Source organism: Cutibacterium sp. 37298 (assembly GCF_023838685.1).
Lineage (GTDB): Bacteria > Actinomycetota > Actinomycetes > Propionibacteriales > Propionibacteriaceae > Cutibacterium > Cutibacterium acnes.
Genome location: NZ_JAJNRJ010000006.1, coordinates 1 through 57,671 on the forward strand (window position 1 = coordinate 1; position 57,671 = coordinate 57,671).

Consider the following 57,671-nt stretch of genomic DNA (forward strand, 5'->3'; position numbering starts at 1 on the left):
AGGCGACCCGACCAACCCTACCACACCAACCCCGAAACCACAAAACCACGATCCCAGAACCAGCCAGCAGAACCAGCCAACCACACCACCACCAAAGCAGCAGCCCGGAAAACCATACCAGCACAAACCAGATCACACAACCCAGCCCACACCAGCCGAAACCACCACAACCACCAACGATCACAGCAATTCCCAGCCCCACAACAGGACCCGCAGAAGCCTAAACACTCATCACACAAACGTCAAATCATGCCCCCAGCAACCCCACCAAAGGAACCACCAGAACTCCCACCAACCCCACACCCACAAGCGCGAAGCCAAAAACACACTACACACACCCCACCACCAACACAAATCCACAAAACATCCGCATCGTCACCCCGGGCCTACCTACCCCGCCGTTACCCCTCTCGAGGCCTATCCAGTCGCCGGGCTCCTCATAGACTCACCCCATGACGTATCGAATAAGGTTCCGTCAAACCGCAAGCGTGATCCTCAGTGCGGCCGCGCTATGTGTGTGTGCGTCATGTACTTCAACAACTCCCACGACGCCTTCAGACGAGCCGAGCCAAACTGCTTTGGTCCCGTCGTCCAAGGTCACGGCCTCGGTATCCCCGCTCGATGGCATCCATACCCGCGCGATCATCAATGAACTTGTTGCGGCGTCGGGCAATCGACCCATCACCAAGGTAGACATCACTAAGAGTGCGCTCAGCATCACCGTTCAGATCGGTAACTCCCCAACAATCTGGATCTGGCAGAACGGCAAGATCGACTCGTCAGCAACTCAGAGCACTCAAACAGCGTCACGCCCCTTCAATCCTGGCGACTTCGCCGTAGAGAAGTTGCCCGTAATATTAAGCAGGGCCGCCGATATCTCCGGATCCCATATGAACCAGAACTTGCAGATCGTCGAGTACAACCAAGGTACTGTCCTCATGACAGTCTCGACCAAGCCAGAAACCCAGACCGTCTTCTTCCGACCCGATGGATCTGCCATCAACCACATTGACTTCGCATCACCTTCTGGCATGGCTGAAGCATTAAGTGATGCTGTCGCGGGCGCTAAGCAAGTCGACCAGATCAGCTACCAGCCCGGTAAGGCCATCATCGTCGATACGCCGACAACGACACCTGGCATCGTCATGAGGCGGACCCGGTCTGCCGATATGCCCGCATGGGCGGTGCAACGCAGGGGCGACGCGTCCGCAACCTTCTCGCCTGGCCTCCTGAATCCACACGTCATCATCCGCATCATGAATCTCGCAGCTGCGCAAGCTCACCAGAAGCCGTCCGACATAGAATGGACCATTTCTCAGGACACGAAGCTTGACGCGCCCGTCCTTCGCGTTGACATTAATGGTGTGACTAGGGCTTTTAACACCGACGGCACCGACGTCACCGACAAGATCAAGTAGCTGCCAGGTCCTCGAATAATTCAGCCCATCAAGGAGCTAGACAGCTAGCCTCGGATTAAGGTGGTTGAATGAAAGTGTGCTCATCACCGCAGTCGGAACGCCAGGTAGTGGGCAGACCCATGCCTTCCGCGTCCGCCATGGGATGAATCCACACGTCGAATTGTGGCGTCACGGGCTCGTCGTCAGAGAGTACTTATCTGCCGATCGGGTCGACGACGAGATCGTCGTCACCGCCCACGTCGCGCCTCGAACGTCCAGCTCTCAGCCTCCCCGCACCCGAAAGAGCGTGCCGGATCTCTCCGAGGACAGACAAGCCGACGAACCAGTTCGTCCGTACCAACGCATTGCGGCCTACGCCGTTGTACGGTCACGGCGGGGATTACTGGGTACCGAGTGCTCGCCACGCACCGCAGTCCCTGGCCTGTGGGCGCTACCTGGAGGTGGTTTAGAACCCGGTGAGTCCCCTGCGCAGGCGGTCACCCGTGAGGTCATGGAAGAGTCCGGACAGCGTATCCGCCTTAACCGCATCATCGATCTGCAGTCCGATCATTGGATCGGCCGCTCCCCCACCGGGGTGCTAGAGGACTTCCATGCCCTGCGGATCATCTACTCGGCCACCAGCGAAAACCCCACCGACCCCTACGTCATCGACATCGGTGGCACCACCCAGTCAGCCCAGTGGATACCGCTGTGGCGTTGGCGTCGGCTGTCCTGGGGAGCCGCGACACGCATGTGTCTTGAGACCCATCTGCGCGACGTCCCCAGCACCTGATCAGCCACAATTACCACAGGCACGACGAGGGGGCTTGGTCACGATGACCAAGCCCCCTCCGACGTCAATATCAATCAGCCCGGAAATAACTGAGAATCCGCAAGATCTCTGTGTAGAGCCACACCATCGTCACAGCGATGCCGAAGGCCGCACGCCAAGACTCAGATGCTGGGGCTTGGTTGCGCACGCCCTGCTCGGCGTAGTCAAAATCTACGACAAGGTTCATGGCGGCCAGCACCACACCCAGCGCTGAGCACAAGATGCCGATAGGGCCAAAACTAGCAACACCAATGTTGATCCTGAATAGCATCAACACGAGGTTGACGAGCATCGCAAGGGCAAAGCCGAAGGTGGAAATGATGACGATCTGACGGAATCGCGGCGTCACCCGGATATTAAAGAACTTGTATGCCGCCAAGGTCACGCCGGCAGCGGCGAAAGTACCCAAGACGGCCTGCACCACGATACCGGGGTAAGCGGTCTCAAACATGGCTGACAGAGAGCCAAGGACCAGCCCCTCGCAGATGCAGTAGAAGATTACGCCACCGACCGGCACCGTACGGCGAGTGCTGACGACCATCGCAGTAATGAATGCTGCAATCGATCCGACCACCAAGGCAGGGCCACTTGCCACCACGTTCGGCCCAATCAGCGTGAAGCTCACAGCGCCGATGGCAGCAATGATGAGCAGGACCAGGCCAGTACGGCCGAGGACGTCATCAAAAGTCATCGCGCGCTCGGCACTCTGCCCTCGCGGGCCGTCTAATAGAGAGCCCCACTCGCCGCCAGGCTGCCCTGATACGCCGTACTGCGACCGATACCCCTGACCTGCGTACGCCGGCCGCCCGTACGGGTTGCCGCGCGGCTGGAAGGCCTCGGCTCGGCTAAAGACCGGGTTAGCCATGTGATCCTCCTGTGAAAACTGTGGTGACGTCTACTCTAAACAACGCAGTGACGACACGAAACCTTCCCCGTACCGCGGAACGAGCTTTTCGCACTAGCGACGACTGAGGTCATACACACTGCGTAGCTGCTCCTGGTGAAGTGTGTACCCCCGACGGGATTCGAACCCGCACTGGGACGGGTTTAAGCCGTCTGCCTCTGCCGGTTGGGCTACGGGGGCCAGGAGCACTTCAGCTCCCCTGCGCCAGCATTGCCAGCGCCATGCCGTCAAGGATATCGGTCTCCGAGACGACAAGTTTACCTGCCGTCGCACGACGGCATACCTCGTCAATAATAACGGCACCTCCACACAACACTTCTGCACGACGTCGCTTCAGCGGTCCCATCTGCTCGACTTCATCAACAGTAGACGAGAGCAACTTGCCCGCCAGGTCGGAAATCTGGCCGACCGTCAGTACCGAACGATGCACCTTGGCGCGGTCATACTCTGTAAGACTCTGGTCAATTGCGGACAAGCTCGTGACCGTACCCGCAACGCCGATGACGGTACGGGCGGTAGAAACGTCAACCGGGCAGGAATCCAGGGCTTCACGAACGTACTTGCGAGCGTCGTCGATCTGCTCGACGGTGGGCGGGTCGTCATGGAGGAAACGCTCACGCAGCCGTACCGAGCCGATATTGAGGCTCGCCCGAGAGTCGATGCTGGTTCCGCGGCCCAGCACCAGCTCCGTCGAGCCACCTCCACAATCAATAACAAGAACCGGCTCATCGATTACCTGGATCCCAGACATCGCTCCAGCAAAAGACAAGCTCGCCTCTTCCACACCGTCTATGACTTCCGCGTCCACCCCCAGAGCTTGACGAACCCCCGCGAAGAAGGCATCGCGGTTGGAGACGTCACGAGCAGCCGAGGTGGCAACAAAACGCACCCGGTCGCAGTGGTGGTCCGCGATAGCCTGGGCGAAGGTGCGACAGGCTGAGAAAGTGCGCTCAAGGGCGTCGGGACGGAAGGAACCGGTGGCGTCAACCCCCTGACCGAGCCTCACCATTTCCAGTTCTCGTGACTGCTCGACCAAACGCCCGTCCGAATCGGCTGATGCGATGAGGAGGCGAATCGAATTCGTCCCGCAGTCGATAGCTGCAACAGTGTGGCTGCCGCTCATACAGTCCTCCTGCCCGACTCAGGCTCGTGATGCTCAGGGGTACATGGGTCGCACCAGAACTCTCCCAGCTCTGCAACGACCTCATCCCCAAACGGGTTGACCCCGGGCCCGACAGCTAAGGCGTGCCCTGCCAGAGCATGCAGACATTTCACGCGCGTCGGCATACCGCCAGCGGAAATCCCATCGATCTCAGGAACCGGCTCAAGACCAGCGTCCTCGCCGATCTCAACGCGATCAGCAATATAGGACTCATGGGCGCGCCGGTACTGGTCGGCGAGCTCCTTATCCTCACCGAGTCGTTCGGTCATCCGAGCCATCAGACCCGAAGACTCCAGGGTCCCAATGAGGGATGCAGCACGCGGACAGGTGAGGTAATAAGTCGTCGGAAACGGGGTGCCGTTCGGCAGCCGAGGCTCGGTAGCAATGACACCTGGTTTACCGCAACCGCAGCGCCACGCCACACCAGCGACTCCTCGTGGTTCGCGGCCAAGCTGGTCCCGGACGTCCTGACGGTCGTTCTCAGTAAATTCTTCTAGCATGGTCACCTCATCGACAAGAAGGGCTGGGCGAAGACAACTTCGCTGAGGGTGTAGGCGTGATCATCGCCCCCGGGGTGGGGCGGGGCGGAGCGGGATGGTCAGCGTCCTGGACTGATCCCGCAGCCTCTCGCCACCAGCGAGCGTCAGCGCTGGCCTCACTCGCCGGATCTTTTTCGTCCAAAGAAGTCGTCGATCCAATGACCTTACCGTTTTCTCCAATGACCTGATACCCAGTCTCGCCCGGCATCACCCAGCCGAGCTGGGAGCGCGCCTGAGCACGGACGTAATCGGGATCGTGCCACCTCTTGACCTCGTCTTGAAGGGTCGAGATAGAAGCGCGTGTCCGAGCCTCGTCGTCTTGGGTCCGGGAGATCTGGGAACGCTGAGAGAAGTAGATACCCAAACTAGGCGTAATCATGACAAGTACCAGCAGAACAGCCGCACCCATAACGACTGCTCTGAGGGTGAGCCCGAACCGGCGAGGCTGACCACCCTCCTCCTGAGTAGCTCGATTACGAGGAGGCTCTGTGCGCGTAGTGCGCTGGTAATTTCCGCGGTTCCTCGGACCTGAGCGGTTCGGCGAGGACACGTGTGTCCGTCCCCCGGCAGGTCGCTGAGACCTTCCGGACGGACGGTGTCGATTGCTTGGTGTAGTGGCCATCGTGGTCCATCATGACACGACCGCCCCGGCAGCACCGGGACGGTCGTGTCATGTCAGGTGCTGCGGTTAGCACCTCATAGCGTCAGTCAGGCCTGGAAGCGCGGGAAAGCGGAAGCACCGGCGTACTCGGCCGAGTCGCCCAGTTCCTCCTCAATACGCAGCAACTGGTTGTACTTGGCGATGCGCTCGCCGCGGGCCGGGGCACCGGATTTAATCTGACCAGTCGATAGCGCGACGGCGAGATCGGCGATAGTGGTGTCCTCGGTCTCACCAGAACGGTGCGACATCATGCAGCGGTAGCCGTTACGATGGGCCAGCTCGACGGCGTCGATAGTCTCCGAGAGGGAGCCAATCTGGTTCACCTTGACGAGCAGGGCGTTGGCAGCCTTGGTCTCGATTCCCTTGGCAAGGCGCTTCGGGTTAGTGACGAACAGGTCGTCGCCAACGATCTGGATCTTCTCGCCGAGCTTCTTCGTGAACTCGGCCCAACCGTCCCAATCCTCCTCGTCCAACGGATCCTCGATAGAGACCAGCGGATACTTGGCGATGAGGCCTTCGTAGTATTCGATCATCTCAGCCGAGGTCTTAGCCTGGCCCTCGAACGTGTACTTGCCGTCCTCGAAGAACTCGGAGGCAGCGACATCAAGGGCGAGGGCGACGTCCTTACCAGGCTCGAAGCCGGCGGCCTTGATGGCGTCAAGAATGAGGTCCAAAGCGGCGGCGTTGCTGGGGAGGTTGGGGGCGAAACCGCCCTCGTCACCCAGGCCGGTAGCCAAGCCCTTGTCCTTGAGGACCTTCTTGAGGGAGTGGTAAACGGCAGCGCCCCACTCGTAGGCCTGCTTAAAGGATTCCGCACCGATCGGGGCAATCATGAACTCCTGGATGTCAACGTCGGAATCGGCGTGGGCACCACCGTTGAGGATGTTCATCATCGGAACGGGCAGCAGGTGGGAGTTCGGTCCGCCGAGGTACTGGTACAGCGGGAGCTCCGCACAGTCAGCAGCAGCATGAGCAGCAGCCAGGGAGACACCAAGGATGGCGTTAGCACCCAACTTACCCTTGTTGTCGGATCCGTCGAGCTCGATCATGATCTGGTCGATAATGCGCTGCTCACTCGCGTCGCAGCCGAGCACCTCCTCGGCGATCTTCTCGTTGACGTTCTCAACAGCCCTGAGAACCCCCTTACCGGAGTAACGCTTCTTATCGCCGTCACGCAGCTCAACGGCCTCGAACTGACCGGTCGAAGCGCCCGAAGGAACCGCAGCGCGGGCCTGGGTGCCGTCGTCGAGGATCATCTCGACCTCAACGGTCGGGTTGCCGCGGGAATCGAGGATCTCACGGGCTTCGATGAATTCGATGGTTGCCATGGACCAACCTTTCAAAGAGGATCTTTGCGTCCACCCCAAAGCGTATCGGAGCCAACCAACTAGAGGTATCTCAGGGCTGACCGTCACTCACTGCCGTTGATCCTCCGCTGGGTTTTCAGTGATGACGAATTCGTAGGTGACGTTCTCAGGTGCGTCGATATGTAGCTCGATCTGCCCACTCTGTGCCCGCTTACCAACGCTCAGATGGGCGAATCCCTCATGGCACGGGGCCGATGTCGTCGACTCGTCATTTTCGGTGACGCTCATCAGCGTATCGGTGGTATCACACAAAAAGTAGTAGTCGGTGACGGTGCCAGCCTTGACGACGACGGTCTGGGACGTGGAGCCGGTGACGACACGATCACTAATTATCCCCGTGACCCCGGGAAGAAAGTCCTTCAGCCCACCTCGCTGCGGGGTTGCCGTCACCTTAGTGTTCGGATTCACATCCTGCGGGGTCGGTTTAGGTCCGGAGGATTGACTCACCGACGGCACGGAAGCTGCGGGCGCATCCGAAACCTCAGTGATGCCAGCCGGGTCGTTCGCACTGCCCTTGCAGCCAGACAGCGTCCCCAAGGCGACGACGGCGACAAACAGCGCTGCCAAGGCTCGTCGCATCGCACACCTCCTCCGTGTCTCCGACTACCGTACTGGTCTTTGTCGCCTAGTCGGCCAGACCACCGCCTCAACAACAAGGGATGCCGCAGTAATAAGCGGTGTTAAACCGCATCGGTCAGTCAGTTCGGCACTCAGCCTTCCTGATCTCGTCTTCGAGATCGCGCAAACGGTCTCGTAGCGCCTGATCCGCGTCAACACCGCTTGCCTGGGCGCGAGCAATGAGAGTCAAAAGCTGGCCACCAGTCTCCGCCGCGGTGATCGGCTCGTCGGCCAGCTTGACGCCCACCCCACGAGTGCGTGCGCGTGAGATGACCTTAACGCTGCGGGCCACGCTGGAAAGGGAGTGGGCAATCCCGTCCAGGCTGGACGTACGTCCTTTGACCGCTGCCTTACGAGCCTCCCATGCGGCGTCGAGATCCTCAGGAACCTCCTCGTCGGAGAACACATAGGGGTGACGGGCCACAAGCTTGGCGACGATTCCACCGACGACCTCGTTGATGTCGAAACGTCCCCCCTGTTCACCGATCCGGGAATGGAAGACGACTTGGAGTAGCAGATCCCCCAGCTCCTCAACGAGATCGTCATCGGTACCGGCCTCAATCGCGTCAATGACCTCGCCAGTCTCCTCGACTAGATAGGTCACCAGGGATCGATGGGTCTGACTGCGATCCCACGGACACTCGTCGCGCAACCTTGCCATCACCTCGACGAGGTCGCTGAATTCGGCCCTGGGTCGTGCGTACTCAGCCGCCATCAACGGGATCAAGAAGTCTTAGTGAAGGGCTGGGACAGGGACGAGCTGCCCTGAACGACCAGGTTGTTAGCGTCCCAGGACCCTAAGCGTGGATTGGCCTTCACATCGACGGCGGACAGGTCAGCCTTCGCCTGCCTGTCACCCTCGAGGTCGAAAAGATGGAACACACCCGCGAAGCTACGAACCATCGTGTGACAGACCTGATCGGAATCTAAGGCAGCCATACCATTTCGAGCGACGATCTGGTCGCGTTCGGCGTCAGAGAGCTTCGCTCCGCGTTTGTCCAGGATCTCTTGCGCAACGGCTCCACGAATAACCGTCGAGGCGATGATCTGGCGCGGGGTGAGTTCCGAGGACGGGTTGATGAACTTCGAGCAATGCTCGACGGCATCGTCAACAGACTTCATGGTCACCGTCGTATTTCCCACCGTGGCCGCGTTGCTCGGGGAACTCGCACACCCGGAAGCCACGCTCACCAGAGCAACAGCCACCGCAGCGACACCGAGTCGTCGTCGCATTGTCATCACATCTCCTGCCACGAAAAAAGGGTACAGCTGGTCATCTTATGCCGCCAACGGCACGATTTTATGGCTCAGTGGGCCGGCCCGTGCTGATCGGGGTGTCAACAGCCAAGACGTTCGTCACGAGGTCGGCACTCCACTTCAACAAGTCGGCACCGCCCAATGGCTGTCCCCCAATCGTTGCAGTCATGGGTTTAGGCACCAACACCAAACCCGCTGTTTGCTTGACCACCGATCCGGGATACAACCTCTTGAGGCGCATCACCCGGGATTCCGGCAGGTTCACCGGCGAAAACCTGATGTTACGTCCAGCCGGAACGACCTCATGGATTCCCGCCTGTCGACATAGCAGGCGGAATCGCGCCACCCCAAGCAAAGCTTGAACGGGCTCGGGCATCGGTCCATAACGGTCGACCAACTCGGCCCCGATGGCGTCAACCTCCTCGTCACTGCGCACTTCAGCCAATCGCTTATACATCTCAAGGCGTAGACGTTCAGTTTCGACGTACTCAACTGGAAGGTTGGCGTCAACGGGCAGCTCGATACGCATCTCCGGTTCATCGGCAGTGGTGCTGTCCCCACGGAACTCAGCGACGGCGTCACCTACCAGACGAATATAGAGATCGAAGCCAACGTCAGCAATGTGCCCGGACTGCTCACCACCAAGCAGATTCCCGGCGCCGCGAATCTCCAGATCCTTCATGGCGATAGCCATGCCAGAACCCAAGTCGGTGTGGGCGGCCATCGTCGCCAAGCGGTCGTGAGCCGTTTGGGAGAGTGGCTTGTCCGCTGGGTACAAGAAGTAGGCATAGCCGCGCTCCCGAGAGCGCCCCACACGACCACGCAACTGGTGCAGTTGAGACAGCCCCATAAGGTCAGCTCGATCGATGAGCAGAGTATTGGCGGTGGAAATGTCGATACCCGACTCAACGATCGTCGTGCATACCAGGACGTCGGCACGACGCTCCCAGAAGTCCACCATGATCTGCTCCAGCTGTTTCTCGTTCATCTGGCCGTGGGCAGTGACAATCCGCGCCTCTGGAACGAGTTCACGCAGCTTGGCAGCTGTCTTTTCAATAGACTGCACGCGGTTGTGGATGTAAAAGACCTGACCTTCACGAGCAAGTTCACGCCGGATCGCCGCAACAACCTGCCCCTCGTCATAGGGTCCGGCGAAAGTGAGCACCGGGTGACGCTCCTCTGGTGGGGTGGCGATCGTACTCATCTCACGGATGCCTGTCACCGCCATCTCCAAGGTGCGCGGGATCGGCGTAGCGCTCATAGCAAGCACATCGACGTTGACCCTCATGCGTTTAAGCGCCTCTTTGTGCTCGACGCCAAAACGCTGCTCCTCGTCAACGATGACCAAGCCGAGATCCTTGAACTCAACCTCCTTGGCCAGCAAGCGATGGGTACCGACGACGACGTCGACGGTACCGCGTTTAAGTCCCTCGAGGGTTTCGCGGGCTTCGGTGTCAGTCTGGAAACGAGACAGGGCCGCCACCTTGACGGGGAAACCTGCGTAACGCTCAGTGAAGGTCTGGAAATGCTGCTGCACCAGCAAAGTAGTGGGCACCAGCACCGCCACCTGCTTGCCGTCCTGAACCGCCTTAAACGCAGCACGTACCGCGATCTCGGTTTTACCGTAGCCGACATCACCACAGACCAGCCGGTCCATCGGAACGACCTGCTCCATGTCACGCTTAACGTCCGCAATGGTGGTGAGCTGGTCAGGTGTCTCGACGTAAGCGAAGGCGTCCTCCAACTCCCGCTGCCACGCAGTGTCAGGGCCGAAAGCATGCCCCTTGGTGGCCTGACGAGCAGCATAGAGCTTGATCAGCTCGGTGGCGATCTCACGAACCGCCTTGCGGGCACGCGCCTTGCGCTTGCGCCAGTCTCCCCCACCCATACGGTCGAGGCTGGGGGCGTCCCCACCGACATATCGGGTCACCTGATCCAGCGAGTTCACCGGCACGAAGAGGCGGTCACCAGGCTGACCTTTTTTGGAGGGCGCGTACTCGATAACGAGGTACTCGCGGGTAGCGCCGCCGACAGTGCGCTGCACCATCTCCACGTACCGCCCCACACCGTGCTGCTCGTGGACGATGAGATCGCCCGGCTTGAGCTCCAGGGGTTGGATCTGATTCCGACGTCGTCGAGGCATACGACGTTCGCCAGTGCCACCGGGATCCTGGGACTCGGCGAGGTCACCGGTGGAGGCAACGAGCAGTTTGACAGAATCGGCCGCGAACCCATGACGCTGGTGAAGTCGGATGACCTGAACGCACGGCTCGGTGGCATCCGGGTCGACATCGTCAACCAGTCTGGCCGCGACGTTGTGCTCCCCCAACAGCTCGGACATGCGTTTGGCCATGCCCTCACCCTCGGCGCACAACAGGACCGTCCAGCCGTCGTCAAGGCGAGTCGTCAGATCTTTAACAGCTGCCTCGACGTCGCCATGCCACGGCTCAACGGCCACGAGCTGGGGATTAACCGTTTGCGGAGCACTGGTGATGTCGTCGTCGACGAGGACATCAGTTGCCGGAGAATCCAGAGAAAAGGAGGACATCGACCACCAGGCCATGCCGCGCTCTAGACAGTGCGATCTTACCTGGGCCAAGCTGCGATAACCCGAAGCAGCCAGGTCAATAGGAGCTTGTCCGCCGCCGGCGGCAGCTGCCCACCCAGCACCGAGGAACTCTTCGGAGGTGCGAACCAGATCCGCCGCACGAGAGCGCACCATCTCCGGATCTGACAGGACGACCATGGCATGCTCAGGCAAGACGTCGACGAGTAGTTCCATCTCATCGACGAGGGCCGGCATAAGAGCTTCCATCCCCTCGACAGCTTGACCGTTGCCGATCCGCTCCAACATGTCAGCTAATTCGGGATGGTCGGTCAGCAAGGCCTTGGCTCGGGAACGTACCTCGTCGGTAAGGATGAGCTCACGGCAAGGAGCGCAGATCAGTTCTTGATGAGTCTCGTCGGTGGATCGCTGGTCGGCTACCGCGAAGGAGGTCATTTCCTCGATCTCGTCACCAAAAAAATCGATACGGACCGGGTGTTCTAGCACCGGCGGGAAGACGTCGACGATACCGCCACGTACTGCGAATTCGCCACGGCGTTCCACCATGTCAACCCGGCTATATGCGGCGTTGACGAGTTCAGTCGTGAGCTCGGTAAGGTCATGCTGTTCTCCCACTGCCAGGCGCACCGGGGCGATGCGTCCCAGACCGGCAACCTGAGGCTGCAGCAAGGAGCGCACCGGGGCGACCACCACCTGTGGCACCTCACCCTCGGTACCACACAGCCGACGCAGCACCTCCATGCGTCGACCGACGGTGTCCGTACGCGGGCTCAGACGCTCATGAGGCAAGGTCTCCCACGATGGGTAGTAACAGACAGAGTCGGCGCCGAGCCACGTCTTCAAGGTAGCAACTGATTCCTCGGCCTCTCGGAACGTGCTCGTCACGAGTAATACTGGCAGACGTCCGGAACCGTCGAAAGACCGGCCCAGTACGGCTGCCACCGCCGGGCGGGCCGAAGCTGCCACCTGAAGGTCAAGGGTGGGAGTGCGCCGGGTAAGGGCGTCCTCCACAACATGGGAGAGCACCGGTTCGCGGGAAAGAAGGGAGGTCAATCCGCCAAAAGCCACGAGCATAGGGTACGTGGTGGTACCGACACTCACCATCACTCGTGGAGTTGTTCTCGAGGGCTCCCCTCCCCATAGCATGTCGAGGTGAGCACCACACCTATGCAGTACCCACTCACTCCCAAACCGGTTCGACGCAGCGGAACCCTCCCGATAGTCATCACCGTATTGGGAGCGATCGTCATCCTCCTCATCGTCGCGCTCATCAGCGCAGGCTCACCCGTTACCTTCATCGTCGGTGCAATCCCATCGACCGCGGCCCTTATCGTGTGTCTGCTGTGCTACCGCTGGCTCGACAGATGGGAGCCCGAACCTACCCGTCTCACAGTGATGGCGCTGATCTGGGGAGGGTCAGCAGGCGTCATCTTCTCGTTCCTTGTCGAGATGGCGGTTCCCGCCAGTGAGTTCGTGACGATGGCCATCGTCGCACCGCTTGCTGAGGAATTAGCCAAAGCCTCAGTATTTATTCTCGTTGCCACTGGAGCCCGCAAGCTTGAGCTCACCTCGCTAACCGATCACATCTTCTATGCCGGGATCTGCGCCCTAGGCTTCGCGTTCGTGGAGAACCTGGGTTATTTCGCTCTCTCGTCGAGTGCCGGGGAATTTGTCGTCATGACACTTGTGCGCACAGGTTTTGGGGTCTTCGGACACCCGCTTTACACCACGGCGACTGCGGTCGGCATGTGGGCGTGGCGCAACAAGGGCGGTTTCTGGAAAGTCATTCTTGGCTACGTCGTAGCGTGCCTACTCCATGGTCTATGGAACGGTGGCCCCGCATTATTGGCGGACAGCCTGACCCTTGATGAGACCGGTCAGCTAGTTACGATGGTGCTCGTCTACGTTGTGCTGTTTGTACCAGTGTTCATCGGCACCGTCATTATGGCAACTCGCAACCGGCGCAAAGAGTACGAAGCAGTGCGCTCCCAACTTCCCCTCATGGTGGAAGCCGGGCTGGTGACTCCGATTGAGGCTGACATGATCGCAGATCCGCGTAAGCGACGTACCGTCCTCGCTGATTCCGGTAAGCATGGTCGAGCCGCTAAGCGAAGTCAGGAACGCACTATTACTGCCGTAACAGAAGCAGCACTGGCCCAGCACCGTATTGCCGCTGGCGAAGGCGGCCCGGAGCTCGTCAGACGGCGCAACCAGCTTTCCGAATGGCTGCGATCGCGCCCCGATAAATTGGGACAACTGCCTTTTATGCCACAATTCCCGCCGATGCAGCCCCCGAAAAACTGGTGACCTTCAGGAATTGAAACGATTCTGGGCCACCGTCAGCCCTTGTTTAATGATCGTCTCGACGGCGTCGGCAGCCAAGGCCACCTGAACGTCCATGTCCGTACGCTGCCTAACAGGTACTCGGGCCAATACCCAGTCAGCCGGATCCTGGCGGCCCGGAGGACGCCCAACACCGACCCTCACCCGAATAAAATCGCCGGTACGCATGTGGGCTCGAACGGACTTCAACCCATTATGGCCGTTGTCGCCACCTCCCTTTTTGAGGCGTAGTCGACCCGGATCAAGATCAATTTCGTCATGAACGACGATGAGATGGTCAGGGGTCATTCCGGCAAAGCTCGCGACCTTGCTGACGGCGATCCCCGACTCGTTCATATACGTGCGGCTGCGCATCAGGATAACGGTCTGGGCATCCACAGCTGGTACGCCCAGACCGGCCGAGCTCAAGCGGGTGCGAACGAGTTCCGCCCGTTGTCCGCGGGCTGGCGAGAGCTTCTCACCAGCCCGACGGCATAACTCGGCTATGACGTCTGCCCCGACATTGTGTCGGGTGCCGTCATAACGTGGGCCCGGATTGCCGAGCCCAATCACGAGCCACGATGGGCTCACTCTTTCTCGGCCTCGCCCTCAGCGTCCTCCCCGGACTCCTCATCCTCAACGGACTCGGTCTCCGGGAAGGCGACAGTAGCGGCAACATCCTCCGCGTCACCTAGCAGGCTAGTGCCTTCGGGGAGCTTGAGGTCGCCAAGGTAAATGGTCGTACCGGCCTCAAGACCGGTGACGTCGATCTCAATAACCTCGGGGATATTGAGGAGGTCAGCCTGGACCTCGATCTCGTTGAACTCGGTCATGGCGATGGTGCCGGGGGCAGACTCACCGGTGATGCGCAGGGCGACGTTCACGTCAACCTTCTCGCCACGACGCACAGTCAGCAGGTCGACGTGGCGAACAAATCCCTTAAGGACGTCGCGCTGAACGTCCTTCGGCAGAGCAAGCATAGGCTTCTGGCCCTCGATCTCAATCGAGAGCAGCGGATTCTCGGTACGCAGAGCCAGCAACGTGGCGTGGCCGTCAAGGGTCACGTGGATCGGGTCGTGATCGTGGCCGTACATCACGGCGGGAACCTTGTCATCACGCCGGATACGACGCGCGGCGCCCTTACCGAACTCGGTACGCTGCTCTGCCTTGAGGTGAATGATGTCTGCCATGGTGGCATCTCCTTCTCGTTGACGTAGAACGGCTCGACGAGAGGAAGCCCAAGTAGGCAGCCAGTCGATCACGGACCTTGCGGTCCCTCGCCAAGCTCAAGACAGTCTACTCGTACGATGCGGGGGCCACAACCTGGCAAGCCCAGGTCTTGGCCCCCGCGGAACACATTCAGGCTACTCAGCCGATCGAACCCTCAGATCTCAACTCGGCGTACCGGGACTCCGGGTTAGTTCCCGAGAACGGCTTCCCGACCGCGTGCCAGGTGAGATCAGCTCCGCAGCTAACATTCTGGGCGTCAACATCCAGCATGATGAATCCCCAGACCAGACGACCCTGGGTGTGCGGAGCAAGGTCGTAAGGCCCCACCTTCTGCGACAACTCCCACGACACCGTGTGGATGTAGTCGAAGCCATAGGACTGATTGAGGTATGTGGTCAACGTGCCATCAGCCTTGATCTCACCCTTGACTTCGGTAGTCTCACTGCGTTTGACCGTGACGGCATGGGTCACGGGCATGGCGGTATCGGTAGTGTTCTCGACGCTGGCCCCGTCAGTCTGCTTGAACCACCGACGAGAGGCCGTGACGTACACACCCCGCGTCCCCTGCGGTGTACAACGAGTGCCGGGCTTGTAGTTGTCATTCCACCGCTGGGGCAGCTCGAAATTGATCCCGTTGTTCGGCGATTCCTGAACAGCACCAGCCGGAACTGCTGAGAACACGGTGGTCAACGCCACTGTCGCAGTTACCGCACCCACTACTGCGCACCGCAACACACTGATCCCCCTTGGCATCTCAGGCGTCGTACTGCACATTGTCGCGGGTGCTGATCCTCACGTGATGCTCCCGCGGGAGGGTAGCGGTGAAGTGATCACCACGGCCCTGCCATTTTTTGTCGGGACCGCAGACCGTATGCTGCCCCTCGAAGTCAGAGACAATCCAACCGGCCTGCAAAACTGCGGTCTTGCCCGGGGCAACGTCGTAGGGTCCAACAGTTTCTCCAACCTCATAGGTAGAAGAAGTGCTATAGCTGCTGGAAATGGAGATGTGGATCACATCGAGCAGTGGGAAGTCAATGCCTGCCGAAACCGACCAGTTCTTCGTCTTAGTTTCTGTGATGGATCGCGTGACCGGCAGCGGAGTGTCGTTGTAGTTGGAAATCGTCCACGTCCCAGCAGAGCCATCGAAGTAGCTGCGCACCACATGAACGGTCTGTCCGGTGTCACCCGGATTCGAGCAGGGAGCACCGATGGTGGTTGGGTTCGCGGGGTTTTGGTGCTGTACCGGCAGGGCCTGGGCAGGCGTCTGGGCACCAGCGGTGACGATTGCCCCGGTAGCGAAAGTAGCAACGAGTGAACGAATCATTGTGGTTCCTTCCAAGACGCGAATGGGAATGGGTATCAGCGGGTCGTCTGGGTGGGTACGGGAAGATGCTTCCACGCGTCAGGCGTTACGTCGACGGTGCGTTTGGTCCCGTCAGTGCCGGTAATAGTGGCTTCAGCCCAGAATCCGGCAGGCGCGGAAGCCAGTCCGTAATGCGACACGATAGATGCGACACCGTTCTTGCAACCGACCTCACGGTAGTTCACTCGGCGTAGCAGGGTGCCATATTCGACGTGAACCTTCTCCCCAGGAGCGAGATCGACGCCCTTAAGCTCGGTCTTGACGGGTAGGTAGGCGCGGTAAATCGCCCCAACGGACTCCAGCCATCCGCGTGGTGGCCCGTCGGCAGCGGGATCCCAGTTCACGTATCCAGCGAATTGAGCTCCCACGACGGTGTCAGTGACAGGAGTGAAGTGGTACTGGCCCTTGGACCAATTGAGGAAGTCCTGGGAATACCCGGGTTGACGGATGAGCGGATCAATACCGGAGATGTCCAACGGGTACCAACCCCTCGCCAGGCATCGCTCCCCCTGCTTAGGCCAGGAGGGATCGCGCTGCAATGGGCTAGTCGGTTCGACCGGGACATCCTTACTGGGATCGGCAAGTTTCTCCAGATTCGGTCCGGCCATGACAATGTCGTGGTCATCAACGATTCGGCTGTTCTTGCCTGACCCTCGCGAGGGGATGGCCAGGGCTCGATCCGAGATGGAACCATCTTTGTGGATGACGAGGGCGTAGGCGTATCGCTCGGCTGGCGCGGTGCCCCGGATGACGTGAGCGCCACCGCTGGGCTCTAAATATCCGTCCCGGCACCCCAAGAACATGCCCACGAAGTTCTTGACGGTGACACCATACTCAACCCGGAAAGACTCTCCAGGGCCAAGTTTGACGGGACCGAAAGTCTCCTTATCCTGCCACCCATTGGAGGCAACGATCCCTAATTCCGTCTTGAGGGTGGTGTTCCAGTTCGGGGGAAGCTTGGATGCCGAGTTGGAATCGATCTTGTGGTTTGTCGATGTCTTTACACTGGCGGTGTAGTCGACGGCATGGTCGGTTTGGTTCGTGAACTGCAGAGTTCCGTCGGACTGGTAGTGGCGGCTTGTCTCGCCGTAGTGCCAGTCAGGAGTCACGGAACCACTGCACGGATGGAAAAGACCAGGAACTGGATATGCCTGCGGCTTGTTCGTTTCCCTGGCCCCTGCGGCGTGGGTCCCGCTCGTAACAAAAACAGCTAGGGCGACGGCCGTCGCCACGGTCCCCGCGCAATAGGCCCGCACCGTCCTGATGGGCCACATATTCCCTCCAATCGAGGCAGGTCAGAGGTGCACCCGACAGCAAGGGCACGCTCCCGGCCAAGATCGACCTTGACAGATAAACGGTATCAACCGAGAGGGTCATTCGGACCGGCGCGAAGGGGCACAACGCTGTACCCCCAAACAACGTCAGCGGAACAGACTCGTCACAGACCCGTCCTCGAAAACCTCCTGGATCGCCTTAGCAATAAGCGGGGCGATGGACAGAAGCGTCATGGCAGGAATGTCGATATCGTCGCGAATCTTGAGAGTGTTGGTGACGATGAGTTCTTCGATGGGCGAGTTATTGATCCGTTCAGCGGCCGGGTCCGACAGGATCGGGTGAGTGGCAGCGGCAATAACCCGCTTGGCGCCATGCTTTTTAAGAGCTAGGGCAGCCTGGCACATCGTGCCCGCAGTGTCGACCATGTCGTCGACAAGTAAACAAGTCTTACCCTCAACCTCACCGACAACCTCATGGGTGGTTGTCTCGTTGGCCTTATTCGGATCACGACGCTTATGAATGATCGCCAGCTGGCAGCCAATCTTGTCGGTCCACATGTCAGCCAGGCGCACCCGGCCGGCGTCCGGGGAGACGACAACCATGTCGGAATTGTCATATTTGGAGGTGACGTAGTCGGCGAGCACCGGAAGGGCCCACAGGTGGTCAACAGGGCCGTCGAAGAATCCCTGGATCTGGGCGGCGTGCAGATCGACTGACATGATGCGGTCGGCTCCAGCAGCCTGATAAAGATCGGCCATAAGGCGGGCGGAAATGGGCTCGCGACCCAGGTGCTTCTTGTCCTGACGAGCGTAGGGATAGAACGGAGAAACCACGGTGATGCGCTTAGCCGAAGCCCTCTTGAGCGCGTCGATCATGATGAGCTGCTCCATCATGGCCTCGTTTACCGGCGCACTGTGGGATTGGATAACGAAAGCGTCGCAGCCGCGCACAGACTCCTGGAACTGCACGTAGATCTCCGAGTTCGCGTACGTAACTTGACGCGACGGGACAAGCTCGACGCCGAGTTCGGCAGCGATCTGCTCAGCAAGTTCGGGATAGGCCCGTCCTGAGCAAATCATGAGGTGCTTGTTGTTCGGACGGGTGGTTCCACTCACTGGTCAGCCTCCGGGTTCAGGGTGTCGTCTTGGCTGTCGGACGTGATGTCCGAGACGGTGGCGGGAGCGGCGCACTCCCGGGAAAGGACAGATCCGGCAACAATGGAGGATCCTGCAGTCACCTCGGAATCGCCAACGTAGGCCATGTGGGGGATGGCCGCTTCGGTTCCGATGTGGGTGTTCTTGGTTTCAACAAAGGCTCCGACTTTGGCGTCACGGTCGAGTACGGAACCAGGACGGATGTTGGAGAACGGGCCAACCCGCACCCCCTCACCGACGACCGCAAGGGTGACCTCGGAACGGGTGACGGTGGCTTCCTCACGAATCTCGGAGTCGGTGACGGTAACGTCCGGGCCAACCGTGGCCCCAGCTCCAATGGTGGTAGCCCCGTTGAGGAATACCCCGGGATATAAAGTGACGTCATTAGCGAGGTCAACATCCGGCTGGATCCATGTCGAAGTGGGATCAATGATGGTGACCCCAGCACGCATCCATCCAATGACAATACGGCGATTAACCTCGGCGTTCATGCGGGCCAGCTGGACCCGGTCGTTAACCCCCTCAGTTTGCCACACGTCGTCGATACGGAAGGCGCCCACGCAACCGCGGCCAGGAACCTCGACAGTGCCATCAGCAGCCATGGTGACGACGTCGGTGAGGTAGTACTCACCCTGAACGTTGTCGTTAGAAAGCTTGGAGACGCCCTCGCGCAAAGCTTCGGCATCGAAAACATAAATACCGGAATTGATCTCGCGAACGGCTCGCTGGGCCTCATCGGCGTCTTTGTGCTCGACGATTCCCACAACAGCCTCTCCCTCTCGCAGGATTCGTCCGTAACCCGTGGGGTCCTCTACCTCGGCCGTAAGAACGGTAACAAGATTGCGGCGCTCGCGGTGCGCCTCAACCATCCGCTGAAGGGTCTCACCGGTAAGCATAGGGACGTCACCGTAGGTGACGACGACCTCACCGTGGAGCTCGTCCAATCCCTCGAGACCGCATGCGACAGCGTGACCAGTGCCTTTTTGCTCTGTCTGGACCGCCGTGGTGACGTCGGGGGCGTCCTCAGCGAGATGGGCCTCGACCTGCTCGCGACGGTGACCCACGACCACGACGAGATGTTCCGGGTTAAGTCCGCGAGCCGCTCCGATCGCCCACGACAACATTGGCCGACCAGCAACCTCGTGCAGCAGCTTAGACTTCGTCGACTTCATGCGAGTGCCGCCGCCGGCGGCCAACACGATGACGGCAGCCACTCCGTCGATCTCGGCTCGGTCAGTGGACGGGCTCGGCGTCACGGTGCTCCCCCCAGGTTCGGATGTGGCATGCAGGGTTTACTCTAGCCGCCACTCGGTTACACCGCACTGCGGGAGCGGGATCAACGAGCTCCCCGGGCAGGAGTCGAACCTGCGTCGCTCATCCTGATTCAAAGTCAGGCGGGCCCTGCCGACAGACCAACCGGGGAACGCTCGGCGAACCGAGTCTCCATAACCTTAGAGCATGCATCGCAATTCGGCCACGCAGCGACGCTCAGTAAGCTCAATATCATGATGTCGGATTTCTCATCCCAGCCATCACCCCCGCAGCGCCGGGCGCGGATGACCAGCGGCCAGCGCCGTGAACAGCTCATCAGCGTGGCTCGTCGCCTCTTCGCAGACAATGGCATGGCAGGGACCTCCGTCGAGGAGATCGCCGCTACCGCGGGAGTCTCCAAACCCGTCATCTACGAGCATTTCGGGTCCAAGGATGGGCTGTACGCCGTCGTCGTAGACCGCGAGGTACGCCACCTACAAGATTCCCTCAACGCTGCCATGACCCGCCCAAAGCAAGGCCCAAAACGCACCCTGGAGTCAGCGGTACTGGCCCTGCTGGACTACATCGACGACCGTCCAGACGGTTTTCGGATCATCTCGCGAGACTCCTCGGTCGGTTCAGCCACCGGTTCGTACGCGTCAATTCTCTCCGACGTCGCGTCGTGGGCTGAGGGGATTCTCGCCGCCAACTTTGACCGTCACGGGTTCGATGTCTCGTACTCCTACCTGTACGCCCAGGCCCTCACCGGCATGGTTGGCATGACCGGGCAGGCCTGGCTCGACACCCGTGAACCAGCCAAAGAAGTCGTTGCCGCCCATCTGGTTGACCTGACTTTCAACGGGCTTGCTCATCTGTCGGGCAGCCCACATCTCAGCCGTCACGTCGAGAGAGAAAGCCTTCAGTCCAGTTCCTCTTGACGGGCCAGAACGGCACGTAAACCTTGACCCACCTGTTCGACGACCTGGGCATCCATCGAGTCGAGCAAACGTCCCTCGGACTCCAACAGGGCTGCCAGGGCTCCATCGACCCGATCGCGCCCCTCATCGGTGAGTTCGACGATGACCCCGCGCCCGTCCTTGGGATGGGGAAGACGACGCACCAGACCGCGATTTGACAGCCTTGTAATGCGGTTAGTCATCGTCCCCGATGCCACCTCGAGCTCGTTAAGGAGCTGACCCGGGCTGAGTTGATAGGGCTCACCAGAGCGTCGTAGCGCTGCTAGCACGTCGAATTCCCAGCCCTCGAGGTCCCATTGGGAGAACGCTTTGGCGCGGTCACGATCCAGGCGACGGGCGAGCCTCGTGACGCGCGACCACACCTCCATTACCTCGACGGGCAAGTCAGGACGCTCCCTAGCCCACGCCGCAATGATGCCGTCGACCGCGTCATTCCGTGGCGAATTCTGGTGCACAGCGTTCTGATGTAGCGGTCTCGTCATGCAAAGCTCCCCACCGGGCCAGGCAGGAGCTGCGCTCCCGCAGCTGGACCACGGGCAGTTCGGGTGCGATGAACCTGAGGCAGATTGGCCACAGCAGCGCTCACCTTCTTGGCGCCAGCGGTGTCCCGGACGAGGAAGGCGCAGGTCGGCCCCGATCCAGAAACTAAAGCGGTCAACGCACCCACCTCTCGCCCAACTGTCAACACCTCTTCGAGTTCGGGCCGAAGGTCGATGGCAGCGGCCTGTAAGTCATTGCTCAGACTGGCAGCGACAACATCAAGATCGCCGCGGGTCAAAGCCGAGATGAGGTCATTGGGCACCGTTTCTCCCCCAGGGGTGCCGCCCAACTCGTCGAAACGTCGGTAGACAGCCGGGGTGGACAGTCCCTGATTCGATGTCGCGAACACCCAGCGATGACGTCCTCGGCAGATCACTGGCGCAAGACGGTCTCCTCGACCTCGCCCTAACGCCACTCCACCGGTGAGACAGAAGGGCACGTCGGAGCCAAGCTGAGCAGCCAACGGTTGTAATTCCTCGGGGGAGTAAGGGAGCCGACACAACGCGGCCGCTGCCATAAGGGCGCCCGCTGCGTCAGCTGATCCTCCAGCCATCCCACCAGCGACCGGGATCGACTTATCGATGTGAATGTCGGCGCCATGGCCACGTTTCCCCCATTCTGAAGCGAATTCCTCGCGAACGAGTTCTATAGCTCGCCAGGCCAAATTCGTCTCGTCGGTAGGGACCTGATCGGCGTCCTCTCCTGAGACGGTGAGGGTGATGCGCGAATCGTCGCGACGAGTCACCGCCACCTCATCGTAAATGCAGATAGCTTCGAAGACAGTCGCCAACGGGTGAAAGCCGTCGGGCGCAAGGCCGCCAACCCCGAGCGCCAGATTGACCTTGGCGCTGACCCGCACCGTCACGGTCATCGGCCGGAGCAAGTCAAACGGATCGTCCATCATCACCATGTGCTAACCGTACCGGCAGAAGTTCACACCTGACCTGAATCGCTGAGAGCACCAGCTTGGGCTAGGGCCTCTGCAACGCGGGCCAGATCGCCAATATCGAGGGCTTCGCCACGCGCCGTCGGGTCAATTCCAGCGGCGGTAATGAGCTCGGAAGCCGCCATTGAACCACCGCATAACCCGGCCAGGGCCGAGCGCAGCATTTTGCGGCGAGAGGCGAAAGCGGCGTCAACAACGCGAAAGACTTGGGAACGGGTGACGCGCGGGTTCCGCCCGTCGACGTGGGGAGACCGCCGTCGCGTAATCCGGACCAACCCGGAATCCACATTGGGCACTGGCCAGAAGACCGTCGGGGGAACGTTACCGACCCGAGTCGCCTCGGCATACCATGCCAGTTTGGCGCTTGGAACCCCATAGATCTTAGAGCCGGGAGCGGCTACTAGCCGGTCGGCCACCTCCGACTGCACCATGACGACGCCGGTGCTCCACTGCGGACATATTGCCAGCATGTGCAACAGCACCGGAACCGCGACGTTATACGGCAAGTTCGCCACCAAGGCGGTGGGTTCCGCACCGGGGATGACCTTGACGTCAAGGGCGTCGGACAGGACGACTTCCAACCTCTCGGCAGCACCCGGCATTCGTTCAGCGACGGTATCGGGAAGCTGGTTGGCCAACACCTCGTCAATCTCGATGGCAACGACCTCCGCGCCGGTCTCCAACAGCCCCAAGGTGAGCGAACCCAGCCCAGGGCCGACCTCGATAACTCGGTCTGCGGCGCCCACCTGCGCCAGGGAAACTATCCGGCGCACCGTGTTAGCGTCGTGGACGAAGTTTTGCCCGCGAGTCTTTGTCGGTCGCAGACCGATCTGGTCAGCAATGCGCCGGATCGACGCCGGGTTGAGCAGGCCGGTTTCACTCACCAGGCACCTCCATACGCGGCAAAGGCGTTATCGGTTAGTTGTTGACAGACACGGAGTTCATCCCACCCCCGCTGTTTCGCGATGAAGCGTGCAGTGTGAGGTAACAAGTATGGCCCGTTGCGCTTGCCCCGGCGCGGGGCGGGAGTTAGGAAGGGCGCGTCAGTCTCTACAAGGATGCGATTGTCTGGCGCGATCGCCAGTGCGTCGCGTTGCGGACCGGCTGAGTTAAAGGTGATGGTCCCTGAAAACGACAGGTAGGCCCCATGGTCCAAGCAGATCCGGGCCAGGTCAGCATCACCGGAGTAGCAGTGCATGATAATCCGATCGGGCCAACCTTCTGAGTTAAGGACGTCAACAACGTCATCGTGAGCCTGACGACCAGAGGGCGGCTCGTCACCCTCACCGCCATTACGGGCGTCGCGCATGTGAATTGCCAAGGTGAGATCATGGGCGTGGGCCATAGCGATATGGGCGGCAAAGACCTCGCGCTGCAAAGCCTGTCCGTCGGCATCGGTAGTGCCGAAATGGTCAATACCGGTCTCACCGATGGCGCGGACGTGGTTGCCGACGTTGGCAAGCTCGTCAATCCGTTTCAAGGCATCACCAATCTTTTTCCTGCCGAGACGGGCAGCGTCGTTGGGATGGATGGCGACCGCAGCGATGACGTTCTTGTGCGTCCGCGCCAACTCCTCGGCGAACTCGGACCCCGCGATGTCACATCCAATTTGAGCGATGCGGGTCACCCCGACCTCACGGGCGGCCGCCAAACTAATAGCGGGTTCGATGCCGACAACGTCCTGCACGGTGTCCAAGTGAGTGTGAGAGTCCACAATGGAGCCCGCCAGCGGCTCGGGCAGGGGCGGTGCTCCGGCCTCGCCCAGCACCTCACGGATGGCTTCGTTCACGATTCCTCCTTGTCAGTGGTCAAGGCGTTCTGCGCGGCGTCGTAGAGTTCGTGGCGGTCAACTCCAGTGGCGCGGGCCACCTGGGCGACAGCTTTAGAGCGCTTGATGCCGTCGGCAGTGAGCTCTGCAACCATCTCAGCGGCCTCGTCAATGCCGACGACGGTGCCCGGGGCTCCCTCGATGACAATCGTGATCTCCCCACGGGCGTGCTCGCGGGCCCATTCGGCTAACTCGCCCAAACCGCCGCGGCGAACCTCCTCGTAGGTCTTCGTCAGCTCCCGGCACACCGCGGCCCGTCGATCGGTACCGAGGACATCAGCGGCGTCATCAAGAAGATCAGCGAGCCGGTGCGGGGCCTCATATAGGACGGTGGTGCGTGGCTCCTGAGCCAGTTCGGCCAGACGACGACGCCTCTCTCCCGGTTTGCGCGGCAGAAATCCCTCGAAGCAGAACCGGTCAGTGGGTAGTCCGGAGATGGCTAGGGCCGTCGTGACGGCGGTGGGCCCAGGCACTGAGGTGACGACAATGCCGTGCTCAATGGCCGCGGTAACAAGTCGGTACCCCGGGTCTGAAACCGAAGGCATCCCGGCATCAGTAACCACCACGACGTCGTCGCCATCACGAAGGCAGTCGATGAGTTCGGGTGTGCGGGCAGACTCGTTGCCTTCAAAGTAGGACACCACGCGGGCAGAGCTCTCGACGCCGAGGCGGCGCAACAGGTCACGCAGCCGACGGGTATCCTCGGCGGCAATGACCCGGGCATCCCGCAAGGTCTCGATAAGGGCGGGCGAGGCGCTACGACGGTCGCCAATGGGGGTGCCCGCCAGGATGACTCGTCCCGGCTGTGTCTTACTCACCGAGCTATCGTCCCACGCCGAACCGACGATGACGTCGGACCAACCCTTTACTATGGCACTGTGCCAGCAACGAGAAGATCCTTGTCGACCATCGAACGCCTCGACGACGGTCGGATGACCGATGAGTACACGAGCTGGATCATCACGGCCCTTATCACCACCGTGGCATTCCTGCTGCGCGTATGGAACGTAGGATTCCCCAACAGTCTCGTCTTCGATGAGACCTACTACCCCAAGGACGCCTGGACGATGCTCCATCAGGGGTACGAGGCCACCTGGCCCGACGCCGCCAAGGCCAATGCCGATATCGTCCGTGGGATCACGAATACCTGGACTCCAGACGCCGAGTTCGTCGTCCATCCACCAGTCGGCAAATGGCTCATCGCGACCGGGGAGCAGTTGTTCGGATTTAACTCCTTTGGATGGCGGTTCAGCTCGGTGGTATTTGGATCACTCCTCGTCCTCATGACGATCCGGCTGGCTCGACGTCTCTCCCGCTCGACCATGGTGGGCGCCATTGCCGGTATCTTGCTCACCCTCGACGGCTTGGCCTTCGTCATGAGTCGGATCGGACTGCTCGACATTTTCCAGGCCTTCTTCCTGGTGGCAGGTGTATCCGCGGTAGCGGCCAACCGGGACTGGTTCCGTCACCGACTAGCTGATCATTTACGCACCATAGGCAACCCGCATCTCGATGCGGATTTCGGCCCCGCTCTGGGGTGGCGACCCTGGCGTCTGGTCGCAGGCATCATGTTCGGGCTGGCCTGTGGCACGAAGTGGAACTCCATGTTCGTGCTAGCGACCATGGGTATCGTCTCTGTCATCTGGGACTGGTCGGCGCGTCGTCTAGCCGGCGCCGGGACGAAAGCGTGGTGGTCCTTCCTTCGCGACGGAGTGCCGGCCTTTGTGTACCTCGTCGTCGTTGCGCTGTTAACATACCTCGCCACCTGGGCGAAGTGGTTGGTCACCTACCCGCACATGGTTTTCGGTAAATCGTGGGCTGGTCCCGCCCCCAGCCCAGGCCTGTCGAAGGTAGTTGGGAAACCATTGGCCGCGCTGTGGGAATACCACCGACAGATTTACGACTTTCACACCGGTTCGTACATGATGACGCAAACTCACGTCTATGCCTCGAATCCGTCGGGATGGCTGGTGATCCAGCGTCCGCTGGGCGTCGACGCCGTCAACGGCATCAAGCCCAGCCAGCAAGGCTGCAAGGCCGTCGGCGATACTTGCTTGCGCGTCATCTCTGCCACCGGGACCCCGGTACTGTGGTGGTTCGCGGCCATCGCCCTGGTGGCTGCGGTGATCTGGTGGATCTTCGCCCGTGACTGGCGATTCACCTTGCCCATTGTCGCCATGATGTCGACGTGGATCCCGTGGTTCCGTTACGACGACCGCCCGTTGTTCTTCTTCTACGCGATCTGCATCATCCCGTTCACCGTGACGATCCTGGCTATCTGGCTCGGTCAGATCCTCGGACCCGCTAAAGCCAGCAGCCGACGACGCATCGGTGCGATCGTCGTCGGGACGGTTATGGCTCTGGTCGCCGCCGACTTTGCCTTCATCTATCCAATCCTCACCGACGGTCTCATGACCCGAAAGGCATGGCTGGCAAGAATGTGGTTCCACTCCTGGATCTAAGCTCCGTCGGGGGCCTGGGCGGACATGTCCGCCCGACCGATACGCTGAGGCTCCGGAAGGGAGCCAACCCCGGAAGGACGCGCATGATCTGGAAACTGCACAATCGCGGTGTACTAGAACCGGGTGAGGTGGTGGCTCCCGACGAGAGGCTCGGGTGGGGCCGCACCATCGGGCTAGGAGCCCAGCACGTGGTAGCCATGTTTGGGGCGACTTTCGTCTTCCCCGTTCTCATGGGTCTCAACCCGCAGTTGGCGGTCATGATGTCGGGTGTGGCAACCCTGGTGTTCATCTTCGTCACTCAGCATGAAGTGCCGTCTTATCTCGGCTCGTCGGCCGCGTTTCCTGGGGTAGCGACCGCGATCTACGCCTCGGGCGGTAAGCCCAATGACGTCTCGGGCGCCCTGCTGTGTGTCGGCCTGACCCTACTTATTTGCGGCATCATCATCCAGGTCGCCGGATCTCGGGTAGTCCATAAAGTTTTGCCACCGACGGTGACCGGCGCCGTCGTTATGCTCATCGGGTTCAACCTTGCCCCGGTCGTCGCCAAAACATACTGGCCTACCGATCAGTGGACGGCGCTCATCGTCATGTTGCTCGTCATTGCGCTGTCGGTAGGGCCGCGCGGCTTCGTATCCCGGATCGCTATCTTTCTGGCTCTGGTTATCGGCTATCTGCTGTCGTGGATCGAAGATCTCGTATTTGGCCCACTGCACCACTCCGATGGCAGCGCTGCCCCGCGGGTGGGCTGGTCGGCGGTCCACAGCTCCGCGTGGATCGGCCTACCTCCGGCGACGAACCTGGACAACTGGCAATACCTGCCTCAGGTTCACAACGGATCTCACTACGCATCAACCAATGTCGTCGGATTCCACCTGCCGGCCTTCCACGTGGCCTTCATCTTGCTCGCTTTGCCGGTGGTCATCGCCCTCATCGCTGAGAACACCGGCCACGTCAAAGCGGTCGCTGAAATGACCGGTAAGAACCTTGACCACCAGGTCGGACGGGCGGTGGCGGCCGATGGTGCGACTTCAATACTGGCGACCTTCCTGGGTGCCGGCCCGACAACCACCTACTCAGAGAACATCGGCGTCATGGCCGCCACGAGGGTGTACTCGACGGCTGCCTATGTGGTAGCCGCAGTCGTGGCGATCCTGTTCGGTTTCTCCCCTAAGTTTGGTGCTGTCATCTCGGCGACCCCCGGCGGAGTCCTGGGTGGCATCACCGTGGTCCTCTACGGGATGATCGGTCTGCTCGGGGCGAAGATTTGGAAGGAGAATGAGGTCGATTTCGGCAACCCGGTGAACCTCGTCCCGGTGGCCGCTGGGATCATCATCGGTGTCGGCGATGTGTCACTGAAATTCAGCAAGTCCTTCACTTTGGGTGGCATCGCTCTAGGCACCATCGTCACCGTCGGTGTCTATCATCTAGCTAAGTGGCTGGCCCCACATGAACTATCTGACGCGGCAGGTGGCACCAACATCATCCTTGACGCCCCGGGAATGTATGTCGATGATGACACCCCCAGTAATCGCGATCACGACGGGGGCGACCAACACCGTACGCAGTAGGCTTGCCGCGCAAATGTTCGGAGGAGGCGATCAATGTCAGGAACATTCCAGCCCAGAAACACTGCGTCAACGAGCGCGAGAACCCATGGCGGAACTTCACCAGTGGCAACCGGACCGATCTCCGACACCAAGCCAGGCCTCATCGACATCAAGTGGTTCGAGCAGGGGGTCCCAGCTAATCCGGAGCATCGACCTGACATCGAAACCACTCTGTCATGGTTGGACGGTCATCCGGAACGTCTAGGAATCATCGTCGAGCAGAGCCCCAACCGCACTCAGATCAAGCGGCTAGTTGATCTGATGAACCTCGACCCGCTGCTGGCTGAAGACCTCGCCGAAGGCCATCAACGACCCAAGCTGGAGCGCCATGGCGAGGCCCTGTTCCTGGTGCTGCATCCGCCGTTCTACATCGATTCGATCGAGGACGTCGCCTTTGTTGAGGCCGAAGTCATTAAGCAGCGCAATTGCGTCGTCGTCATCATGCAGCGCATACCCGACGAGTTGTCGAGCCTAAGGTGGACCCCTCGCCTGCCGAAAGATGAGGAACTACTGCGTCACGGCCCTGAATCGGTGCTGTACACGATCCTTGACGGCGTGGTAGATCAGACGTTCCCCGTCATCAGCGGCATCCAGTTCGATATCGAGCAGATCGAGAGGCAAGTGTTCAGCGGGGACTCGGCAGCCCCGGAACGCATCTACCGCCTGTCCCGGGAAGCCATCGACCTACAACACGCCACCAACCCACTCATCCCGGTCATCGCCGCGCTTAGGGCTGGATCGGCCAAACACCAAGTTCCCCCAGAACTGCAGGCCTACCTAGCCGACGTCGCCGACCACTTAGCTCGGATTTCTTCACAAATCACTGACATTCGAGAGCTACTCACCCAGATCCTCACCGTCAACGCAACTCTTGTCGACCAACGCTCCAACGAGGATCTCAAGATCATTTCGGGATGGGCAGCCATCCTCGTCGTCCCCACCCTTATAGGGTCGATCTATGGCATGAACTTCGACAACATGCCAGAGCTACACTGGAGGTTCGGCTACCTCTACTGCATACTATCTATGGTAGCCAGCAGCGGGATTCTCTACGTCATATTCCGCAAAAACAATTGGTTATAACACGCTCCGGTACCAGTTCACGGTATCGTCCTGTTCTCGGGAGAATGGCATACCCTGACATGGAATACGCTAAGACCACCCGGCTATCAGGAAATGTTGCGTTTTCTTCACCGGGTTCGGCAAAACACAGGCTGCAGGGCTGGACGTCGGAGTCATCAGCCCAGCCTCTGCGACAACGACCTATGATGGGAAAAGTTTCCGCGGGAGCCGCACGGAACAGGATGCGGCTGAGAGGGCATATTCGCCGACCGCTTACCTGATGCGGGTCATGCCGTCGGAGGGAGGACATACTGTGGTCACTGCTGCCACACGACCAGAGTTCGCTGAATCCACTATCGTGGGTCACGTCGATACGAAGAGCCATAATCACGCCGCCGAGACTTCGACTATTCCACCGTCGGAGCATGGTCGTCCCTCCTCGGTCGTCATCGCCGGATCCGGAATTATCGGTCTGACGACGGCCTGGCGACTGCGTCGTCGCGGGATAGAGGTCACCGTCTTGGACGACGCCCCAGTTTCCGGGGCCAGTTTCGCTGCTGCCGGGATGCTCGCCCCGGTCTCCGAGGTCGTCTGGGACCAGCCGACCCTCTACCCCCTCATGGTGGAATCGGGTCGGATCTATCGCGACTTCGCTGCCGCCATAGCCCACGACGTTGGCCACGACATCGGATATCTGGAAAGCTCCACCTTCGTCTGCGCTGGAGATTCCGCCGACCGCCAGACTCTCAATGAACTGCTCGAACTCCAGCACCGGATGGGCATGACAGTCAACCGAATCAGTGTGTCCCAGGCACGGGCGGCGGAACCCGCGCTGGGCCCAGGATGCGTCGGGGCCGTCGACATCCCCGGCGACCACCAAGTTGATCCCCGACGGCTGTGCGGCGCCATTCTCGAATTCCTTGGTGACCGAGTCGTATCCACCCGAGCCAGTGAGGTCCTCTTCAATGAGGATCATCGCGCGATCGGCCTGCGCGGTGCCAACGGCAAAAGCTACCGCGCCGATCACGTCGTACTCGCCGCTGGGGTGGACACCGGTGCGATCACCGGCATTCCGCAGGCCCTCACTGACCTACTGCGCCCGGTACGAGGTGAGGTGCTGCGACTCCGCGTCCCCGAAGCCCTGCGACCATTGGTAACAAGAACCATCCGCGGCGTCGTTCAGGGCAATGCCGTCTACATCGTCCCGCGAGCCGACGGCACCATCGTTCTAGGTGCGACAACCCGAGAAGACGACATGGTCGGAGTGCATGCGGAGGGTGTTCACCAGTTGCTGCGCAACGCCCACCGTTTGGTACCCGGAATCCTCGACTGCGAAATTTACGAGATGACTGCCAAGGCCCGCCCCGGTTCCCCCGACGACGTACCCATGATCGGACGGGTAGGCGATGGGCTCACCGTCTCAATGGGGTACTTCCGGCACGGCATTCTCCTGGCTGCGATCGGCTCGAGGATTGGCGCAGATATCGTCTGCGGCACCGAAAAGGACAACAATCCGGCATTGCTAGCGGCCGTCAATCCATTCCGATTCGGCAACCGGTAAAAGCCATTATGGCAGCGCACAATGGTGAGACGACTGGCCACTACCCCACGACGACGGTCAACGGGGAGCCGTACGATCCCAGCGGTAATGAGACGATTCTTGACCTGGTTAGTGCCCGTAGCGGCAAGACGTTGAGAGCCGACGGGAGAACCGTCGATGGCTCGCCTCTGGGGATTGCGGTGGCCGTAAATGGGGCCGTGATACGTCGCGCACAGTGGGCGGCAACCCCGGTGCGAGGAGTCATCGACGTCGTGACGGCGGTACAAGGCGGATGATGACGGAAGAAACAGACGTGACGAACGTGGAGGAAACGATAGTGAGCTGTGATAGAAAGGCGGCGACGTCTTCCGACGAACCGCTGCACATCGGTGGTCTAAAGCTCACATCACGACTCATCATGGGCACCGGTGGTAGCACGAGCATGGACACCCTCGAGCGAGCACTGGTTGCCTCGGGGACCCAACTTACGACCGTGGCTATGCGTCGATTCGCCGCCGGGCCTCGTCAATCGGTGTTCGAGATCCTGCAGCGGCACCGGATCACCGCCCTACCGAACACGGCCGGCTGCTACACGGCACGAGACGCCATTCTCACCGCGAATCTGGCCAGGGAAGCCCTGGATACCAACCTCGTCAAACTCGAGGTCATCGCTGATGAGGACACCCTGCTGCCCGACCCCGTTGAGCTCGTGAACGCCGCCGAACAACTCGTGGCCGATGATTTCGTCGTGTTGGCCTATACCAATGACGATCCAGCAATAGCTAAGCGGCTGGAAGATCTCGGTTGCGCTGCGGTGATGCCGGCAGGAGCCCCGATCGGTACCGGGCTAGGAATCCTTAACCCACACAATATCGAGTTGATTGTCGACCGGGCGAACGTCCCGGCCATCCTGGACGCCGGGATCGGCACGGCCTCGGAGGCCACCTTGGCCATGGAACTGGGGTGCGACGCGGTACTCCTGGCGTCCGCCGTGACCCGCGCTCACAATCCGGTGGGCATGGCCCAGGCGATGAAGATGGCTGTGGCGGCTGGACGGGTGGCTCGTACATCGGGACGCATCGCGCGTCGACGTCTAGCGCGAGCAAGCTCGCCGTTCGACGGGATCATCACTGAGCGACTCCGTGGCCCGAGGGAGAACGACAGCCTGTGAGCGCTCTCAACCCGATGGACGACGCGGTATCTCGTGCTATCAACGGCCACGATGCCGTAGAAGACCTGGGCTCCACGACGTCGCTAATCAACCGTGACTTAATCCGATACGCCCGCCACATCGTCTTGCCCGGATTCGGTCAGGAGGCTCAACGCCGACTACGAGATAGTCGGGTGCTTGTCGTCGGGGCTGGGGGCCTCGGCTCCCCGGTACTGCTATACCTGTCCGCCGCCGGGGTTGGCTACCTCACGATCCTTGATGACGACGTCGTTGACGAGTCCAACTTGCAGCGGCAAGTGATCCACCGTCAGGCCGACGTGGGACGGCCCAAGGCCCTCAGCGCCAAAGATGCGGTGCAGCGACTCAATCCGTATCTGGTGGCGGAGGCCGTCGTCGCCCGGCTGGGAACTGACAATGCGCTCGGCCTAGTCAAGGATCATGACCTCATCCTCGACTGCACGGACAACTTCACCACCCGTTACCTCGCCTCCGACGCTGCCGAGATCACCGGAACCCCGCTGGTTTGGGGAACGATTCTGCAGTACCAAGGTCAGCTATCAGTTTTCTGGCCCGATCGCGGGCCCATGCTACGCGATCTGTTCCCCGAGGTTCCCGCCGCTGATTCAGTCCCGTCAGCTGTTGTTGGAGGCACATTCGGCCCGGTCGTCGGTCAGGTGGGATCGATGATGGCCACCGAGGCCGTGAAGGTGCTTACTGGGATCGGGACGCCGGCCGTGGGAAAACTTGTCGTCGTCGACGCTCTCGGCGTCGGTGCCCGCACCCTCAGCTTCGCCGCAGACCCGGACCGTGCTTCAGTGACGCAGCTGCCCGAAGCTGAGTGAAGGTGGAGGAATTCTCGGGTGATGTAGCTGATTGATTTTTTGAATCCGAGGGCGTCGCCTCGGAGAGGTTTGAGGCGTCTGTTGGTGACCTCGGTGGGGCCGTTAGGAAGTGGCTGTCGTGCCTATTGAGGTCGTTTCAGCTTCATCAAGATGGCCAGGATGCTGCTAGCGAGCAGGGTGACCTTGGTACAGGATTCTGTTTGTCTGCTGGCCATCGTGAGCAGCGGTCGGCAGCGACGATCTATTAATACACCGCCCACGTCACGTCGACCTTGGCATGCACATCATGGGGAGAGGACCCTCTACAGGGTTTAGGACTACCGGTCGATGAGGGGTCTCAGCGCCAGTGCACAGTGTTCCGTAAGCTGCAATAAGCATAGGCTGAAAATCGCTACGACTTTTCACACGATACGGTAAGTTGTGAATGACGTATCGTATGTCGGGAGGTCTCAACGTGGAATCCTATTCGACGAATATACCTGGGCTAAAGACCAAGGCACGTCGCCGTGAATTCATGAAATGGTCCGCCGTGGTCGGCGGGGCTGCCGCCCTCGCCCCAGTATTACACGAGACGAAAGATGCACTAGCCAACAAGCCAACCAACGACGCCTCGACCTTCGTGTGGTCTGCTTGCACCGTTAATTGCGGCTCACGCTGTCCGCTGCGCCTGGAGGTCAGGGACGGCACCATCGTCCGCGCCCTACCCGACGACACCGCAAACAACAAACTGGGCTCCCAGCAAGTACGTGCCTGCGTGCGAGGACGTTCGATTCGCCACCGCATTTACAATCCTGACCGGTTGAAGAAGCCAATGAAACGCAAGCCCGGCACCAAGCGGGGAGATGAACAATGGGTAACGATCAGTTGGGATCAAGCCCTCGACGAGATCGCCGAAAAAATGAAAAAGATCAAGGCCAGGTACGGCAACGAAGCTTTTTACATTAACTACGGCACTGGCACGTTAGGCTCAGTGATGGCCAAGTCGTGGCCGCCGGATCAGAGCGCCTTCGCCCGGCTCATGAACACGTGGGGAGGTTACCTCGACCATTACAGTGACTACTCGACCACCGAGATAACTCAGGCCTACCCGTATTTCTACGGATCATGGGTCGGAGGCAACTCATTTGATGACGCGAAAAACTCCAAACTTCAGGTCATGTTTGGCAACAACCCTGCGGAAACACGCATGTCAGGTGGCGGCCAAGTGTTCGTTTCCCAGCAGACACGCAAGACCTCGGGTGTACGCACGATAGTCATCGACCCGCGCTACTCTGAAACTGTCGTTACTATGGCTGACGAGTGGATCCCGATTCGGCCCGGCACCGATGCCGCCTTGGTCGCAGGTCTCATCCATACCATGATCACCGAGGACCTGCACAACCAAGCTTTCCTTGATCGCTACTGCATCGGTTTCGATGACAAACATCTACCCGAAGGAACATCAGCCGGTTCGTCTTACCGGGCCTATCTGGAGGGGAAGGGACCCGACCATACCATCAAGAACGCGCAGTGGGCCTCCCACATCACCGGAGTCCCGGCAGAGCGGATCCGCCGCCTGGCACGTGAGATCGCAGCAGCCAACCCCTGCGCCATCACCCAAGGCTGGGGACCCCAGCGTCATGCCAACGGAGAAAATAGTGCTCGGGCGATCTTCCTGCTCGCAGCCGTCACCGGCAACATTGGCATCCCCGGCGGCGGAACCGGTGCTCGCGAAGGCGCCCAAGCCTTCCAGTTCACTTTGCCTTTCAACACTGAGATCACCAATACCAAATCCAACAAGATCATCCCGGTGTTCTCTTGGCTGGACGCCATAGACCATGGTGAGCAGATGGACACCTTCAACTCTGGGGTGTGTGAAAAGCCAGCCCCCGGAATACGTGCCAACAAGGTTCCCATCGACGAGCACGGCAAGCCGACGAATGTCAAGCTCAGCGCCCCCATCAAGATGGTGTGGCAGTACGCGGGCAACTCGTTGGTGGGACAGACAGGCGACAACAACCGCTCTGTGGAGATCCTGCGTGACGATTCCAAATGCGAGCTCATCGTCGTTTGTGACATCCAGTACACGACCTCGGCACGCTACGCCGACTACGTCCTTCCTGGCACGTCTACCGCCGAGGAAGAAGATATCCACCCAGGCGAGAACGGGGGGCCGATGGCCTATGGAATCGTTTCATCTCAGGCAATCAAGCCTTTGTACGAGTGCCGCAACATCTTCGACATTTGCGCCGGACTGGCCAAGCGTCTAGGCACCGAGAAGGAATTTACCGGCGGGTTGACCCGTAGCCAATGGCTGGAACGCACGATCGAGGAGACTCGAAAGAAAGACCCCAGTCTGCCCACCTACCGCGAGTGGAAGAAAATAGGTATCTTCCGCAAAGACATGGGCCCCTATGTAGAGCTTGATGAATTCCGTAAAGATCCGGTTGCCAATCCACTAGAGACCCCGTCAGGCAAGATCGAGATTTATTCTGAGCGGCTAGCTGCAATGTCCGAAGCGTGGACGTTCGGCACCTTCCGCAAGAAGCTAGCTGGTGACAAACTCACTGCACTGCCGGAATACGTCGTCACCTGGGAAGGCCCCGAGGAGGCCAAAGCCTCCAAGAAATATCCATTCCAGGTGATAGGTCACCATTTCAAAGGACGAACCCACTCCAGCTATGGCAATGTTGACTGGCTGCTGGACGCTCATCCCCAGACTGTCTGGATCAACACTCGAGATGCTCGAGCTAAAGATATCGCCAATGGCGATCAAGTCTTTGTTTACAACGACCGCGGTACCATCCGGCTACCGGCCCGTGTCACCGACCGTATTGCACCCGGCGTTCTTTCAGTGCCGCAGGGCGCTTGGTACTGCCCCTTGAGTAACACAAAGGTCGCCCCGCCGAGCAACGCCAATCCCAAGCAACCGGTCGACATCAATGGAGCCATGAATACTCTCACCTCGCTGCACCCTTCGCCGCTAGCGAAGGGTAATGCGGTGCACACGACGATCGCCAATGTGGAAAAAGCATGAATACCCCGCCCCCACGGGAAATCAGTCAACCGCACATAAACGCGCCAACGTTGAGACAGATGAATGCATCAGCATATGACGAACTAGCATCGGCAACCATAGACAAAATCGCAAATCGGGTTTACACCGACCTGATGAACATCCGGAAAATCTAAGGAGTCAGAGGATGGGAGAGAAGAACTATACGGCAAAAGGAGCCAAGTACGGCTTCTTCTTTGACCAGACACTGTGCACCGGGTGCAAAGCCTGCCAAATCGCTTGCATTGACAAACACGACCTGCCCACGGGGGTGCGGTGGCGCCGAGTCATCGAGTACAGCGGAGGAACTTGGCAGATCTCGGGGGACACTTTCAACCCCTCGGTCTTCACGTACTACACGTCAGTCTCATGCAACCACTGCGAGGACCCGATCTGCATGAAAGTCTGCCCTACCACGGCAATGTCCCGCCGCGATGACGGCACCGTCTACGTCGACCAAGACAAGTGCGTGGGATGTCGATACTGCGAGTGGGCGTGCCCGTATAGCGCACCGCAGTACCGCAAGGACACTGGCCGAATGAGCAAATGCGATCTGTGCTACGACTATCGCAGTAAGGGTAAAGAGCCAGCCTGTGTAGCCGCTTGCCCGTCGCGAGCTCTGGATTGGGGACCTATCGATGAGCTGCGCGGCAAATACGGCAATGAGGACGCCATCGCTCCACTGCCTGATCCTTCGGTAACCAAACCGCACCTAGTGATCACTGCGCATCGTGACGCCCAGAGGTGGGACGAGGGCACCGGCGAGATCGCTAATACCAAGGAGATCTGATGAACACCCACGACGTTCCGATGATCCTATTCACCGTCGTCACACAGATGTGCGTTGGTGCCTTTTTAGTCCTTGGGACCGTCCACGTGGGGGTAGCCATCAGGGGACGCGAAAACAGCGTCGTGGAGCGAACCAGTCGCCCAGTGCTCTATGCCATCGGCCCGGCCATGGTATTCGGCCTCTTCGTCTCCATGTTTCATATGGGTTACCCGGCTCATACCCTCAACGTCTTGCGTCACCCGCAGACTTCCTGGCTATCGCGTGAAATCATGTTTGGCTCCGGCTTCGCCCTACTCGGCTTTGTCTTCGCCATGCTGAGTTGGTTTAAGCGACCTACTTTCGCTATTCAGCGGGTTCTCGCGGTTTTCACCGCAATCGTTGGCATCGGACTGTTGGTGTGCGAGTCGATGATCTATTACTCCTTGGTGACGGTCCCGGCTTGGCACAACTGGTGGGTGCCTTTCTCCTTTGCAGCGACGACCATCATCTTGGGAACTCTCTCAGTGGCCTGTGCACTCATGATCACCGCGATGGTGCGCCATAGTCACGAAGCAGCTGGCCCCTCAGCCAGGGAAAAGCATCCGAAAACCACGGGCTGGTGGTCCCGGCACGTCACCGAGGAGATCCGTGCCATCAACGCTCCAACCGATGATCAGGAATGGGACTTGTCGTTGACGGTAACCAAATGGTGCTCCATCGGCGCCGCCGTGGTCTCGGTTGCCCTCATGGTGGGTTATCCGCTCTACACATCCCAGCTGGCCTCCGGCGGGCCTGTCGCCCACCAGGCCAGTAACACGTTCTCCGGAGGTATCTACGCTACCCGACTCATTCTGCTTGGTGTCATCGCGCTCATGCTCGGGAGTTTCGTCTACCGCGGAGCTTTACACACACCGCGCGAGCACCCCCATAGCCTTGGCTGGCTACTTATCACCACGCTGATTATTACTTTCGCCGGCGAGATCGTCGGACGAGCGCTGCACTACTGGAGTCTGGTGCGAATCGGCATATGAACGCCAATCAACTAAGGCCACTGCTACAAATGATTGCAAGCAGCCCCGCTTCCCCATGAAGGTTTAGTCCCGTGTTTGGCCCCACTGCTCGGCGGCCTGCATCAATTTCTTTACCAACTGCAGGGTATCGCCACCCTGTGCCGTGGCAATACCGACAAGGAATGCCGTCAGCGGAGCTCCAGGACGGGACGGTCCGTGCGAGATAACTGAGACCATGTCAAGCAAAGGCTGCTCAACATCGGTCAGAACGGATGGATCGACGGCCACCTCTCTTGCAGCGATCTCCAACCAATCACGCATCCGGGCCATCTTCTCAGGGTTGTCGTCATGATGCGACATGACTACCTCCTCGCTTCTCAGGGTTGTCATAGGCTGCTGACCACCTGTTGGTCGCCACAACACCCACGTTTAAAACACCCTACGACCCAGCGGACCGAGGGGGCGCCTGCACGTGCGGTTCGCCGCACTCAGTAAATGCAGTGTGCGCTAACTCGCTAGTTATGAACGTCAGTGTCCTCCTCCGGCAAGCTGCCTGAAGATGTGTTCGAGCATCGGCCCGATCACAGTGAGGGTGTCGCGCACTCCGCCAGTGGAGCCGGGCGCATTGACGATGAGAGCCGCTTGGTCACCCCGTGAAGTCACACCTACGAAACCACGCGATAGTCCTGCCAGAGCGGAGCTATGCGCACCGAGGGCTCGGACCTGCTCGGCCAGCCCATCTAGACGGGCCACCAACAACGGCTCGGTGGCTTCCGGGGTAAGGTCACGCGGCGAGATCCCCGTTCCACCGGTAGTGACGACAAGCCGGCATCCATTCTCTAATGCATCCCTCAAAGCACCACCCACCGAGTCGATCCCGTCAGGTACGACGGTCACCGGATCGACCTTGAGCCAGCTGTATCCCAACTCAGCAAGCATTGAAGCAGCCAAGGGCCCAGACCGGTCCAAGGCCGCGCCAGCAGCACAACGATCTGAGACAGTGATGATGCGTGCCCTGATCTCATCCACACAATCGATCTTATCGAGATCCGATCAGCGCTCCCGCCGACCCGTGCTCAGCATAAGCCACTAAGAGTGCGCCTCTAGAGGGGCAAGAGTCCGCCCCCTCGCAAGACTTACGGAAACCGAGCGATGCGGGACCACACATGCTCCACAACGCGCTTTATTAAAGCAGCGCCCCGACTAACTCTGTGCTCCTGGGACACGGAGTGTCTCGCTGTCATAGTAATGACCACGGTAACGGCATGGAGAGGATGTCTCATCATGGGCCGCAGGGTTTCCGAGAAACACGTACGCTTCGGAGAATCAATCGCCGATGTGACGCAACCACCACTCCACATCGCCCGGAGTGTCAAGATCACGACAAGCCTCTGGCTCCACTGGAAGGTCGAGCAAGCATAAGCCACCGAGCACACTGTGTACCGAGCGGTTCACGACCGTGTCAGCAGCGACAATCGAGGCTTCTAAAGGTACTCGCCGATACAACCCTTGCAGGAGCTGACGATGGGGCTTCGGCACTCCCCCAAATGTGACGGCCCCAGCGAAATGGTTCAACGGATCGTCCTCTAACGCTTCGCGCAACTGCCGAATCGACCTGCCAATTCCCGGAGAGTCCACCGCGCAAACGAGCACCAAGTCATCCGGTTGAGCGGGAGGCAAAGCCTGCAGCCCGGCTCTGATTCCAGCCAACGGCCCAGACCCAGGCGGGTCCTCCATGGTACGTATCACTGGCCATGGCACCTCCACTGATTCGCGAGCAACGACCACGTTGCTACCTTCCAGCCCTTCGTGGGCACCATCCACCGCGTCCAACACGACATCAAGTAGACGACGTGTCCCCACACGCAGATTCGCCTTCGATACCCCACCCAATCGATGAGCACATCCACCAGCGAGGATGACGGCGTCCAAACGACGATTGGTCATGTCATGATCATGCCGCATACCGATCCATAACAAGCCACCCGCCACAGACTTCACCAAGGTTTCCGACCAATATGACCATCCAACACATCTTCGAATCGTGCCGACGATACGCCCCGCCAGAAACAGCAAACCACGCGATGCCGCCACGCCGGCGTTGGGGCACAAGGCGGGGCAGCCTTCACGCCGATTATTTTTTCTGGTAATATCCGTGTTAATTACACGATCCCACGCGGAGACATTGTGAGCACAAGCCCTTCCCACCATCTCATCGAGAACTGGGATCCCGAGGAAAACTGGGATTCCGGTATCGCATGGCGAACTTTGACCATTTCGACGTTCTCCATGATCATCGCGTTTTGCGTATGGTTCTTGGTGAGTGCGATCGCACCCAAACTCAACGCCATCGGATTCCACCTGACGAAGTCACAGCTGTACTGGCTCACCGCCATGCCAGGGCTCTCGGGAGGATTCATCCGCCTGGTCTACATGTTCCTACCGCCGGTGATCGGCACTCGCAGGCTCGTGGGATACAGCTCCCTGCTCTACCTCGTCCCTATGCTGGGCTGGTTTTTCGCCGTCCAGAACACATCGACCGGGTACGGCACCCTTCTCCTCCTCGCCTTCCTATGCGGCGTTGGGGGCGGATCTTTCTCCGGTTACATGCCATCAACGGGCTACTTCTTCCCTAAAAGCAAGCAGGGCACCGCCTTGGGAGTACAGGCTGGCATCGGCAACCTGGGGATGTCCATCGTTCAGTTGCTCGGCCCATGGCTCATGGGCTTCGGGCTCCTCGGCCTCACGTGGATCGCCCCGCAGCACACCGCCGGGAGCCCCTTGTGGGTGCACAATATCGCCATCGTCTTCGTCCCGTGGACCATCCTGGCCACGATTTTGGCATTCACTATGCTCAAAGACGTTCCAGTAAAGGCGAACTTCCGTCGGCAGATCGACATCTTCACCAACCCCGACACTTGGATCATGACGCTCATGTACGTCATGACGTTCGGCCTGTTCAGCGGCTTCAGCGCCCAGTTCGGGCTACTCATCGAGAATACCTATGGCAACTCGAGCAACTTGGCCCACGGATTTTCTAACTTGCCCACCGGGGCCTCCTACGCCTTCCTTGGCCCACTGATCGGCTCGTTGGTGCGTGTCATCTGGGGGCCGCTCTGCGACCGATTCGGTGGGGCGATCTGGACCCTTGTCTCGGGAATCGGGATGGCACTGACGTTCGGGTTCTGCGCCTTCTTCCTCAACCCCACAAGTCCAAGCCAGTTCGGCTACTTCCTGTGGGGAATGCTCACCATGTTCTTCTTCTCCGGTATCGGCAACGCCGGGACGTTCAAGCAGATGCCCATGATCATGCCTGCCAGACAAGCCGGTGGAGCCATCGGGTTCACCGCCGCCATCGGCTGTTTCGGCCCATTTGTCGTCGGTGTCGCTCTGTCGTCGATGTCAGCCGTTGCCTGGTTCTGGATCTGCACCGTCTTCTGCATTGTGTGCTCGATCATCTGCTGGATCCGTTATGCCCGCCCGGGTGCTCCATGCCCTGGCTGACCAGCAACCCTAGTTTCGACACACTCCACCTGGTTCGGTTTTTACAAAGGAGACCCCAATGACGGAGTACGACGAAACGTCTGACGCCGAGTCCCTCAGCAGCTCAGCCCTGCTGAAAATGGGGACGTGGCTACGCCGTGGTACGACGTCGTCCGACACACGCCAGCTATTTCTGGAAGGCGGACGCGACGCCGACGTCTTTTACCGCAAGCGTTGGTCCCATGACAAGGTCGTGCGCTCAACCCACGGAGTGAACTGCACCGGCTCGTGCTCATGGAAGATCTACGTCAAGGAAGGGATCATCACCTGGGAGTCCCAGCAGACTGACTACCCCTCCACCGGCCCGGACATGCCCGACTACGAGCCGCGAGGATGCCCGCGTGGCGCGTCATTCAGCTGGTACGAGTACTCCCCCACACGAATACGTCACCCCTATGTGCGCTCAGTCCTGCTTGATGCGTGGCGAGACAAACTCGCCGAATTCGGCGATCCAGTGGACGCTTGGGCATCCATCACCAACGACCCAGAGCTCTCCCAGGCATACAAGTGCGCCCGCGGGCACGGAGGCATGGTGCGTGTCTCATGGGAGGAAGCCACCCAGATCATCGCGGCAGCCTACGTGCACACCATCAAGGCCTACGGTCCCGACCGCATCGCCGGGTTCTCTGTCATCCCAGCCATGTCAATGGTGTCCTACGGAGCCGGCTCCCGGTTCACTGAACTACTCGGTGGCACTATGTTGAGCTTCTACGACTGGTATGCCGATCTTCCCCCAGCCAGCCCTCAGGTATTCGGCGACCAAACCGACGTGCCAGAGGCTGGTGACTGGTTCAACTCCCAATACCTCATCATGTGGGGATCCAACGTCCCCGTGACACGTACCCCAGACGCGCACTTCATGACCGAGGCGCGCTACCACGGCCAGAAGGTCGTCGTCGTGAGCCCGGATTATGCCGACAACACGAAGTTCGCCGACGAATGGCTGCGCGTCGCTTCAGGAACCGACGGAGCTCTCGCCATGGCCATGGGTCATGTCATCCTCTCGGAATTCCATGTCAAACGTCGCGAACCAATGTTCCTTGACTACATGCGTCGCTACACCGACTCTCCTTTCCTCGTCGAACTAGACCGTTTCGACGGCCCACAGGCCGACGGCGCGGCATATGTACCCGGAAAGTTTCTCACCGCCGACAAGGTCGATCTCCAGACGCGCCCGGATCACCCCGAGTTCCGTCCCCTGGTGATGGAGGCTGACGGGTCGCTCAAGGATCCCGGTGGAACCTTGGCCGATCGATTCTCCGAGTCGGGCGTCGGACACTGGAATCTCGATCTCGATGGCGTCAACCCCGTCATGAGCATGATGGACGCCAATTCCTGGAAAGCCGTAGAGATTGCCCTGCCCCGCTTCGACCTGCCCTCCAACCCGGACCAGACAAGCCTAGGTGCCGGCATCGTGCACCGCGGAGTACCAGCCCGTCGCATCGGTGACCGGCTAGTCACCACAGTCTACGACCTCCTGCTTGCCCAATACGCCGTTAGCCGTGAGGGTCTGCCCGGCCAATGGCCCAGCGGTTACGACGACCCCACGGTGCCGGGCACTCCCGCCTGGCAGGCCGAGCTCACCGGCGTGCCGGCAGCTGCAGCCGAACGCATCGGTCGCGAGTTCGCACTGAACTCGCTAGAGACCGGTGGACGGTCCATGATCGTTATGGGAGCAGGGGTCAACCACTTCTACCATGCCGACGAGATCTACCGGACATTCCTGGCATTGACGAACATGTGTGCTACCCAGGGCGTCAACGGTGGCGGATGGGCCCACTATGTCGGCCAGGAGAAGGTGCGCCCGTTCACTGGCTGGGCCAACTACTCGTTCGCGCTGGACTGGGCACGTCCGGCACGTCAAATGATCGCTACCGCCTGGTATTACCTCACCACCGACCAATGGCGTTATGACGGTGCCCGTGCCGAGAGCATTGCTTCCCCTCTGGGCAGCGGCTCGTTTGCCGGCCGAACCACTGCAGACTGCATGGTGTACTCGGCCCGCCGCGGATGGACGCCGAGCTACCCGACCTTCACCCGCAACCCGCTAGATCTTGCCGACGAGGCCGCCGCTGCCGGGATGGAACCAGCTGGGTACATCGCCCAGAAGCTGACCGACGGTTCGTTAGGCTTCGCCTGCGAAGATCCCGACGCCACCCAAAACTATCCACGGCTGCTGGCCAACTGGCGCACCAACCTGCTGGGCTCCAGTGCCAAAGGCACCGAGTTCTTCATGAAGCACATGCTTGGCTGCGAGAATGACGTCAACGCCACCGAGCTACCTGAAGGCAAGCGTCCTACCGACATCCGTTGGCGCGACGACACCCCGCCCGGCAAACTCGACCTCATGTGGACCGCGGATTTCCGCAACACGTCCACCACACTGCATTCGGACGTCGTCCTGCCAGCCGCGACGTGGTATGAAAAACACGACTTGTCGAGCACCGACATGCATCCCTACGTTCATTCCTTCAACCCAGCTGTGGATCCACCATGGGAGGCACGTACCGACTTTGAGGTGTTCCGGACCTTGGCATATTCCGTCTCCCAGATGGCCGTAAAACACCTGGGGTCCCGCACCGACATCGTCGCTGCACCGTTGATGCACGACACCCCCGACGAAATGACGACGCCCGCCGGTTCCGTCAGCCGTGAGCAAGAAGCCTGGATACCCGGAGTGACGATGCCAAAGCTTGTCACCGTGGAGCGTGATTACACCCAGATCGGCGCGAAGTTTGACACCCTCGGTCCACTCACCGAAAGCCTCGGCATGGTGACTAAGGGGGTGCCGTTCCATCCTGATCCGGAAGTCGCCGACCTAGCACGACGCCACGGCGTCGCCACCTCTGGCCCTGGTACAGGGCGCCCGCTCCTCGACACCGCGATCAAAGCTTGCGACACAATTTTGGCCACCTCGGGTACCACTAACGGCCGTCTAGCCACTGTCGGATTTGAGCAATTAGAAGCCCGCACAGGTACGAAGCTGACCGACCTATCGGTGGGGTCACAGGATCGCAGAGTGACATTCACCGACACGGTCACCCAACCTCAACCCGTCATCACCTCACCCGAGTGGTCGGGTTCGGAGCATGGGGGGCGTCGCTACTCAGCCTTCGTCATTAACATGGAGCGGCACAAGCCGTGGCATACCCTCACCGGACGAATGCACTATTACTTGGATCACGACTGGATGCGTGACATGGGTGAGAGCCTTCCGATCTTCCGCCCCCCACTCGATGTCGCACATATCTACGATGAGCCACCTGCCGGATACACAGGTACTGATGCCGATGGCACGGCGGTCGTATCGGTGCGGTACATGACCCCGCACAACAAATGGGGCATCCACTCGCAGTACTACGACAACTTGCACATGCTCACGCTGGCCCGAGGAGGCCAGACGATCTGGATGTCTCCCGTCGACGCCGCGAAGATTGGGGTAACGGACAACGACTGGGTGGAGGCCTACAACCGCAACGGCACAGTTGACGCCCGGGCCATCGTCAGTCATCGGATCCCGGAGGGGACGGTGTTCATGTACCACGGCCAGGAACGCACTGTGAACACCCCGCTGACCGAACGTTCAGGAAAACGTGGCGGCACCCACAATTCCCTGACTCGTATCATGCTGAAACCCAGCCATTTCATCGGCGGATACGCCCAGCTCAGTTACGCCTTCAACTACTACGGCCCCACCGGCAATCAACGTGACGAAGTGACGCTCATCAGGCGTCGCGGCCAGGAGGTGACGTTCTGATGAAAGTCATGGCACAGATCGCGATGGTGATGAACCTTGACAAGTGCATCGGCTGCCACACCTGCTCAGTGACATGCAAACAGGCCTGGACAAACCGTGAGGGCACAGAGTACATGTGGTTTAACAACGTCGAGACCCGACCCGGCATTGGCTACCCGCGCGGCTGGGAAGATCAGGAACGCTGGAGGGGAGGCTGGAAGCGCACCCGTTCCGGGAAACTGGTCCCGTATCAGGGAGGGCGTTTGGCCACCTTAGGCAAGATTTTCGCCAATCCGAACCTGCCCGCCAAGAAGGACTACTACGAGCCGTGGACTTACGAGTACGACCACCTACTGGCGTCCCCATCGACTCAGCACATTCCCACTGCCCGGGCAAAATCAGCCCTCACGGGTGAGCACAAGGACACCATCGACTGGGGCCCCAACTGGGACGACGATCTTGGTGGCTCCATAGAAACCCTCGATCAGGACCCAGTACTACACCAAATGAACCTCACGGTACGCAAGTCCATTGAGGATTCATTCATGTTCTATCTGCCGCGCATCTGCGAACACTGCCTCAACCCAACATGTGTTTCTGCCTGCCCATCCGGGGCGATCTACAAGCGTGCCGAGGATGGAATCGTCCTTGTCGACCAGGACCATTGTCGCGGCTGGCGCATGTGTGTGTCCGGCTGCCCGTACAAGAAGGTGTTCTTCAACCATCACAGCGGCAAAGCCGAGAAATGCACACTGTGCTATCCACGGCTGGAAGTCGGACAGCCAACAGTATGCGCGGAAACCTGCGTTGGACGACTGCGCTACCTTGGGGTGCTCCTCTACGACGCCGACCAAGTCACCTGGGCCGCATCCCAGCCCGACCCACGTACCCTGTACGCCGCCCAGAGAGAAATCCTCCTCAACCCCAACGACCCCGAAATCATCACACAAGCCAAGGCCAGCGGCGTCCCACACTCTTGGATCAAAGCAGCCCAGGCGTCACCGGTATGGCAGCTCATCAGCCGCTATCAAATTGCCCTACCCCTGCACCCTGAGTACCGAACACTGCCGATGGTCTGGTACATACCACCTCTGTCACCAGTCGTCGACGCTGTCAGCGCTTCGGGCAACGACGGGGAAGATCACAGAGTGCTGTTGGCCGCGATTTCCCAGATGCGCATTCCGCTTAAGTATCTCGCCGGGCTATTCACTGCTGGAGCCACGGCTCCAGTTGAGCTCTCACTTCGTCGTCTGGCTGCAATGCGCTCCTACATGCGAGACATCTTTTTGGGAAATGAAGCAGACGAAACGATCCCCGAGGCAGTGGACATGACCGGCGAGGACATCCAGAGCATGTACCGACTGCTATCCATCGCCAAGTACGACGACCGCTACGTCATTCCCACCACCTGCAGCGGCCTACCCGATGGAATCGCCGACCTGGGTCGCTGCCCCGTGAGTGGAAGCCTCGAAGCCTTCCACAGCATCTCCTCCCCAGTCAGCGCCCCAGAGGGCACACCCACCTTGCCGCTGGAGGTGATCTGAGGTGGGTGTCTTCTTAGGCGCACCACGCATGCCAGTGTCGACCCACGTGGATGCCTCTCTTGCCCAGCGCCGCGTGGTTCACATGGCGACGAGTCTGCTATTGGATTACCCGGACGAGCAACTCACCCAAATTATTACGGCGGTGCGCCACGATCGTGACCTCATGCCCACCGTGGTAGCTGATGAAATTACCGCCTTCTGCGGCGTGGCAGAGAGCTGGGGGCTGCGTGCCCTACAGGAGCACTACGTCGAGACCTTCGACCAGCATCGACGTTGTGCGCTATACCTCAGCTATTACTCAGCCGGCGACACCAGAGAACGGGGGGCTGCAATCCTGGGATTCCGGGAAGTCATGCGCAGTGCCGGGTTCGAGTTGGACCATGCCAACGAGTTGCCCGATTATCTGCCCGTCGTATTGGAGTTCTCGGCACGCGCCAGCGAGGGCGACACGTTGTTGCGCGCCAATCGAGAAGCGTTGGAAGTTATTAGATCAGCACTGGTCACGACGTCTAGTCCCTACGCACACCTTCTAGAAGGTTTGTGTCTCATCCTGTCACCTCTAGACGAGAAGACCCTCGCCCGCTACCAGAAACTCATCAGTCAGGGGCCGCCCGTTGAGATGGTGGGTCTCGCCGCCACGGATCCCGTATCAACCCTCGGGAGACAGTTGTGAACACAAATCTATTGGTATGGCTAGTACTGCCTTACCTGTCGATCATCCTCCTCATCGGAGGGATGATCTGGCGGTACCGCACTGATCAGTTCGGATGGACGAGCCGATCAAGCCAGTGGAACGAGCCGTCCATCCTGCGCTGGTCGTCGCCACTGTTCCACTTCGGGATCCTCTTCGTCTTCCTGGGACACGTCTTGGGACTTGTCATCCCCCAGTCATGGACTTCCACCATCGGAATCACCGAGGACACGTATCACGTCATGGCGACCGTTTTGGGGGGTGCAGCCGGGCTGGCGGCCCTCGTCGGACTCATCGGGCTGTTGTATCGCAGGTTCATGACAAAGTCGGTGCGCCTCACGACAACCACAATGGACATCGTCACCTATGTGCTGCTCACTCTGGCAGTCACGCTGGGATGCTGGGCCACCGTACACCAGCAGATGATTGTCGGCGGCTACAATTACCGCGATACTATCGGTCCATGGTTCCGCTCCATCGCGCTGTTTCAGCCTCGACCAGAACTAATGGCCACGGTACCGTTAGATTATAAGATACATGTTATGGCTGGGATGATCCTGTTCAGCGTATGGCCATTCACTCGGTTGGTGCACGTCGTTTCTGCGCCAGTAAGCTACCCGACAAGACCATACGTCATATACAGGTCCAAGAACGGCCATCTGGGATCTTCGTCGCGGCACTACGGATGGTGATATGAGCGGGCAAGGAATAGGCGAAATTCTCACCATCATCGCATCGCTCACCCCTGCCCAGCAGTCAGTCCTCAAAGAAGTATCGCTCCACGCGGGACCAGTGACGATTGCCGACTTAGCCGGAGAATCCAAGTTACACGTCAACACGATTCGGGAGCCCCTCAACGTGCTGGTGTCCTTGGGGCTGGTGGAACGCGAGAAACTCCCAGCAACAGGCCGGGGCCGTCCATACTGGGGATACACGAGCCGGACCTTGTCCGGACCAAATTCACCGGCCGATCTGTTACGGCACCTGAGCCGGTCGACAATCCGGTGGATTCGCGACACCAGCGACGATCCCGTCGCCGCCGCGAGAAGCCTGGGAGAGCACCTGGGCGACGACGCTTTAGCGATGGCCAACGTCCCGGATCACACGGAGCACTCCCCCGGTGACAAATTCAGCCTAGCCGATCATATGACGAAAATCCGCGTGTTCCTCACGGCTTTCGGTTTCTCCGCCGAGCCCCATCCGACGAATCCAACCGCTTTGATACTTCGAGCTTCTCCGTTCGTCGATCCCAATGACACCGATCCAGTTGCCATGGCAATCCAGCAAGGCATGCTGTACCGGGTGATCGAGCGCGCCGGGGGCAACTCCGTGCACGTCACGCTCCATCACGAGGAAGACTCCGCGCCCTGTGAGTTAGTCCTGACCTCGAACTTCACTAATGCGGCGAGCTGAGCCGTAAAAGCCGTTTTCGGGTTCTCAAGTAACTGGGACACAACGCCATCCTCGATGATCCGGCCGTGCTCCAGAACAACTAATCGTCCGGCCACCCTCATCGTGTCGGCGACGTCGTGGGTGATGATCAGAGCCGTCATATTGGTGCGATCCAACTGAGACTTCAGCAGGTCGCGCACTCGTATCTGAGCGTCAATGTCAAGTGCGGCAGTGGGCTCGTCGAGTACCAGAACGGCCGGTTCGACGGCGAATGCCCGAGCCAGACCTACTAGCGCTGCCTGGCCACCCGAAAGTTCTCCACCGCGACGTGCAGCAAGGTGAGCGCATCCCACCGCAGCGAGTTGGGCATAGGCCACCTTCTGCGCCTGTGCTCGACTTAAGCCATGACACCGTGGACCGTAGGCAACGTTATCGAGCACCGACATGTGCTCGAAGATGAGCGCGTCCTGGGTGAGCAAACCAACTCCGCGGCGTCCAGGCAGCACGATGCGACCATCCCCGGCGTCAACAAGCTGCCGACCGATGCACACCCGGCCACGATCCAAGGCAAGCAATCCAGTCACGACACTCGCAAGGGTCGACTTCCCCGCCCCGTTAGGCCCCATGACGGCGACAACCTCGCCGGGCTCGACATCCAGCCTCACGTCCCATGAACGAGAGCTCACCTGCCCGTCGACGTGGATCGCAGCTGCGGCTGAACCGATCGGCTCATGTCCGGCCGACGCACCCCTGACTCGAGACACTGAGTCGTCATGAGCCTGGGGAGACCAGACAGTCACCGCACTCATACCCAAGTTAGTAGTGATCGACAATTGTTCAGGCAGATCCTTCCCAGGATCACTCTGCTCGCAGACATGCTGCTCATACGGAGTCCCCCTAGTGCCAGCCAGCTCATAATTTCCTTGTCCCGGCAGGCCTTCCTCCACAAGCGGTGGCTCGTTTCGTCGCCACGATCGCTGCCTCGGTTGCCACTGGGTGAGACCCGCAACTATCGCTCCGACTACCACCAAGACGAGCCCCAACGCCATGGCAGTATCCGAATCGGTCTCACGAGCCAAATACACTTGAAGCGGCATTGTCCGGGTGACGCTCTGCAGCGATCCCGCGAAAGTGATCGTCGCCCCAAACTCGCCCAAACATCGAGCCGCAGCCAGCGCCGTCCCACGTCCCATAGCCGAGGCCACAGTGGGCATAGTAATAGTCCTGAGTACCCGCCACGGCCCCGCTCCCAAAGCTGCGGCCGTCTGCTCTAACTTCCACGACCGGGTTCGGATAGACGACTCAAGTGCGGTGACAAGGAAGGGTAACGAGACGTAAACCTGTGCCATGACGACGGCCGCCGTGGAGAACGCGATGGAGATGCCTGCAGCGTGTAACGACGCTCCTATCATGCCGCGTCTACCAAACGTCGCCAATAAGGCCAAACCGGCGACCACCGGCGGTAGCGACAGTGGCAACAACACGAGTACTCGTACCGCTGCTACACCGTTCCAGTCACGGGCCAGCAACAGGGCAATAGGTACTCCCAGAAACACGTCGACGACAGTGGCGATCACACAGGTGCGCACGCTCAGCCACAGCGCATCCTGAGCCTCCGGTGAGGCCATGATCGCCGGAATCCGAGCCCAAGGCACTTCATTACCCATCCCCACCAAAGGCAGGACGAGCACGCAAATACCCACCACGGCGAGGATAACGATCCACATCGGCATTGGGGCTGGATCGAACAGTCGGCGCCGGGTTTTCACACTGATGGCCCCATGCACAGCACCACTACACTCGTTCATCGCACCGCGATGTCTCCCCGGTAACCGCCCATGTCCGCTTCGCAGGGCGATTGGAACCGATACCGGACTGTCGCTTCACACCTATCACGGCCCGGAAAACCCATTATCCGAGAGGATTCTCTGGGCATCAGCCGACATCACGTACTCGACGAACCTCTTAGCCAAGCCCTGGTGGGTGGCACCGACCGCGGACGCTATCGGGTAATGATTGACGACTTCATTGGCTCGACCGATCGGTATCACGTCCACTTTGTTGCCAGCCGCGAGCGCGTCCGTGCGATAGACGATCCCCGCATCGGCTTCCCCAGACTCAACTTTGCCCCGAACATCAGTGACCTTCTGTTCCTCGCTCACCGGCTTCAACGTGACGCCCAGCTTGTTGGCGAGTTTCCTCGTCGCGTTGCCGCAGGGCACCTCTGGGGCGCATATGACAAGCTTGGCGCCACGCAGCGAAGAGTTCAATCCGGTCACCCTCGCCGGATTATGTGCAGGGGTAACAAGGGTGAGCACGTTGCTGGCGAACTGACGTGGGGCATTCACTAAGTTCTGCTCAACCGCTTTGTTCATGCTCCTCTGATCAGCGGTGGCCAGGACATCAGCCGGGGCCCCCTGGGCCATCTGGGCGACCAGGTTCTGGGACCCTTCAAAGGAAAACTGCACGTCGACCCGGGGATACTTGCGCTCGAATTGCTCGCCGATCTGCTCGTAGGACTTTGTGAGGGACGCAGCGGCAAAGACGGTCAACCTCGTCGGGGCTGCCGAGGGCTGGGGGGAAGACGGCCCACTGCCGCACGCCGCCAGCGACACCGCTGCTACTGCTGCAATGGCGCAGGTTCGCAGCGAGACTCTTGACATCTCGATCACCTGGTAACGGGTAGCTGAAGGGACACATTGGTCGCCTTGACCTGAGCCACAGCGATCGAGCCGACCTGCAGACCGAGCTCACGCACGGCCTCGGTGGAGACCAGTGAAACAATGCTCAGGTTGCCGGTGACCAGTTCGACCTGGCTCATCACTTTGTCGCTGACAACCTTGGCAACGATACCCCGGATGTGGTTGCGCATCGACTGGGTCTGCGCGCCATCAGCGAGGTCTTGACGCTCCTGCTGCTGAGTGACGAGGAACGCAGCAAGACTGGCACCGTCCACACGAAGTCGACCTGTGGTGTCTTTAGCGGCGCGAACGTGTCTCTGATCGATCCAGCGACGCACGGTGTCGTCAGAGACCCCTAGCAGGGCCGCCACGTCGGAGACCCGGTGGGAGGGAGGATGCGGACTCATTATGTTCATATCGGTAAACTCCGTAAAAATGGCCCAAAATTTCCGTATTCGCGGAAGAATTTGATGACTTCTTCCGAATATTTGGAACAGATGTTATCTCATTTACCCGCAAAGTCTCCTAGCGTCGGGCTCACGAGCTCTGGCTCACTTCATCTGTACAGTGCCGACGTATATCCTCGAGTCGACAGAAGTTCGGCCACGTTAGCGATGACATGACCACACCACAGACAGACCGGGAGGACGGTGAGGTCATGAGCGCCGCGACGGGCCAGAGTGCCGCCCACCATGGTCTGCCGGACCGTTTCGGACGGTTGGCTACCGACCTGCGGGTCTCGGTAACCGACCATTGCAACCTGAGGTGTACCTATTGCATGCCTGCCGAAGGCATGAACTGGTTGGCCAACCGTGACTTGCTCACCGACGACGAGATCATCCGTGTCATTGGCATCGGGGTCGAGCGACTGGGCATCACCAAGGTGAGATTCACCGGCGGTGAGCCCTTGTTGCGCCCTAATCTGGAAAACCTGGTGGCCGCAACGTCGACGCTGCGCCGCACGAACGGTACCCCACTGGTCACCGCGCTAACGACCAACGGGATCGGCCTGGACCGACGTGTCGACGGTCTCGTCGAGGCCGGCCTGAATCGGGTCAACATCTCCCTGGATACCGTGGACCGCGAACGGTTTGCCACCATCTCCCGACGAGACCGGCTCGCAGACGTCGTGGCAGGGATCGACGCAGCCCTCGCCGCAGGACTATCAATCAAGATCAATGCCGTCCCCCAGATCGACTCCTACCGCCGCGACATTCCCGAGTTGCTCGTTTTCTGCCTGGACCGCGGTCTAGAACTACGATTCATCGAGTTCATGCCGATCGGAGCGAATGGCTGGAGACGGGAGGCAACCGTCAGTGCCGACGACATCCTCACCGTGGTCCGAGAGACAGGTTTCAACATCACCGCTGACCAGGCTGCGCGCGGCTCCTCACCCGCGCAACGCTGGTCGGTGAGCTCGCGGCACACACGCCCCGGATGGCTGGGGATCATCGCCTCAGTGACTCGACCGTTCTGCGAAAACTGCTCGCGCACCCGGCTCACCGCCGACGGCCAGATCCGCAACTGCTTGTTCGCTGACCAAGAGGCCGATCTGCGTTCCCTGCTACGCTCGGGAGCCAGCGATGACGAGATCATCGCCGTATGGCAAGGTGAAATGTGGTGCAAAAGCGCCCACCACGGGGTTGACAACGGGAGTTTTGCCAACTCCCGGCGTCGCATGTCTGCCATTGGAGGGTGAATATGCAAGTGCACTACTACGGCGGCACAGCTGAGGCCGCCGGCACCAGTGAGGAGACGGTGGAGACGCCAACCGGCCTGTCCGTCAATCAGTTACTCGACCACCTTCGTAGCCTGCACCCGGGATTGGGACGATTGCTGGGAGTGTGCACCCTGTTCGTCGACGGATCTGCTGTCCGCGGTGAACAGATCGTGCCCGCAAGAGCCCAGGTCGAGGTCCTTCCACCATTTGCAGGAGGGTGAATGCACGCCAAGATCAGTGACAAGCCACTGAACGTCGCCAAGGTCGTCAGCTTGGTGAGTGACGACCGCAGTGGTGCTGTCGTGACTTTCACCGGAGTGGTTCGCAACCACGATGGCGGCCAGTCCGTTACAGCCATCGACTACAGTGCCCACCCCCATGCCACGCAGATCTTGGCAAACCTAGTCGAGCAGTGCGCCACGCGCGATGGCGTCCACGGCGTAGCTGCCGAGCACCGAATCGGCCACGTGGAGGTCGGCGGAACAGCGATGGTCGTGGCCGTATCAGCAGACCACCGCGGGCAAGCATTCGAGGCGGCCTATGAACTCGTCGACGCCGTTAAGGAAAGCCTGCCGGTGTGGAAATGCCAATGGCTCACTGACGGCTCCCACGAATGGGCTGGGCTGCCCGGGGAGGAGCCGTGAGCAGCTCTCGCTCCAGCGTGCCCGCCACGACGCCAAAGCCAGTGAGCATCGCACGGCACCTGCAACTGGTCTCCTCACTGGCTACCGCACCCAAGACAGTCGAACTACCGCTGGCCGAGTGTCTGGGGCTAGTCAGCGCCGAACCAGTTACCGCCCGACTGACGGTACCGCCGTTCACCAACTCTGCGATGGACGGGTTCGCGGTGCGTCACGCCGACGTGTCCGAGGCCACTGCGCACACCCCTGTCACACTCCCGGTCACCGATGACGTACCCGCCGGATCTCCCGCCCACCGGCCTCTCGACCCCGGAACCGCCCAGCGCATCATGACCGGTGCCCGCTTGCCCGAGAACGCCGACACCGTCATCAAAGTGGAGGACACCGATCATGCCCCCGGAACTGTCGACGCCCCCGCGACAGTGACGATTTTTCGCGCCCCCTCAGCCGGTGCCAATGTGCGACGCCGTGGTGAGGCCCTAGCCACCGGCGCCACGGTGCTGCCTGCCGGGAGAAGACTGACCCCCGAGGCACTGGCCGCTGCAGCCGCAGTAGGTCATGGCAGTCTGCGAGTTCACCCGGCCCCTCGGGTCGGTGTCCTTGCGACAGGTTCGGAGCTCGGCGAGGCTGGTGAACCGCTAGATCGTGGCAAAATCCCCGATTCCAACGGCATCATGTTGGCTGGTCTGGTGCACACACACGGAGGAGTCGTCGAGCAAACCCGCGTACCCGACGACCCGGAACGCCTGCGCGAGCTCGTCCGCTCCTGGCGGGTGGACCTTATTGTCACAGCTGGAGGCATCTCCATGGGGGCCTACGAGGTCGTGCGGCAGGGGCTGCCCGAACTCACCTTCCACCATGTGGCCCAGCAGCCCGGAGGCCCCCAAGGGGCTGGAATGGTGGCCGAGACGCCCGTGCTCGCCCTACCGGGCAACCCGGTCGGGGCCTACGTGAGTTTCCACATATACGTCGCCCCACTGCTGGCACGGTTGCGCGGCCTGTCACCCGATCTAATTGACGCGACACCCGCCGGGGTGACAACACCCATAGACCCGCTGCTGGGACGTCGCCTGCTACGTGCCCGAGCTGGTGCTCCGTGGCGCTCCCCAGCAGCCAAGACTCAGTTCATGCCAGTGTGTTGGAACGGCGAGAATGTCGTGCCGGTGCACGCGCTGGGGTCGAAATCCCACTTAGTAACAAGTCTGCCCCTGGTAGAGGGCCTGGCGGTGGCGGGCCCCGGAATCGATCACGTGGACTCCGGCGACGAGTTGAGCATCCTGCTGACCGGGAGGAGTTATACATGACCTCAAACCCATTCACCCACCTGCGTGGTAACGGATCGGCCCACATGATCGACGTCACGACAAAGACACCCACGGTGCGCGTAGCGACGGCGGAATGCTGCGTGGTGTGCTCCGAGCCGATCATGACTGCGCTGCGCGACGAATCGGTCCCCAAAGGGGACGTCCTCGCCGTGGCCCGCATCGCAGGCATCCAGGCCACCAAGCACACTCCAGACCTCATCCCCCTGGCGCACCGCATCGGTGTGCACGGGGCAGAGGTGGACCTGTGGCTGGAGCCTGACCGGGTGAGGATCCGCGCCACAACCCGTACCACCGATCGCACCGGAGTGGAGATGGAAGCGCTCACCGCTGTGACGGTGGCTGCCCTCACTGTCGCCGACATGGTCAAGGGAGTCGATCGCGGCTTCGCCATCGAGCACGCGGTGATTACTCACAAAGCCGGTGGACGCAACGGCGAGTGGACCAGGAGCGACGACCAATGAGCCCCGACCAGGTGGCAGAACCCGTCACCGGTTCTCTCGACGACGAGCTGGACCAATTTGCGGCAGTGTTCACCATCCTAGGTTCTTTGCACTATCAAGTCCCTGACGCTGATCACCTCCGTGAGTTGCTGCAGATGATCGACGAGTGGCCACTGAGCCGCCCCCGGTCACCCAGCCGGATGAAAGAAGGCCTGCAGATGTGGCGGCTTTCACGCGAAGAGGCGGAGTCTCGACAGGACGTGGTCGCCGACCACGATCGCCTCTACGGTGACTCCGCAGTCGCCCTGGTGCCACCCTACGAATCAGTGCATCGCAACCGGGAGGGGCTGGTCTTCGACGAACACACTCTGCAAGTGCGTGCCGCTTATGCCCGTCTCGGGCTTGCCGCACCTCATCTCCACCGCGAACCTGACGATCACATCGGTCTGGAATTGGAGTTCTTGGCCCAGGGATGTTTACGCGTTTTGGATGCCCGAGAAAACGGTCACGCTGACGAGAGTCACCAGACGCTCGCGATAGTCGCCAATTTCCTACGCACCCACGTGCTCACCTGGGCACCATCGTTCCTGTCACGTGCCAGTGAGCAGGCCCAAACCTCCTTCATGAAGGGGGTTGCCCTACTCACTATCGCTACGCTTGACGAGTTCGACCGGTGTTTAGACAGAGTGTGACGTAGCTCGTCAATAGCAGATTGACACCGAGGTATCGACGGGGTCGGAGACTGGCTGTTTTTAGACGCACAACACGCCTGCCTGCCCTAAGCCGGGCCACGCTACGTAGCGCAGTTGGTGATCCCCAGCGTCCACCCCCGAGTGCTACTGCGTGCCAGCTCTCCACATCAAAAGCCTTGTCAAATTAGCGCTGTGCCGATTTCGCGCCTGCTGCCGAGTAACACCGTAGCCCCCTGACCAACCGCCGTTGCCCACGAATACGCCACGATGACTCCTATACCCATCTCGCCTCGCCGTTAGGTGTCCTCGTCTGATAGCAGGAACCCTTACGCTTTGCACGTCGCGCGACGACCATGCTGGAAAGCTATACCCCTACCGACCTCGTAGCGGCTATTTCTACCACTTCCGGCTACCACGTCCGACTGTTTACGCTTGTCAGCGGCGTTTCACCACCGATCAGTGGAGCATAGGGGATTCGAACCCCTGACCTTCTCATTGCGAACGAGACGCGCTACCAACTGCGCCAATGCCCCAACAACGCGGCTACGCTACCACACCCGGGCAACCTGCGTCATGCTACGAATCATTCGGCGTAGGCCTCGTTAACTTCGAAGCCCTGACGATCGACCTCCACACAACGATGCCGATAACCCCGCCGGCCACCACCTGGGCAACACACAGGCTCTGCCCAGGGCGACATGGGCAACACAACTGTCATTATGCCAATCCCATGTCGTCAGAACTCGGTTCAGGCCGACGCAACTCCGACGATCCCCGAGGGACCCTCGTGGGCCTCCGCAACATGCTCACCGTCAGACCGCTCAACCGGCTTCTCGGCAACGACAGGAGTGTCGACCTGACCGGGAACCGGTCCTGGAGCGGACAGGTCAATAGTGCGGACCGTCCGAGCACCCAGCGGCGTCGAAACATAGGTCGGAGCAGTGACGACGACGTCGTCCCACAGTGAACCTTCCGGAGCTGTCACTGGGCGGTCGAGGTCGATCGTCCAGGAGGTGGGCTCGTCCTCGGCGCGAAAGGGTTCCGTACCCACCTCCAACGCCACCGTATCCTCGTCCCATCCCTTATCGATGAGCGCGTACCTGCGATCGAAACGCTTGGCCATGGCCACCACAGACCAGCGGGCAAGGGCAAAGAAGCCCACCAACAACAGTGCGAAGATGGCCACCAGCCACCACGGCGTCACGTCAGTAATAGCAAGCACCATCGACAGCACCGTCAGCCCCAACAACACCAACATCGTCGTCATCCGGCGTCGGGCGGCTACCGCCCATGAACGCCTCAGTTCCCAACGTGCATAAGACCTTGTGTATGGGGTAGACAGCTCCATCTGAGGGTTTTCGTCGGTGTCGTGAGGAGTGACTGTGCAAGAGCCCCGGGACACCACGCTCATGGTGTCCGGAAAATCCTTGTGTTTGTCGTCAGTAACCTCGTGGGACCGTCGTCGATTGACGACCATGGGGACGAGGTAGGCGATCCACCCTACGAGAACGATGGCGATGAGGACAGCTTGGAGGGCTTGCACAAACGATACGCTACGGGGATGCTTCGGCGTGTCGCGG

Annotated in this window: 55 protein-coding genes, 3 tRNA genes and 1 riboswitch; of the genes, 26 read left to right on the top strand and 32 right to left on the bottom strand. The window is 60.2% G+C overall.

Annotation, left to right across the window (positions count from 1 at the left end):
* Positions 1-578: 578 nt before the first annotated feature.
* Complete coding sequence (locus tag LRP59_RS11330) at positions 579-1,418, top strand: hypothetical protein (RefSeq protein ID WP_002513288.1); 840 nt, start codon at positions 579-581, stop codon at positions 1,416-1,418.
* Between the two features lie 142 nt (positions 1,419-1,560).
* Complete coding sequence (locus LRP59_RS11335; protein WP_002521286.1) at positions 1,561-2,190, top strand: NUDIX hydrolase; 630 nt, start codon at positions 1,561-1,563, stop codon at positions 2,188-2,190.
* Between the two features lie 70 nt (positions 2,191-2,260).
* On the opposite strand, the gene LRP59_RS11340 is transcribed toward LRP59_RS11335, so the two are convergent.
* The 10 genes from LRP59_RS11340 to mfd form a co-directional block, all read right to left on the bottom strand.
* Positions 2,261-3,094, bottom strand: a complete 834-nt coding sequence (locus LRP59_RS11340; RefSeq protein WP_002513286.1) for a Bax inhibitor-1/YccA family protein — start codon at positions 3,092-3,094, stop codon at positions 2,261-2,263.
* A gap of 145 nt (positions 3,095-3,239) precedes the next feature.
* Positions 3,240-3,313: transfer RNA gene (locus LRP59_RS11345), tRNA-Leu, on the bottom strand.
* A gap of 10 nt (positions 3,314-3,323) precedes the next feature.
* Positions 3,324-4,256 carry a Ppx/GppA phosphatase family protein gene (locus tag LRP59_RS11350; RefSeq protein ID WP_002513285.1) on the bottom strand — a complete coding sequence of 311 codons (933 nt, stop codon included), beginning with the start codon at positions 4,254-4,256 and terminating at the stop codon, positions 3,324-3,326.
* On the bottom strand, positions 4,253-4,795 hold the full coding sequence (locus LRP59_RS11355) for a DUF501 domain-containing protein (protein WP_002513284.1): 543 nt from the start codon (positions 4,793-4,795) through the stop codon (positions 4,253-4,255). Before LRP59_RS11355 ends, LRP59_RS11350 begins: the two co-directional genes overlap by 4 nt.
* A 7-nt stretch (positions 4,796-4,802) precedes the next feature.
* Positions 4,803-5,243: a septum formation initiator family protein gene (locus LRP59_RS11360; protein ID WP_002521283.1), complete on the bottom strand. Its 441-nt coding sequence runs from the start codon at positions 5,241-5,243 to the stop codon at positions 4,803-4,805.
* A 299-nt stretch (positions 5,244-5,542) separates the two neighbouring features.
* On the bottom strand, positions 5,543-6,823 hold the full coding sequence (gene eno, locus LRP59_RS11365; RefSeq protein WP_002513282.1) for a phosphopyruvate hydratase: 1,281 nt from the start codon (positions 6,821-6,823) through the stop codon (positions 5,543-5,545).
* A gap of 87 nt (positions 6,824-6,910) precedes the next feature.
* On the bottom strand, positions 6,911-7,441 hold the full coding sequence (locus tag LRP59_RS11370) for a hypothetical protein (protein WP_002513281.1): 531 nt from the start codon (positions 7,439-7,441) through the stop codon (positions 6,911-6,913).
* A gap of 115 nt (positions 7,442-7,556) precedes the next feature.
* Positions 7,557-8,195 carry a MazG family protein gene (locus tag LRP59_RS11375; RefSeq protein WP_002513280.1) on the bottom strand — a complete coding sequence of 213 codons (639 nt, stop codon included), beginning with the start codon at positions 8,193-8,195 and terminating at the stop codon, positions 7,557-7,559.
* 8 nt (positions 8,196-8,203) lie between these two features.
* Positions 8,204-8,719 carry a hypothetical protein gene (locus LRP59_RS11380; protein ID WP_002521281.1) on the bottom strand — a complete coding sequence of 172 codons (516 nt, stop codon included), beginning with the start codon at positions 8,717-8,719 and terminating at the stop codon, positions 8,204-8,206.
* A 61-nt stretch (positions 8,720-8,780) separates the two neighbouring features.
* Complete coding sequence (gene mfd, locus LRP59_RS11385; RefSeq protein ID WP_002532925.1) at positions 8,781-12,407, bottom strand: transcription-repair coupling factor; 3,627 nt, start codon at positions 12,405-12,407, stop codon at positions 8,781-8,783.
* Positions 12,408-12,470: 63 nt separating this feature from the next.
* Between mfd and LRP59_RS11390 the strand changes: the two genes are divergently transcribed.
* Positions 12,471-13,610: a PrsW family intramembrane metalloprotease gene (locus LRP59_RS11390; protein ID WP_002513277.1), complete on the top strand. Its 1,140-nt coding sequence runs from the start codon at positions 12,471-12,473 to the stop codon at positions 13,608-13,610.
* A gap of 3 nt (positions 13,611-13,613) precedes the next feature.
* On the opposite strand, the gene pth is transcribed toward LRP59_RS11390, so the two are convergent.
* The 8 genes from pth to LRP59_RS11430 all read right to left on the bottom strand — a co-directional run bounded on the left by pth (position 13,614) and on the right by LRP59_RS11430 (position 20,070).
* Positions 13,614-14,216 carry an aminoacyl-tRNA hydrolase gene (gene pth / locus LRP59_RS11395; protein ID WP_002513276.1) on the bottom strand — a complete coding sequence of 201 codons (603 nt, stop codon included), beginning with the start codon at positions 14,214-14,216 and terminating at the stop codon, positions 13,614-13,616.
* Positions 14,213-14,815, bottom strand: a complete 603-nt coding sequence (locus LRP59_RS11400) for a 50S ribosomal protein L25/general stress protein Ctc (protein WP_002513275.1) — start codon at positions 14,813-14,815, stop codon at positions 14,213-14,215. Before LRP59_RS11400 ends, pth begins: the two co-directional genes overlap by 4 nt.
* Positions 14,816-14,993: 178 nt before the next feature.
* Positions 14,994-15,608, bottom strand: a complete 615-nt coding sequence (locus LRP59_RS11405) for a hypothetical protein (RefSeq protein ID WP_002521278.1) — start codon at positions 15,606-15,608, stop codon at positions 14,994-14,996.
* Position 15,609: 1 nt separating this feature from the next.
* Positions 15,610-16,179 (bottom strand): hypothetical protein, encoded by a 570-nt coding sequence (locus LRP59_RS11410; protein ID WP_002513273.1) that lies wholly within the window; start codon positions 16,177-16,179, stop codon positions 15,610-15,612.
* A gap of 35 nt (positions 16,180-16,214) precedes the next feature.
* Positions 16,215-17,492, bottom strand: coding sequence for a hypothetical protein (locus LRP59_RS11415; RefSeq protein ID WP_002531762.1), 1,278 nt, complete (start codon positions 17,490-17,492; stop codon positions 16,215-16,217).
* 147 nt (positions 17,493-17,639) lie between these two features.
* The gene (locus LRP59_RS11420) at positions 17,640-18,608 is read right to left on the bottom strand and encodes a ribose-phosphate diphosphokinase (protein ID WP_002513271.1); all 969 of its coding nucleotides are present in this window, start codon (positions 18,606-18,608) and stop codon (positions 17,640-17,642) included.
* Positions 18,605-19,903 carry a bifunctional UDP-N-acetylglucosamine diphosphorylase/glucosamine-1-phosphate N-acetyltransferase GlmU gene (gene glmU, locus LRP59_RS11425; protein WP_002513270.1) on the bottom strand — a complete coding sequence of 433 codons (1,299 nt, stop codon included), beginning with the start codon at positions 19,901-19,903 and terminating at the stop codon, positions 18,605-18,607. The genes LRP59_RS11420 and glmU overlap by 4 nt, the downstream gene beginning before the upstream one ends.
* A gap of 88 nt (positions 19,904-19,991) precedes the next feature.
* Positions 19,992-20,070, bottom strand: a tRNA-Gln gene (locus tag LRP59_RS11430).
* Positions 20,071-20,203: 133 nt separating this feature from the next.
* Here LRP59_RS11430 and LRP59_RS11435 point away from each other — a divergent pair.
* A complete protein-coding gene (locus tag LRP59_RS11435; protein WP_002513269.1) occupies positions 20,204-20,836 on the top strand; it encodes a TetR/AcrR family transcriptional regulator in 633 nt (210 codons plus the stop codon).
* On the opposite strand, the gene LRP59_RS11440 is transcribed toward LRP59_RS11435, so the two are convergent.
* Genes LRP59_RS11440 through rsmI form a run of 5 tightly spaced genes read right to left on the bottom strand, consistent with a single transcriptional unit; the run spans position 20,818 to position 25,007 of the window.
* Entirely contained in the window at positions 20,818-21,357 is a 540-nt protein-coding gene (locus LRP59_RS11440; RefSeq protein ID WP_002513268.1) for a MarR family winged helix-turn-helix transcriptional regulator, read from the bottom strand. The genes LRP59_RS11435 and LRP59_RS11440 overlap by 19 nt on opposite strands.
* Positions 21,354-22,325 (bottom strand): 4-(cytidine 5'-diphospho)-2-C-methyl-D-erythritol kinase, encoded by a 972-nt coding sequence (locus LRP59_RS11445; protein ID WP_002513267.1) that lies wholly within the window; start codon positions 22,323-22,325, stop codon positions 21,354-21,356. Before LRP59_RS11445 ends, LRP59_RS11440 begins: the two co-directional genes overlap by 4 nt.
* A 23-nt stretch (positions 22,326-22,348) precedes the next feature.
* Positions 22,349-23,245, bottom strand: a complete 897-nt coding sequence (rsmA, locus tag LRP59_RS11450; protein WP_002513266.1) for a 16S rRNA (adenine(1518)-N(6)/adenine(1519)-N(6))-dimethyltransferase RsmA — start codon at positions 23,243-23,245, stop codon at positions 22,349-22,351.
* The gene (locus tag LRP59_RS11455; RefSeq protein ID WP_002513265.1) at positions 23,242-24,150 is read right to left on the bottom strand and encodes a TatD family hydrolase; all 909 of its coding nucleotides are present in this window, start codon (positions 24,148-24,150) and stop codon (positions 23,242-23,244) included. Before LRP59_RS11455 ends, rsmA begins: the two co-directional genes overlap by 4 nt.
* On the bottom strand, positions 24,147-25,007 hold the full coding sequence (rsmI, locus tag LRP59_RS11460) for a 16S rRNA (cytidine(1402)-2'-O)-methyltransferase (protein ID WP_002531764.1): 861 nt from the start codon (positions 25,005-25,007) through the stop codon (positions 24,147-24,149). Before rsmI ends, LRP59_RS11455 begins: the two co-directional genes overlap by 4 nt.
* A 114-nt stretch (positions 25,008-25,121) precedes the next feature.
* Here rsmI and LRP59_RS11465 point away from each other — a divergent pair, with 114 nt between their 5' ends.
* A complete protein-coding gene (locus tag LRP59_RS11465; protein WP_002531766.1) occupies positions 25,122-26,651 on the top strand; it encodes a dolichyl-phosphate-mannose--protein mannosyltransferase in 1,530 nt (509 codons plus the stop codon).
* An 83-nt stretch (positions 26,652-26,734) separates the two neighbouring features.
* The gene (locus LRP59_RS11470; protein WP_002513262.1) at positions 26,735-28,219 is read left to right on the top strand and encodes a uracil-xanthine permease family protein; all 1,485 of its coding nucleotides are present in this window, start codon (positions 26,735-26,737) and stop codon (positions 28,217-28,219) included.
* Here LRP59_RS11470 and LRP59_RS11475 read toward each other — a convergent pair.
* On the bottom strand, positions 28,186-28,368 hold the full coding sequence (locus LRP59_RS11475; RefSeq protein WP_074025719.1) for a hypothetical protein: 183 nt from the start codon (positions 28,366-28,368) through the stop codon (positions 28,186-28,188). The two genes, LRP59_RS11470 and LRP59_RS11475, sit on opposite strands and share 34 nt — an antisense overlap.
* Between LRP59_RS11475 and LRP59_RS11480 the strand changes: the two genes are divergently transcribed.
* From LRP59_RS11480 to LRP59_RS11515, 8 genes are all read left to right on the top strand, one after another.
* A complete protein-coding gene (locus tag LRP59_RS11480; RefSeq protein ID WP_002521271.1) occupies positions 28,322-29,341 on the top strand; it encodes a magnesium and cobalt transport protein CorA in 1,020 nt (339 codons plus the stop codon). The genes LRP59_RS11475 and LRP59_RS11480 overlap by 47 nt on opposite strands.
* A 190-nt stretch (positions 29,342-29,531) precedes the next feature.
* A riboswitch (TPP riboswitch) is annotated at positions 29,532-29,641 on the top strand.
* The gene (thiO, locus tag LRP59_RS11485; RefSeq protein ID WP_032499863.1) at positions 29,601-30,881 is read left to right on the top strand and encodes a glycine oxidase ThiO; all 1,281 of its coding nucleotides are present in this window, start codon (positions 29,601-29,603) and stop codon (positions 30,879-30,881) included. Its footprint overlaps the riboswitch before it by 41 nt.
* A 5-nt stretch (positions 30,882-30,886) precedes the next feature.
* Positions 30,887-31,156: a sulfur carrier protein ThiS gene (gene thiS / locus LRP59_RS11490; protein ID WP_171011476.1), complete on the top strand. Its 270-nt coding sequence runs from the start codon at positions 30,887-30,889 to the stop codon at positions 31,154-31,156.
* Positions 31,153-32,031, top strand: a complete 879-nt coding sequence (locus tag LRP59_RS11495) for a thiazole synthase (RefSeq protein ID WP_148378527.1) — start codon at positions 31,153-31,155, stop codon at positions 32,029-32,031. The genes thiS and LRP59_RS11495 overlap by 4 nt, the downstream gene beginning before the upstream one ends.
* A 14-nt stretch (positions 32,032-32,045) precedes the next feature.
* Entirely contained in the window at positions 32,046-32,873 is an 828-nt protein-coding gene (locus LRP59_RS11500; RefSeq protein WP_002521268.1) for a HesA/MoeB/ThiF family protein, read from the top strand.
* A 436-nt stretch (positions 32,874-33,309) separates the two neighbouring features.
* The gene (locus tag LRP59_RS11505) at positions 33,310-35,889 is read left to right on the top strand and encodes a DMSO/selenate family reductase complex A subunit (protein WP_002532928.1); all 2,580 of its coding nucleotides are present in this window, start codon (positions 33,310-33,312) and stop codon (positions 35,887-35,889) included.
* A 166-nt stretch (positions 35,890-36,055) separates the two neighbouring features.
* Positions 36,056-36,697 (top strand): DMSO/selenate family reductase complex B subunit, encoded by a 642-nt coding sequence (locus LRP59_RS11510; protein WP_002521265.1) that lies wholly within the window; start codon positions 36,056-36,058, stop codon positions 36,695-36,697.
* Complete coding sequence (locus tag LRP59_RS11515) at positions 36,697-37,707, top strand: DmsC/YnfH family molybdoenzyme membrane anchor subunit (RefSeq protein WP_002513253.1); 1,011 nt, start codon at positions 36,697-36,699, stop codon at positions 37,705-37,707. The genes LRP59_RS11510 and LRP59_RS11515 overlap by 1 nt, the downstream gene beginning before the upstream one ends.
* Before the next feature lie 63 nt (positions 37,708-37,770).
* Here LRP59_RS11515 and LRP59_RS11520 read toward each other — a convergent pair whose 3' ends face one another.
* From LRP59_RS11520 to LRP59_RS11530, 3 genes are all read right to left on the bottom strand, one after another.
* The gene (locus LRP59_RS11520) at positions 37,771-38,076 is read right to left on the bottom strand and encodes a DUF6457 domain-containing protein (RefSeq protein WP_002521264.1); all 306 of its coding nucleotides are present in this window, start codon (positions 38,074-38,076) and stop codon (positions 37,771-37,773) included.
* A gap of 138 nt (positions 38,077-38,214) precedes the next feature.
* Positions 38,215-38,715 (bottom strand): molybdenum cofactor biosynthesis protein B, encoded by a 501-nt coding sequence (locus tag LRP59_RS11525; RefSeq protein WP_002513251.1) that lies wholly within the window; start codon positions 38,713-38,715, stop codon positions 38,215-38,217.
* Positions 38,716-39,012: 297 nt separating this feature from the next.
* Positions 39,013-39,651 carry a molybdenum cofactor guanylyltransferase gene (locus tag LRP59_RS11530; RefSeq protein WP_002521262.1) on the bottom strand — a complete coding sequence of 213 codons (639 nt, stop codon included), beginning with the start codon at positions 39,649-39,651 and terminating at the stop codon, positions 39,013-39,015.
* Between the two features lie 168 nt (positions 39,652-39,819).
* Here LRP59_RS11530 and LRP59_RS11535 point away from each other — a divergent pair, with 168 nt between their 5' ends.
* The 6 genes from LRP59_RS11535 to LRP59_RS11560 all read left to right on the top strand — a co-directional run bounded on the left by LRP59_RS11535 (position 39,820) and on the right by LRP59_RS11560 (position 48,613).
* The gene (locus LRP59_RS11535) at positions 39,820-41,190 is read left to right on the top strand and encodes a NarK/NasA family nitrate transporter (protein ID WP_171011475.1); all 1,371 of its coding nucleotides are present in this window, start codon (positions 39,820-39,822) and stop codon (positions 41,188-41,190) included.
* A gap of 58 nt (positions 41,191-41,248) precedes the next feature.
* Positions 41,249-44,986, top strand: a complete 3,738-nt coding sequence (locus LRP59_RS11540) for a nitrate reductase subunit alpha (protein WP_148378524.1) — start codon at positions 41,249-41,251, stop codon at positions 44,984-44,986.
* Positions 44,986-46,509, top strand: coding sequence for a nitrate reductase subunit beta (gene narH / locus LRP59_RS11545; protein WP_002513247.1), 1,524 nt, complete (start codon positions 44,986-44,988; stop codon positions 46,507-46,509). The genes LRP59_RS11540 and narH overlap by 1 nt, the downstream gene beginning before the upstream one ends.
* An 82-nt stretch (positions 46,510-46,591) precedes the next feature.
* A complete protein-coding gene (gene narJ, locus LRP59_RS11550) occupies positions 46,592-47,182 on the top strand; it encodes a nitrate reductase molybdenum cofactor assembly chaperone (protein WP_032499877.1) in 591 nt (196 codons plus the stop codon).
* Entirely contained in the window at positions 47,179-47,892 is a 714-nt protein-coding gene (gene narI / locus LRP59_RS11555; protein ID WP_002513245.1) for a respiratory nitrate reductase subunit gamma, read from the top strand. The genes narJ and narI overlap by 4 nt, the downstream gene beginning before the upstream one ends.
* A 100-nt stretch (positions 47,893-47,992) precedes the next feature.
* Positions 47,993-48,613, top strand: a complete 621-nt coding sequence (locus LRP59_RS11560; protein ID WP_002531776.1) for a hypothetical protein — start codon at positions 47,993-47,995, stop codon at positions 48,611-48,613.
* Here the strand turns inward: LRP59_RS11560 and LRP59_RS11565 are convergent.
* The 3 genes from LRP59_RS11565 to LRP59_RS11575 all read right to left on the bottom strand — a co-directional run bounded on the left by LRP59_RS11565 (position 48,547) and on the right by LRP59_RS11575 (position 51,689).
* Positions 48,547-50,325 (bottom strand): ATP-binding cassette domain-containing protein, encoded by a 1,779-nt coding sequence (locus LRP59_RS11565; protein WP_002513244.1) that lies wholly within the window; start codon positions 50,323-50,325, stop codon positions 48,547-48,549. The genes LRP59_RS11560 and LRP59_RS11565 overlap by 67 nt on opposite strands.
* A 159-nt stretch (positions 50,326-50,484) precedes the next feature.
* A complete protein-coding gene (modA, locus tag LRP59_RS11570; RefSeq protein WP_002513243.1) occupies positions 50,485-51,264 on the bottom strand; it encodes a molybdate ABC transporter substrate-binding protein in 780 nt (259 codons plus the stop codon).
* Complete coding sequence (locus LRP59_RS11575; protein WP_002513242.1) at positions 51,261-51,689, bottom strand: molybdopterin-binding protein; 429 nt, start codon at positions 51,687-51,689, stop codon at positions 51,261-51,263. The genes modA and LRP59_RS11575 overlap by 4 nt, the downstream gene beginning before the upstream one ends.
* 203 nt (positions 51,690-51,892) lie before the next feature.
* Between LRP59_RS11575 and moaA the strand changes: the two genes are divergently transcribed.
* The 6 genes from moaA to LRP59_RS11605 are packed head-to-tail and all read left to right on the top strand — an operon-like array spanning position 51,893 to position 56,091.
* Positions 51,893-52,972, top strand: a complete 1,080-nt coding sequence (moaA, locus tag LRP59_RS11580) for a GTP 3',8-cyclase MoaA (RefSeq protein ID WP_252236876.1) — start codon at positions 51,893-51,895, stop codon at positions 52,970-52,972.
* A 2-nt stretch (positions 52,973-52,974) separates the two neighbouring features.
* Entirely contained in the window at positions 52,975-53,214 is a 240-nt protein-coding gene (locus LRP59_RS11585) for a MoaD/ThiS family protein (protein ID WP_002513240.1), read from the top strand.
* Positions 53,215-53,637, top strand: a complete 423-nt coding sequence (locus LRP59_RS11590; RefSeq protein ID WP_002513239.1) for a molybdenum cofactor biosynthesis protein MoaE — start codon at positions 53,215-53,217, stop codon at positions 53,635-53,637.
* Complete coding sequence (glp, locus tag LRP59_RS11595; RefSeq protein WP_002521252.1) at positions 53,607-54,938, top strand: gephyrin-like molybdotransferase Glp; 1,332 nt, start codon at positions 53,607-53,609, stop codon at positions 54,936-54,938. The genes LRP59_RS11590 and glp overlap by 31 nt, the downstream gene beginning before the upstream one ends.
* 44 nt (positions 54,939-54,982) lie before the next feature.
* Positions 54,983-55,420, top strand: a complete 438-nt coding sequence (gene moaC, locus LRP59_RS11600) for a cyclic pyranopterin monophosphate synthase MoaC (RefSeq protein WP_002521251.1) — start codon at positions 54,983-54,985, stop codon at positions 55,418-55,420.
* Entirely contained in the window at positions 55,417-56,091 is a 675-nt protein-coding gene (locus LRP59_RS11605; protein WP_002513236.1) for a molecular chaperone, read from the top strand. The genes moaC and LRP59_RS11605 overlap by 4 nt, the downstream gene beginning before the upstream one ends.
* 460 nt (positions 56,092-56,551) lie before the next feature.
* Here the strand turns inward: LRP59_RS11605 and LRP59_RS11610 are convergent.
* Both LRP59_RS11610 and LRP59_RS11615 read right to left on the bottom strand, forming a co-directional pair.
* Positions 56,552-56,624: transfer RNA gene (locus tag LRP59_RS11610), tRNA-Ala, on the bottom strand.
* Positions 56,625-56,839: 215 nt separating this feature from the next.
* The gene (locus LRP59_RS11615; protein WP_002513235.1) at positions 56,840-57,634 is read right to left on the bottom strand and encodes a hypothetical protein; all 795 of its coding nucleotides are present in this window, start codon (positions 57,632-57,634) and stop codon (positions 56,840-56,842) included.
* Positions 57,635-57,671: the final 37 nt, after the last annotated feature.

Coding starts and splice junctions, on each gene's coding strand:
- LRP59_RS11505 (WP_002532928.1), top strand. CDS start 33,310: ATGTCGGGAGGTCTCAACGTGGAATCCTATTCGACGAATATACCTGGG.
- LRP59_RS11515 (WP_002513253.1), top strand. CDS start 36,697: ATGAACACCCACGACGTTCCGATGATCCTATTCACCGTCGTCACACAG.
- eno (WP_002513282.1), bottom strand. CDS start 6,823: ATGGCAACCATCGAATTCATCGAAGCCCGTGAGATCCTCGATTCCCGC.
- LRP59_RS11355 (WP_002513284.1), bottom strand. CDS start 4,795: ATGCTAGAAGAATTTACTGAGAACGACCGTCAGGACGTCCGGGACCAG.
- LRP59_RS11360 (WP_002521283.1), bottom strand. CDS start 5,243: ATGGGTGCGGCTGTTCTGCTGGTACTTGTCATGATTACGCCTAGTTTG.
- glp (WP_002521252.1), top strand. CDS start 53,607: ATGGGCTGGGCTGCCCGGGGAGGAGCCGTGAGCAGCTCTCGCTCCAGC.
- LRP59_RS11435 (WP_002513269.1), top strand. CDS start 20,204: ATGACCAGCGGCCAGCGCCGTGAACAGCTCATCAGCGTGGCTCGTCGC.
- LRP59_RS11375 (WP_002513280.1), bottom strand. CDS start 8,195: ATGGCGGCTGAGTACGCACGACCCAGGGCCGAATTCAGCGACCTCGTC.
- LRP59_RS11445 (WP_002513267.1), bottom strand. CDS start 22,325: ATGGTGATGATGGACGATCCGTTTGACTTGCTCCGGCCGATGACCGTG.
- moaC (WP_002521251.1), top strand. CDS start 54,983: ATGATCGACGTCACGACAAAGACACCCACGGTGCGCGTAGCGACGGCG.
- LRP59_RS11340 (WP_002513286.1), bottom strand. CDS start 3,094: ATGGCTAACCCGGTCTTTAGCCGAGCCGAGGCCTTCCAGCCGCGCGGC.
- LRP59_RS11350 (WP_002513285.1), bottom strand. CDS start 4,256: ATGAGCGGCAGCCACACTGTTGCAGCTATCGACTGCGGGACGAATTCG.
- moaA (WP_252236876.1), top strand. CDS start 51,893: ATGACCACACCACAGACAGACCGGGAGGACGGTGAGGTCATGAGCGCC.
- LRP59_RS11405 (WP_002521278.1), bottom strand. CDS start 15,608: ATGCCAAGGGGGATCAGTGTGTTGCGGTGCGCAGTAGTGGGTGCGGTA.
- mfd (WP_002532925.1), bottom strand. CDS start 12,407: ATGGTGAGTGTCGGTACCACCACGTACCCTATGCTCGTGGCTTTTGGC.
- thiO (WP_032499863.1), top strand. CDS start 29,601: ATGCGGGTCATGCCGTCGGAGGGAGGACATACTGTGGTCACTGCTGCC.
- LRP59_RS11380 (WP_002521281.1), bottom strand. CDS start 8,719: ATGACAATGCGACGACGACTCGGTGTCGCTGCGGTGGCTGTTGCTCTG.
- LRP59_RS11605 (WP_002513236.1), top strand. CDS start 55,417: ATGAGCCCCGACCAGGTGGCAGAACCCGTCACCGGTTCTCTCGACGAC.
- LRP59_RS11410 (WP_002513273.1), bottom strand. CDS start 16,179: ATGATTCGTTCACTCGTTGCTACTTTCGCTACCGGGGCAATCGTCACC.
- LRP59_RS11475 (WP_074025719.1), bottom strand. CDS start 28,368: ATGTCGATGAGGCCTGGCTTGGTGTCGGAGATCGGTCCGGTTGCCACT.
- LRP59_RS11495 (WP_148378527.1), top strand. CDS start 31,153: ATGATGACGGAAGAAACAGACGTGACGAACGTGGAGGAAACGATAGTG.
- LRP59_RS11585 (WP_002513240.1), top strand. CDS start 52,975: ATGCAAGTGCACTACTACGGCGGCACAGCTGAGGCCGCCGGCACCAGT.
- LRP59_RS11390 (WP_002513277.1), top strand. CDS start 12,471: ATGCAGTACCCACTCACTCCCAAACCGGTTCGACGCAGCGGAACCCTC.
- LRP59_RS11470 (WP_002513262.1), top strand. CDS start 26,735: ATGATCTGGAAACTGCACAATCGCGGTGTACTAGAACCGGGTGAGGTG.
- LRP59_RS11335 (WP_002521286.1), top strand. CDS start 1,561: ATGAATCCACACGTCGAATTGTGGCGTCACGGGCTCGTCGTCAGAGAG.
- LRP59_RS11370 (WP_002513281.1), bottom strand. CDS start 7,441: ATGCGACGAGCCTTGGCAGCGCTGTTTGTCGCCGTCGTCGCCTTGGGG.
- LRP59_RS11400 (WP_002513275.1), bottom strand. CDS start 14,815: ATGGCAGACATCATTCACCTCAAGGCAGAGCAGCGTACCGAGTTCGGT.
- LRP59_RS11590 (WP_002513239.1), top strand. CDS start 53,215: ATGCACGCCAAGATCAGTGACAAGCCACTGAACGTCGCCAAGGTCGTC.
- LRP59_RS11540 (WP_148378524.1), top strand. CDS start 41,249: ATGACGGAGTACGACGAAACGTCTGACGCCGAGTCCCTCAGCAGCTCA.
- LRP59_RS11465 (WP_002531766.1), top strand. CDS start 25,122: ATGACCGATGAGTACACGAGCTGGATCATCACGGCCCTTATCACCACC.
- LRP59_RS11440 (WP_002513268.1), bottom strand. CDS start 21,357: ATGACGAGACCGCTACATCAGAACGCTGTGCACCAGAATTCGCCACGG.
- LRP59_RS11565 (WP_002513244.1), bottom strand. CDS start 50,325: ATGCCGATGTGGATCGTTATCCTCGCCGTGGTGGGTATTTGCGTGCTC.
- narH (WP_002513247.1), top strand. CDS start 44,986: ATGAAAGTCATGGCACAGATCGCGATGGTGATGAACCTTGACAAGTGC.
- narJ (WP_032499877.1), top strand. CDS start 46,592: ATGGCGACGAGTCTGCTATTGGATTACCCGGACGAGCAACTCACCCAA.
- LRP59_RS11510 (WP_002521265.1), top strand. CDS start 36,056: ATGGGAGAGAAGAACTATACGGCAAAAGGAGCCAAGTACGGCTTCTTC.
- LRP59_RS11520 (WP_002521264.1), bottom strand. CDS start 38,076: ATGACAACCCTGAGAAGCGAGGAGGTAGTCATGTCGCATCATGACGAC.
- LRP59_RS11575 (WP_002513242.1), bottom strand. CDS start 51,689: ATGAACATAATGAGTCCGCATCCTCCCTCCCACCGGGTCTCCGACGTG.
- LRP59_RS11500 (WP_002521268.1), top strand. CDS start 32,046: ATGGACGACGCGGTATCTCGTGCTATCAACGGCCACGATGCCGTAGAA.
- LRP59_RS11415 (WP_002531762.1), bottom strand. CDS start 17,492: ATGTGGCCCATCAGGACGGTGCGGGCCTATTGCGCGGGGACCGTGGCG.
- LRP59_RS11530 (WP_002521262.1), bottom strand. CDS start 39,651: ATGCGGCATGATCATGACATGACCAATCGTCGTTTGGACGCCGTCATC.